The following is a 56,177-nucleotide window of genomic DNA, read 5'->3' on the forward strand; positions in this document are numbered from 1 at the left end:
GGATGATCCGGGGCTCGCGCTCGTGCCCGAGCCGGTGCGGGGCCGGCTCGTCCGTCCGGTCCAGTTGCCCGCCGATGTCGCGGGTTTCACCGGGCGCGAGGCCGAACTGGCCGAACTCGACCGGCTGCTCGCCGACGCCGGTGAAGCACCGGCCGCCCTGTTCGTCTCGGTGATCACGGGCACCGCCGGTGTCGGCAAAACCGCGTTGGCGTTGCACTGGGCACACCGGGTACGCGAGCGGTTCGACGACGGACAGCTCTTCGCGGATCTCCGTGGCTACTCCACCGGCACACCGGCGCGGCCGATCACGGTGCTGACCCGCTTCCTGCGGGCGCTCGGTGTGCCAGCCGACGAGATCCCCGCCGATGTCGACGAGGCGGCCGCGCTCTACCGCAGCATCCTGGCCGACCAGCGCACGCTCGTCGTGCTGGACAACGCACGGGACGCGGAGCAGGTTCGCGCGTTGCTCCCCGGCTCGGACACCTGCGCCGTGCTGGTCACCAGCCGTACGCCCTTGTCCGGGCTGGTCGCTCACGACGGCGCGCGAAGCCTGCCGCTGGACCTGCTCACCACGTCCGAATCCGAAGCCCTGCTCCGGCGCGTGCTCCGCCCGGCCCGCGCCCAGCCGGTCGGCGAACTGGCCGTGCTGTGCGCGGGGTTGCCGCTGGCACTCCAGATCGCGGCCGCGCATCTGCACACCCGTCCCGGCCTCTCGATCGGCCGCTACACGGAACAACTGCGGGGCGACGACCGGCTCACCGCGCTCAGCGTCCCTGACGAGGAACAACCAGCCGTGCGTACGGCCTTCGACCTGTCCTACCGGCGTCTCGGTGCTGACGCGCGGCGGTTGTTCCGGCTCCTCGGGGTGGTTCCCGCCGTGGACTTCACCGTTGGCGCGGCGGCCGCGCTCGCCGGGGTGACCGAGGCCGAGGCGGACCGGTTCCTCGCCGAACTCACCATGGCGCACCTGCTCGACGAGCACCAGCCCGGCCGGTACCACAGCCATGACCTGCTGCGCTTCTACGCGCGCGAGCGGGCGGCCCGCGAGGACGACACGGACGCCGCGACGGACCGGCTCCTCGCCTGGTACCTGGCCACCGCCGACCAGGCGGCGAACGCGCTGTATCCGCATTTGCGGCGGCTCACCATTCCCGCGACCGACGCCGTCCGGTCGACCTTCGCCGATCACACCGACGCGGTCGCCTGGCTGGACGCCGAACGGCCCAACTTCCTCGTGATGGTGACGCATGCCGCCCAGTACCGGCCCGTCGCCGCGGCCGGTGTGCTCGCCGACGCGCTGCGTGGCTATTTCTGGCTTCGCATGCACACCGCGGACTGGCTGACCGCCGCCGGGTCCGCACTGGACATCGCCAAGGCCGTCGGCGACCCGCACGGAACGGTCACCGCGCTGCTGAGCCTGGCCGACGTCCACTATCGCCAGGGTCACAGCGAACGCGCCGGGCAGTACTCCGCCGAGGCGCTGGCGATGGCCACGGACATCGGGTGGCCCGACGGACAGGCCGCTGGGCACGGGTACCTCGGCAACCTCGCCGCGCAAGCGGGACACCTGGCCGACGCCGTCCGCCACCACCGGGCTTCGCTCGCGCTCAACCGGCGGACCGGGCGACTTACCAAGCAGGCCAACAATCTCTGGAGCCTCGGCAAGGCACACTCGTATCGAGGCGACCTGCGGGAGGCACTCGGCTGGTACACCGACTCACTGGCGCTCCAACGGGAGCTGCGGTCCGCGTCCGGGCAGGCCGACGTCCTGACCGAACTCGGCCTGATCCACCACGATCTGGGCGATCTCGATCAGGCGACCCGGTGCCTCACCGCCGCGCTGGACCTCCACCAGGAGACCGGTGACCGTGGCATGGAAGCCGCGGCGCGAGCCGGACTCGCCGCGGTGCGCGCCGACGCCGGTCACTATGACGTGGCCTTCGACCAGGCCCACGCGGCCCGGTCCCTCGCCCGTGCCGTGCGGGACCGTCCGGTGGAGGCCGAGGCCCTCATCGCCCTCGGCGCCGTGCATCACCTCCTCGAACACCGTGCCGAGGCGTCGTCCCGGTTCCGGGAAGCCCGGGAACTCAGTCACGCCATCACCCAACGCTTCCCGGAGACCAAGGCGCTCATCGGGCTCGCCGCGGCACGCAACGATCCCGGCGACGCGCGGGCCGCGCTCGCGCTCGCCCGGCGGCACGGCTACCGCCTGCTGGAGGGACAGGCGCTCCTCGTGCTGGCGGTCGTCGCCCCGGAACGCACCCAGGCGATCGAAGAGGTCACCCGCGTGCGTGCCCGGTTCGCCGAGATCGGCCATCGCCTCGGTGAGGCACGGGCCCGGCTCGTCCTCGCCCGGCTGCACGGCCGCGACGGGCACCACAGCCAGTCCCGGGTCCAGCGCCGGAACGCGCTCGCGCTCTTCCAGAGCATCGGCGTGCGGTGGACCGACCATGCCAACGTCCTGCCGGCCTTCCCCCGCATAGGTCCATAGTGGATGGTCAGGCGGCACGATCTGTTTCCCCTTCGACTGGATGCTCGGCGGCCTGTTCCGCCGCGAGATCATCTCGCTGGGGCAGATCAACAACCCGAAGGAAGACTTCGCGCGGGTCTCGAAGTCCTGACCCGGCCGGGACTACTGTCGAGAGGTGAAAGCCTCTCGGAAGCCTGTCCCGCCTGTGCCGCTTCGATCCGGGCTGACCCCGCTCGAACTTGCTCAGCACGTGCTGGAGCGGATCGAGCGGGACAATGCCCACGTACACGGCCGTAAGCGCCGGTTCCGGTGGCGCGCGGTGGCGATCCGGGTACTGCTGCTCGCACTGTCCGGGATGTCGACGATCATCCTGGGACTGCAGAACCTCGACGGCTGGACCGGTTTCGCCTTCGCGCTAGTCGCGGTCACGACCGTGGTAAGCGCGCTTGAGCCGTTCTTCGCGTGGCGCTCGCTGTGGGTACTGATGGAGGAAGGGCAGTTCCACTTCTACCGGCTCCGGGACGAACTCGCCTTCTACATCGCGTCGACGCCTCCCACGGAGCTCGATTCGGCTGTGATCAGCGCCAAGTTCGATGAATACCAGGCCGTCTGGGCGCAGCTGGGACAGCGATGGCTGGAGTTCCGGCGGACCGACGCCCCGGGGTGACGCGCATCGCCTAGGCTGAGCGGTGCCCCCGTAGCCCAACTGGCAGAGGCAGTCGACTTAAAATCGACCCAGTGCGGGTTTGAACCCGTACGTTCTCTTCGACCCCCGGAGGCGAGCTCTGCGGACCCTGCACAGGGCGCCCGGTGTGGTGAGCGTCGCCCCGCCCGTACCGGCCACCAAGCCGGACACCCCGTCGGCTCGCTGGTGTAGGAGAGTCATGGAGCGGACGCCTCCCGTGCAGCTGTCACCTGCTCGTCTCGCCTGTCGGGAACCGCGTCGCCTCTGAACACTAGGTTCGTGTTCAGGCTTCGGCCCCCTCCCAGCCGTATTCGTGGAGTTCGGGCACCCGCGGCGATCGACGAAGGGGTTCGGATGAAGGTGCTCGTAGAGGTCGCCGCGCTCGTCGTGGCGGGGTTCTGGTCGTCCTGACCGGTGGGCCCGGTGGCAAGGACTGGCACACCCGGTGCGGTTCGGCTCTGGCCGAGGTGGTGGGTAGGCACGCGAACGCTGCTCATCGTGCTGGACCTGATCGACGACTCCTCACTGCCCTCGGGCAGCGAGGAGGATGCCGTCCACACCATGCTCGCGACCAGTGACGATCGCGTCGCCAGCAGCCTGTGGCAACAGCGGGGTGGACCGGCGATCTTCGCGCGGCAGGCCAAGAGGCTGGGGCTCGCGCACACGGGCTGGGGCCGTTCCGGGTGCTCAACACCACGGGCCTGGTCCGTCTAGCCCGCCGTGGACACAAGTCCGCCGACTCCCCGGTGCGCGTGCTCGACTTCCTCGATCATGCCCCAGACGCCGTCGTGTTTTCCGCCGCAGGTGCGTACGAAGGCCTCGGTGAGCTCCTCGACAAGCGCCTGCTTCTGCTTGTCGGTGCGACCGGAAAGCATGGATACTCTGATCAACAGCTCATCGTCTCCTCGCGTCTTCGTCTTCGGAGTTGAGCTGGAACCTCGCCTGGTCGGGCCTGGAAGCTCGCTCACGGCGGTGAGGCAGTACCCTACCTGTCCTCACCGCCGTGACTGAGCCATTTCAGTGCATGTGAGCTTTGTCTGGGTTCCAGTAGTCTGAATTCCAGTAGCTAAAGTCCACCGTGGATTCGGAAGCGAGAGCCTTTGCCTCCGTAGCGGGAATCTTCTGGACAAACACCGGCCCGCTGCAGATGAGAGCTACCCCGGCCACGAGGGGCAGCACGGTGGCCTTCGAGAAGTTCTTCATCGTCCTTCTGTTGCTCTAAAATTATTTCTATATGAAAAGGTTCCAGCTGGAGTCGACTGCTGCCAGATGTGCAGGCGTCGACTGAATGCCCGAGGTATCGAACGAGGGACAGCGTACAGACGAGTTACGCGGTGGCTACACGGGGGCCCACTGAGGGGTGAATCGTTGCGGGTGGATAGCCCTGCTGGTGCGCATCAAGGAACCGAGTGGGTGATGGTGGTTGTTGCTGACGGTGTCGAAACACTCGGATGAGTGAAGTTAATTCAGAGTAGGTTTCATGTTGTCATCGAGGGCTTGGTTGGAATTGCCGGGCGCGGTGCCGTCCGCAGCGTCGCGAGATCTTGCCGGACGCGCTCGGCCTTCGCGTGGTTGTTCAGGTCCGCGTAGATCGCCTTTGCGTGTAGCCAGCCCTCCTCGGCGGCAGCAAGGCGACCCAGGTCCTTCAGAGCCCGAGAGAGGATGTGGAAGGCGTTCGCTTCTATGGGAGCGTTGTGGGAGCGTGTGGCGAGTCGTGCGGCCTGTCGCGCGTAGCCGATTGTGGCCTGACGATCGCCGAGCGCGTAATTGATGGTGGCCATGACCTCGCAAGCGCGCGGGCCGACCTCGACATCATTGATGCTCTCGATGATTTCCAATGCTCTGAGCCCGTGTTGTCGCGCTTGGTCGTACTGCTTTTGCTCGGCCAAGATTGCTGCTATCTCGGTGAGGGATTCGGCCTGGCCGTGGCTGTGGTCTATCTGCTCTCGTAGACGCAGGGCGTGGCGATACAGGGAAAGCGCTTCACTGTGTTGTCCGCGTGCCTGAGAGGTGCTCGCGAGTTCGTGGAGGGCTGCGGACTTCGCGCCAGGGCTGCCGGTGGCGGTGGCGTGGTGTAGTGCCCGTCGATGGAGGTCGGCGGCGGCATCCAGGTTTCCCGCTTGCCTTTCATATTTTCCGAGGTGGGACAAGGAGATGGCGATGCCCATGGTGTTGCGGGTCTGCTGTGCTATGGCGGAACAGAGGTGGAATTCGCGTAGGGCGGCCTCCTGATCTCCCAGTGCGAGGTGGATGAAGCCAAGGTCGCTCCGGGTGCCGCCCTCATGATCGAGCCCGCCTTCCACTGCCTGTGTCGAAGTCGCGGAAATCTCGTAGAGGTCTCGCAATTCCTCATACATTCCGTGCCTTCGGTACAGGCCGTATAAATTGTGCGGAATTCGCCAGGCGTAATCGTGATATCCGCGTGGTGCGGCCCAGCGCACGACGGCTGAGATGTTTGCGCGCTCGCGTAGAAGCCAGGCTTTCGCCTCAGCGGCGATGGTGAAATCCAGTGCTGGTGCGTGCGGCACCGCGGGGAGCATCGGTACCGGAATGCGGAAAGGAAAGAGCAGCCGGTCGGCGGCGTAGCTCGTGTGCAGGTAGAACGACAACAGCCGACGTTCGGCTTCGGCGCGGATGTCCGAGTGTTCGGCACCTTCGGTGAGTTCTCGGGAAAAAGCACGAAGGAGGTCGTGCAGATGGTAGTGGCCGGACTTGCCTCGCGAGGTCAGGAAGTGCGTGCTGACAAGTACATCGAGGAAGTGCTGCGTTTTCCTCGTCGAGTTGCCGGACAGTGCAACCGCGGCGGGCAGGGTAAGCTCCGGCGCGGGGGAGAGTCCGATGACTCGGAACAGTGCTTGGGCGTCCGTGGGAAGCGCCCGGTAGGTGATGGACAAAGCAGCCCGAATGCTCGTGGGCGGGTCGTCCCCGTCGTCGCCAATGTCGAGCAGACGGTTCTGGTCCTGTAGTTCGTCGGCGAACTCTGTCAGTGCGGCGCCGTGCCTGCTCTCGATGTGCCGGGCGACCACTTGTAGCGCGAGAGGGAGCCCGCCGCACAGCGCGGTCAGTCGCGCGAGCGAGTTCTGCTCGTTTTCCGCCCTGGCACCGATGCGGCTGCTCAGGACACGCGCCGCGTGAACGTCGTTCAGCCGAGTGACGGAGCAGTGTCGGGCGCCGTGTCGGCTCGCCAGCGCGGTGAGTGACTTCCTGCTGGTCACCACTACGAGACTCGGGGCGAGCGGGAACATCAGTGGCAGGACGTGCGCGGAGTTCGCGGCGTTGTCGAGCACGATCAGGGCGCGACGCCCGGCGAAGATCTCGCGGAGTTTGGCTTGCTTTCTCGCGCGTGTGGGGAGGCGGGAGATGGGTACGCCGAGCGCGTCGAGAAGCTCGTCGATCACGTCGCCGGCTTCGGCGGGGTGCCCGCCGTCGAAGCCGTGGAGGTCGACATACAGAGCGGTGTCGACGAGCTGGCCGTACTGCTGATGTGCCCAGCGCAGTGCGAGGGCCGTCTTGCCGATGCCGGCCAAGCCGTCCAAGACCACCACGCCGGGGCGGAAACGGCCGTCCTCGGTACGGGCCAGCTCATCGAGGGTGGTCAGCAGATCCTGGTGACCGACGAAGTCGGTAACGCCGGGCGGGAGCAGGGACGGTCCTTGCGGGGCGAAGGCCGGCAGCAGGCTGGACGGCCGGTTGCGGGTGACTGGGTCAGCGGGCCGCCGGGGAAGCGGAACCAAGGCCAGCCGCTCGGCTGCCCCGCGGGCGCCTGGTGTCGTCCGGGTGGCCGACCTTCGCGGCTCGGGTTCGGACAGCAGGGTGTTGTAGTACTTGCGCAGGTCCTCGGCCGCGGTCGGATCCTCGTCGAGGAGCGCTTTGCGTGTCTTGATGTGATAGTCGCCCATTTCGTCGGTGCGGTCGAGTTCGCGCAGGATGTACAGTCGGCGTCGTACCAGTCCGATGTCGGTTCGGTGTTCACGTTGCAGCTCGTCGAGCTTCCGTAGCGCGGTCTCGAAACGCTCCAGTGCGATCAGTTCGCCGAGCAGCAGTTGGTTGGCGGGCAACCAGGTGTGCTGGATCGCCGAATAACGCCAGTCGGCCGCCCGCTGTGACTTGAGAACTGCCAGCGGCTGACCTCGCCAAAGATCGAGCGCCGTGCCGAGGATGGCGCAAGCCGTGTCGTGGTCGTGCTCTTTGCGATGTTCTTGGGCGCTCCTGAGCAGACTCTCGAAAGCGAAGTAGTCGATTGTCTCTCGTTCGACATCGATATGGAGAGTCCCGTCGATGGTGTGGAGTTTCGCGGGAGCATCGGCGTCCCGTATCGCTTTGTTGATGCGCCCGGCGTAGGTGCGTAACGTAGCGGGCGCGTCGGTCGGGGTGCGTTCGTCCGTCGACCAGACCCAATCGGCCAGCGTGTTCACCCCCATGCGCACCTTTGGTTTCACCAACAGCGTCGCCAAGAGTTGCTGCAGTTTCAGTGAACCCCACTCCGTGCTCAAACGACCGTGCATACGCATGGTAGTTTGCCCGAGAATTCCGAACGCGACTTCCAGCTGCACAGCGCTCCCCCCTCCTGGGATTGCTGAGTGGAACTTCCCCGCTTCCCCGCGAGTCTGGCATTCGTGCACCGGGTTACGCAGGGATCGTCCGTGGCTGACATCGATTTGTCACCTTTGACGCGTGTTTGTCGCAGACTTGACGGTCGCATTGACACGCCGTTGAACACAACACACCTCACACTTCCGGTGTCCGAGTGAACGCCGATAGAGGGAGTGCGATGCGTGTTTCCAACCGGTCACGAGACTCGTTGGAGTCGGGTGACGAGACCTCGGAACAACGCCGTGGTTGTGTCCCGGCCGCACTCGTCCTTTCCCGGGTCGAGGTGCGAAAGGAGGTGCGAAGTCATGATCGAATTCATTGAGGTGGAACGCGAAATGACCTTCAGTAGCCCGACCCAGGAAAGCTAGCAGTGCGGAGGAGCTCCCATGTGGCGTCCGATGATCAAACCTGAACATCTCCCGGTGCGGCACGGCGAGGATCGTGTCCGGATCGGCGGAATGGTGCGCGGAATCGCGGCCGACATCGTGGACCCGGACGGGTGGGTCTGGACGTTGCTGGAGACTCTCGACGGTTCGAGGACCACGGACCAGGTCGTCGCCGACCTGGTCCGCCTCCACCCCACGAGGCCTCGCGTCGATGTGCTGGCCGCCATCGAAGATCTCACCCGTGCCGGCTACCTCGAAGACGCCTGCCAGCAGGCCCCGGCCGAGCTGAGCGCGGTCGAGCGGGAGCGCTACGGGCGAAGCGCGGCACTGTTCCGCTGGATGGACCGCAGCCCGCGGCGAACCAGTTGGGACACGCAGCTGATGCTGCAGCAGGCGAGGGTGGTGGTGGTCGGCATCGGCGGGGTCGGTTGCACCGCCGCTCAGACGCTCGTCGTGTCCGGTGTCGGGCACGTGCACTGCGTCGAGCCCGACACCGTCGAACTGTCCAATCTGAATCGCCAGATCCTGTTCACCGAGCACGACCTCGGCCGTCCCAAGGCCGAGGTCGCGGTCGACAGGTTGCGCGAACACAACTCCGATGTGCACATCACCGGTGAACAGCGCGCCATCGGCGGCCCAGCGGCGCTGCGCGACCTGGCCATGGGATTCGACGTTCTGCTACTGGCCGCGGACCGGCCACCGGAGATCCGCTCGTGGGCCAACCAGGCGTGCGCGGTCACCGGCACCGCGTGGGTGCATGGCGGCTACCACGGGCCGCAGGTCAACTGTGGGCTCTACCTCCCGGGCGCCGGGCCGTGCTACGACTGTGCCCGCGTCGCCGAGCGGGAACGACGTGCCGGCCTGCCGCCACGGACCTTCTCGCCGGCGGCTGCCCGTGTCGCGCGTGCGCACGCCGCCAACGCCGTGTCGGCGGGCGTCGCGGGCCAGCTGGCCGCGCACGCTGTGCTCTGCCTGCTCACCGGTGTCCCCGCGCTGCGGATCAACTGTCAGTTCGGCTTCAACCTCGTGACCCTGCAGGACAGCTTCGCACTCGGCCCGGAAGCACCGAGGGCCGACTGCCCCACCTGCGCCGGGGCGGCCGGACAGTCCTAGGGCAGTGGCCTGTCGCCGGCGCGGGCCGCCAGCGCGCGGGCCTTGCCGCGCAGCGCCTTCACACGCGAGGTGTCCGATTCGCCGAGGGCGGTGCACGCCTCGGTCAGGTAGTGGCTCGCCCGGGTGAGTGCGCCGATCTGTTCGAGGGAGGAGGCTGCCGTTTCGAGCGCGAGTGCGAGGTAGGCGCCGGTCCCGTCGAGCTCCCGGTACATCGCGATGGCTCGGGTCGCGAACTCGATCGCGGTTTCGTGGTGACCGAGTCCCCGATGGGCCACTGCCACATCATGCAGCGCGTAGGCTTCGCCGACCCGGTCGACGGTCTGGCGGCGCAGTTCCAGCTCACGGAAAGCGTGCGTCAGTGCTTGCTCGTAGTGGCCGAGGAACGTGCTGATCCGGCTGAGGTTGCATTCAACCACCGCTTCGGGACGCCGGGTGGACGCGGCACGCGCCAAGGGCAGCGCCCGTTGGTAGAGATGTTGTGCTTCAAAGTACCGCTCTTCCAGCAGCCGGACCTGGGCTAGGCCGACCAACGCAACGCGGTGACGGGTCGTGTCGCCGATTTCCCGCGCGAGAACGAGCTGCTGGTCGAAATCCGCTTCCGCCTCCGTCAGTCGCCTCAGATCCGCCAGTGTGTCGCCGCGGAACCCAAGCAGACACGCCTCCGCGCCCCTGTTGCCGCTCGCCCTGGCGGCACGGATCCCGAGTGTCTCCGCTTCGAGCCGGATGGGCCACATGCCCTGTTCTCGCAGGCTGAGGGATCTCGCGGAGGCCGCCAGGCACAGCGCGGCATCGTGGGCTTGACACGCGTGTGCGGCGCGCAGCACCGCCATCAGGTTCGTCTGCTCGGTGTTCAGCCACGCCAACGCTTCGGCGCGGTCGGCCAGCGGAATTTCGTGGCCGAGAGGAGCCAGCGGGACGTCGAGGGTGTCCAGGCCGGGGAAGAGAAGCCTGTCGGCGGCCCGCGCGGTCCTGGCGTACCAGGTGAACAAGCGAGTCACGATGTCGTGGCGGGCTTCGGCGGTCTCGTCCAGCCCCGCGCGGTGCGCCGCATAGGCGTGCATCAGATCGTGCAGCCGGTAGCGCTTGGCACCGACGGGTTCGAGCAGATGCGCGTCGGCGAGGCTCTCCAACTGCCGGTAGGTGGCAGCCGGGTCGAGATCGGCGATCACCGCGGCGGCCGGTATGCCGAACTCGGTACCGGGATGCAGGCCGATGCGGCGGAACAGGCGTGCCTGCTCTTCGGGAAGTCCGGTGTAGGACCACTCGAACACGGTCCGTACCGCGCTCTGCTCGTCTCCGCTGTTGCTCAGCATGTCCAGCCGATTCCGTTCGTCGACGATGTCCGCGACGAGTTCCGCGATACTGGTGTGGGGACGGATGGCGATCCGGGTGGCGGCGACCCGCAATGCCAGTGGCAGCCGCGCGCAGACCGCGATGAGATCGGCCACGGCTCCAGGCTCGGCATCGACTCGCTCCGACCGGAGGATGTTCCGGAGCAGGGTCTTGGCTTCGCCGAGGGCGAACAGATCCAGGGGGACCTGGCTTGCCGCCTCGGCGACGATCAGCCCGGTCAAACTGGCTCTGCTGGTGACCAGCACCAGACAGCCGGGCGATCCGGGCAGCAACGGACGGACCTGGTCGGCGGTACTGGCGTTGTCCAGTAGTACCAGGACCCGCCGGTCGGCGAGCACCGTGCGATACAGGCTTGCCTGGGCGTCCAGCTCGGCGGGAATGCGGTTTTCGCGAACTCCGAGGACACGCAGGAACGAGGTGAGCACCAGCCCCGGTGCCAAGGGTGCGCTGGGCCCGTAGCCACGCAGATTGGCGAACAGCGTGCCATCGGTGAAGTGGTGCTCGACACGGTGCGCCCAGTGCACCGCCAACGTGGTTTTCCCGACCCCCGCGGTACCGGCCAGTGTGGTGATCGCGGTGGCGGTGGGGCGGCTTTCACACGTGGCGATCAGCGCGTCCAGCCTGGCCAGTTGGTCGTCGCGACCGGCGAAATCCCGCACTGCGGGAGGAAGCTGGCGGGGGACCGGCAGTTCCGCCGGTGCCGGCCGCTCGACGACCACCTGCTGGATCGTGCCCGCCTGCACGACGGAACCCGCTACGTCGCCCGTCAGGGAATTACGCGCTGTTACCGGATGCTTGGTAGGCTCCGCATCGTCGACCATTGTGGCCCCTCGCGAACAGTGTCAGAATTTCAAGGCTGACCGCGGTCTCGCCGGTAATCCAGTGAAATGTGAACGGGTCCACGTTCTTTCACTCGGATGCGTCACACTCGAATGCGCCAGGTAACAGTGAGCAACAGTTCTGCTCGTACACGCGGTCGTGCGGGCCTACGCCCATGAGTAGGCCGGGTGCCCGCACAGTGAGTGGTGCGTCGAGCTGATGTGAGCCGAATGGCGGTATAACACCGCCGGTGCGGAAAAACTATGCCCGCACCCGCCTGCGTCTTCCGCCGCCAACCCGCCGAAAGTCGGTGCCCCGCAAGGGAAATCCGGATCTACCATCCGGTGCCCGCGGGCGGCTCGCTGCTCCCTTTCCCCACCGTCCGCGCGTTTCCTTCGCCGAGAACGAGGAGATGCATCGATGCGGAAACTGCTCGTCCTACTCTGTTCCGTGCTGGTGACCGCGGCGGTCGTCACCGGGGGCTCGTCCGCTTCCGCCGCGCCCGCCGGGGTGGTGCCCGGGCTGACGGGGGACGCCGCGAAGGTGGCCGCTGGGCCCGCGGCCGACCGCTTCCTCCAGCTGCGCCGCGAACAGGCCGGATTGACCGGCACACCGCGGATCGCGGCGCAGAAACACACCTTCTGGGGTCCCGAACCGCAGCTGTCGAGTGGTGCCGACGGCATCGTCGTGACCCACAGCGTGACACCGGACCTCCAGATTTCGAACTCCTCCGACGTCGTCTACGCGCCGACGGTGAAGCCCACCGGGCATTCCTGCATCGAGGTCGTCACCGCCTACGGACTCGGCCAGTCCGGGCAGGTCTGGGCGTGGGACTGGTGCCAGTCGGTCTCACCGGCGAAGGTCGTGCCGATCGACAGCGCGTTCCTCGACTCCTACACCAGCACGGTGAACGGGCACCCGGCGTACACGGTGCAGGAGGTCAAGACCGGTTCGGGCACCAACAGCTGGACCGCCTCGCTCTACAACGTGAAGACCAGCTCGTGGGACACGCTGTTCACGCAGAGCGGGAGCGACAAGAGCACGCTCAACGAGGGCTGGGACATCTTCGAGCTGTATTCGACGGTCGATCCCTCGACCGGTGAGGCGTACTACTGCGCGGACGCGCGGGGCGCGGTGTTCGAGTCCAGCTCACTGAAGTTGCGTGTCGGCGGGCAGTGGGTGGCGGCGACGACCTCGAACTCGCCGTTGCGTCCCACCGCGAATCCCCGGCCCGGCGACTACGACTGCTCGTCGCTGCGGTTCGAGGTTCCCACGCCGAACAGCAATTGGCGGGTCAGCGTCTGAGGCGACGCGGGCCTACCCTCGCGCAAGCTGGTTCGGGTCGCCGATCGGGTGCGGGTGTCCCGCTGGCCGCTGAGGCGGTCCCGCCGGATGCCGGGGTGGCGTGGCGCAGCCGGTCGGCAGGAGGTCGCGACCGCGTTCGTGCCACCACTGGTCGAACGCGGCGCTGCATCCGCGCCGACCGGCGTAGGCGCGGGCCACCGCGTGGTGGATCTCGCCGATCCGCTCCGCCACCACCGTGCCCGGCCGGTAGCACAGGCGCAGCTCCTGCCACAGCGGCGCGCCTTCGATCGCGCGCACCACGATGTCGTCGCGGCGGTCTTCGCGGGTCGCCAGCGCCGGCGCGAGCGCCATGCCCTCGCGTACCAGGTCCAGCACGGTGGCCAGACACTGCGGACGGTGCGGCTGGTCGAGCGCGACGCCGTGGCGGCGGCACACGCCCTGCAGGTACGCCGACCACCGCGTGGTCCACGGCGGGTCGTCCACCCACGGGTACTCGGCGATGTCGGCGAGCGGGATCGCGCCGGGCCGGGCCAGCGGGTGACTCCGCGCCAGGATCACGAAGACCGGTTCCCGCGGATGCACCACGACACTCTCGACACCGTCCGGGACGATCCGGTCCGGCAGCGGCGGGAGGTAGACCAGTGCCAGGTCGAGCGCGCCCGCCGCGACGCTGGCCAGCGTGCCGGTTTCGTCCTGGTCCTCGTGCACGCTCACCGAGCCGCACCACGGCTGGTCCCGCAGCCACCGCGACACCGCCAGGTGCAGGAAACCGCAGTACCCGCCGACGCGCAGTGTCCCGGAGGGCTCGCGCCGCTCGCCGATCCGGTCGGTCAGCGCGGACATCCCGGCCAGCACCGCGCGCGCGTCGGCGACGACGTCCGCGCCGAGCGCGGTCGGCACGCAGCCGGTGGGCGAGCGCGCGAACAGCAGTCCGCCGACCGACCGCTCGACCCGTCGCAGGAGACCGGACAACGCCGGTTGGGACACGTGCAGCACCTTGGCCGCGCGGACGAGACTGTGCGTGTCGGCGATGGCCACGAGCGCGCGCAGATGGCGTAGTTCCAGCTCCATGACTCCTCCGCTGGCCAAGGCGGCCGTCACTGATGCGTGAGCTGTTTCACTGTAGGCCCGGTGATCGCTTTGTATAAGCGACGCGAGTCGGGTTTCGGCTTGAGCCTCCTGTTACCGGAGGCTTTAGCGTCCGGGTCATGGAGATCATCGTTCACGACACCGGTCAGGCCATGCTCGACCTGCTGGCCCGGCCGGTCGGGCAGCGGCAGGACGCGCTGCGGGAGATCCTGAGCCCGCTGCGCAATCCCGCCGTGCCCCTGCACGAGCCCGCGGTGCACTACGGATTCAGCGGCTTCCGCGAGGACCGCGACGACCCGCGCTACGAGCGGGCGGTGCGGGAGATGCTCGACGCGGACGTGTGGGGCCGCGTGCGCGAGACCACCGCCGCGGCCTGGTCCCGGCTGGCCGCCGCGGTACCCGGGGTCCGCCGCGCCGAGACGATCCACGTGGTCATCGTGCTCGGCGACCCCGACGACGCCTACCTCGTCGAGAATTCGGCCGGGTATCTGGGTTTCGGCGGCATTCCCGGCTCCGTCATGCTGACGATGTGGCCCACCGCGACCAGCCTGGCGAAGATCGCCTACGCCGCCGCGCACGAGATTCACCACAACGTGCGGTACGCCAACGTGAACTGGGACCCGGCGACCGTCACGGTCGGGGAACACGTCGTGGCCGAGGGGCTGGCCGAGGCCTTCGTGCGGGAACTGCGCGGCGAGGAGGCGATGGGGCCGTGGTCGCGGGCGCTCGACGGCGTCGAGCTGGAAAACGCGTACGAGAAGATCACCGGCGCGATCGACCTGGCCGGAATGGAACACCTGACCCCGTACGTCATCGGTGACACCATCGCCGTCCGCACGGGGCAGAAACCGGTGGGACTGCCCGACTTCGCCGGGTACGCGGTCGGGCTCCGCATCGTGGACGCCCATCTCGCCGCCACCGGCCTCACCGCCGCCGAAAGCGTCGCGCTGCCGGTCGCCGAAATCCTCACCAACGCGGGGGTGGCCACGACAGGATAGCGGGAAACGATTTCGTCCGTTGTGGACAATCGAGCCGGTGTTTCACAGTGAACGGCAGGGTATCGAATGGTGTCTCCGGTCACTTGACCGCAAAAGACGTTCGTTCCTAGCCTTTTCGATGTCGATCCCATCCCCGAAGTGAAATGGGAAACATCATGGCGCTCCCCAAGTACTCCCGGTCGGTCGCCGTCGTGCTCGCCGCGGGAATCCTGTCGCTCGGTGTCGTTCCCGTCGCCGCCGCGGCGCCCGGCACGGAAACCACGTCCGCCGCGAGCCAGGCCACCGCGCGGTCCGCGCTGGAAAAGGTGGTCACCACGGCGAACGTGGACGCGTTGATCGCCGCGGGTGACGCGGAAACCGCGCGTCAGCTGGCTCCGGTCAAGGCCGCGCTGGCGGCGGGTGACGACGGCGGTATCGACATCATCGGCGGGCTGAAGGACCTGCTGAAGTTCGCGCAGCCGATCATCGTGCAGGCGCTGCGGGTCGGCGGCCCGATCGCCGCGACCGTGCTGGAAACGATCGGGGACCTCGTCGCGGCGATCCCCGGCGTCAGCATCGGCGGGCCGATCACCCAGGCCGTGCTCAAGCCGATCGCGCTGCTGATCAGGGCGGGCGCCCCGGTGCTGGCCGACCTGATCGAGGGCATCAGGATCGAGGGCACCTCGAAGGCGCGGGCGCGGCAGATCTTCACCGATCACCTGCGGGAGACCGAAAAGCTGCCCGAGGACTCCGCCAAGGTGTTCGGCGCGGTGCTGGCCGAGGTCTACGGCTCCTGACCCCGGCGCGCGGATGCCCCACTGTCCTTGATGGACAGTGGGGCATCCGCGTTCCCGGTGGGTGAGCCCGGTGTCCCTAGCGGAGCCCGCCGCCGGACCGTCGCCGCGTGACCTCGGCGATGCTCGACCAGTCGAGGTCCGCGCCGATCTGCTCGACCGCGGTGGCGAACACGTCGCGCAGGGCTGGCCCGGTGGGCAGTTCGACGCCGAGCTCACCGGCAGTGCCCAGCGCGAGATCCAGATCCTTCAGCCCCAGCGTGGTGGTGAATCCCGGCGGGGTGTAGGTGCCCGTGGCGATGGCGTCGCCGTAGCCTCGGTAAACCACGCCGGGAAAGACGGAATCATTGATCATATCCACGAACCGCCCGGCGTCCAGACCGGCCTGCTGCAACAGGGTGACCGACTCGGACAGTGCCTGCAACGCGTGGATGATCAGGTAGTTGACCGAGATCTTCGCCGTCGGCGCGGCGTCGACGGCGTCACCGAAGTCCCAGACCCGCCGCCCGATCGCGGCGAGCATCGGTGCCACTGCCGCGCGGGCGTCCGCGTCACCGGAGACCAGCACGGCCAGCTTCCCGGCCAGCACGGCCTCCGGACGGCCGACCACCGGGGCACTGAGGTAACCCCCGCCGTTCGCGGCGAACTCGCGGGCCGCCGCCGGGCTGACCGTCGCGTGGTTGACGTGCACGAAGCCCTCCGGCGCGGAGCGAATCCGTTCGGCGGTGAACACCTGTCGCACCGCCTTTTCGTCGCTCAGCATGGAAAAGACGGTTCCGGTGGCGATCGCGTCCTCGGGTGTGGCGCCCAGGGTCGCGCCCCGCGCCACCAGTGCGTCCGCCTTGCCCGCGCTACGGCTCCACACGGTGAGGTCGTAGCCCGCGTCGAGCAGGCGGCCCGCGATGGCGTCGCCCATCCTGCCGAGCCCGATGAAGCCCACCCGGCGCGATGTCGTAGGCATGATTGGTTCTCCCTTTTCTCGTAACGGATGCGCGGTCACTGGCCGTCGGCGAGCGCTTCGGTCATCTCTTCGTCGATCCTGCGCAGCAGGGCGCGGTTCGGGCGCAGCGTGCCGTCGAGGTCGCGCAGTTGCCAGTTCTCGTCCACGTCCTGGTCGGTGATGACGGCTTCGACGTGCGTGTCGAGCACTCGCATGTGCAGTCCGTGCAGGACGCCGATGAACTGTTCGGCGGCTTTGCCGCCGCCGCGGGTGCCGTAGGTGAGCAGGCTCGCGGGGCGGTCGTGCCATTCCTGGTAGAGGTAGTCCAGCGCGTTCTTCAGCACCCCCGGATAGCCCCAGTTGTACTGCGGGAACACGAACAGGAACCCGTCATAGCTCTGTACGAGCTCGCTCCAGGCCCGGGTGTGCTCATGCTCGTACTGCCGCAACGCGGCCTTGACGGGCTCGTCCAGGAACGGCAACCCGACTTCGGCGAGATCGATCAGGTCGTAGCCGAGATCGCTGTCCTCTTGCAGGCTTTCGCGTGCCCAGGCGGCGATACCGCCGCAGATGCGGGTGGGGCGGGTGCTGCCGATGACGACGGCGATGCGTTTCTTGGCTGTCACGGGAACCCACCTCTTGGTTGGTTACACGTACTGTTGGTGTCACGAACCAAAATAGTTGGTGTCACGAACTCGGTCAAGCTAACCTGGGCACTGTGACCGCTTCCTCACCCGAAGGCGCCAAGACGTCGGATCTGGACCTGATCGACGGGCTCATGCAGCTGTCGTTCATCGTGCAGGCGATCCTGGGGCGCCTCGCCGGAGAACAGGGTCTGTCGGTCACCCAGCTGCGGATGCTCGCCGTGCTCGACGACCGCGAGATCGGCATGCGCCAGCTGGCAGGCATCCTGGAACTGGAGAAGTCCAGCGTCACCGGCCTGGTCGACCGCGCCGAGCGGCGTGGGCTGGTGCGGCGGATCGCGGTCCCCGGCAACCGGCGCGCCATCCACGTCACCGTCACCGACGCCGGACGGGCTGTCGTGCACCTGGTGCGCGAGGCGGTCCGAACCGAGATCGGTCAGCTGGCGGGCACGCTGAGCGACAGCCGTCAGGATTCCTTTCGCCGCTCGGTCGAAGCGTTGATCCGGCACTACGTCACCCAGCACGCCATCCCGCTCTGAGCCCGGCCCGGGGCGGGCTCGTCCAAGGGCGGTCAGCTCTGGGGTTGCTGGGGAATGGTTTCCGGCGCGTAGGCGTACACCGTGTTGCCCTGGACGAGCACGTGCCACGCCGTTTCGCAGACCCGGTCGGTCCTGCCCTCCTGCCCGCTCGGCCACCAGTCGGCGGTCAGGGTCGCCGTCTTCTCGTCCGGTTTTCCCGGCGCGCAGGCGCCCAGCGCGGCCGGGTCGTCGAGGGTGAAGCGCAGCAGCCGTTCGGAACCGGTCGTGCGGATGACCTCGGTGACCGTCTTCGCGGCGTCCGGCACCCAGCCCGGCAGCCGGGTGTCCTCGTCGGCCTTGCCCGCCTTGCCGGTGGCGTGCTCCACCGTTTTGACATGCCCGTTCGCCGACTCGGTGAGGGCCTCGGAAAGGGCACAGCCCGAAAGGGTGACGACGCCCAGCGCGGTCACGGCGCCGGCGATCGCGAAGGTGGTCGCTCGGCGAAGCTTCGTGGTCATGGTGCCCAGTCAAGCGGCGGGGGCGGCGGCGGGCATCGGTCGTCCGGCCCGGCCCCCTCGGCCGGATGGCCGATCCGGGCATCTCGCGGGCCGTCTTTTCTGTCGAGGTGACAAATGGCTAGGCTCGCGGGATGTCCCGCAGCCGTCGTGAGCGCCTGAAGGTCACCGTCACCGCCGACCTGGTGATACTGACGATCCGGGAGGCCCGGTTACAGGTACTGCTGGTGGAACGCGGCGGCGAGCCGTTCGCCGGGGAACTCGCGCTGCCGGGGGGATTCCTGCGCGGCGCGGAGAGCCTGGACGAGACCGCGGCGAGGGAGCTGGCGGAGGAGACCGGGATGGACGCCTCCGCCCTGCACCTCGACCAGGTCGGCGTGTACTCCGCGCCGGACCGCGATCCGCGGGAACCGCGGGTGATCACCTGCGCGTACCTGGCCATCGCCCCCGATCTGCCCCGGCCGACCGCCGGTTCGGACGCGCGGCGCGCGCGGTGGATGCCGGTGCCCTCGGCACGCCGCGCCCGTCTCGCCTTCGACCACGGCGAGATCCTGCGGGACGCGGTCGAGTTCGCCAAGGCGAAACTCCAGTTCACCACGGTGGCCACCGCGTTCTGCGGGCCCGAGTTCACCATCAGCGACCTCCGCGCGGTCTACGAGACGGTGTGGGGCGTCGAGCTGGACAAGCCCAACTTCCACCGCAAGGTCACCGACGCCGACGGGTTCGTCGTCCCGCTCGGCCGGAAGCGGCCGACGCCGAACGGCAGGCCCGCGGCGCTCTACCGCGCGGGCACCGCGTCGATGCTGATGCCCCCGATGATGCTGCCCCGCGACGGCTCCTGAGACACCGCCGCCGCCGCGTGCGCGGTCCGGTCGAATTCGCGCTGCGCGCAGCCGGTCGCGATACCGCCCAGCACCGCGCCCGCGGCGAACGCGAGCGCCATCGTCCGAGCCGCTCGCCCGACCGTGCAGTGGATTCTCATCACGCCCCTCGCTTTCTGTCATGAAGACAATTGTTGAGAGGGTAACGGTAACGCGGCCACCTCGTTAATGTCAAGGTGACGATAAGTGGGCCGTGGTTCAGCGGTTGCGCAGCATCGCCGGGTGCAGCACGGTGGCGTCGCCACGCCGGTAGAGCGCCGCGGGCCTGCCGACCTGCCGGGAGACGCGCTCGCCGGTGGGCACGAGGAACCCGGTGACGCCGGTGATCTTCCGGTGGAAGTTGCGGGGGTCGAGGCTGGTGCCCCAGACGATCTCGTACACCTGGCGCAGGTCGGTCATGGTGAACTCGGGCGGGCAGAACGCGGCGCCCAGTGTCGTGTACTCGAGCTTGCTCCGCGCCCGCTCCACCGCGTCCGAGATGATCTTCTTGTGGTCGAAGGCCACCGCGGTCCGGTGGTCGAGTACCTCGTCCACCGGCAGCAGGATCGCCTCCCTGGCGTCCCCGCCCGCGGTGGGTGTCGGCAGATCGGGTGAGAAGGCGAGGTAGCAGACGGTCACGACGCGCCGCCGCGGGTCGCGGTCCGGGGCGCCGTAGGTGCCGAGCTGTTCGAGGTGGAGGTCTTCGGTGCCGAGGCCGGTCTCCTCGGTCAGCTCGCGGGCGGCGGCCGCGTCGAGGTCCTCGGCCGTGGACGCCAGGAAGCCGCCGGGCAGCGCGAGCATGCCTTCGAAGGGGGGAATTCCCCGGCGCACCAGCATGATCTGCAGCGCGCCGTCGTGCACGGTGAGCACGGCGAGGTCGACGGCGACCGCGACCTCGGGGATCGTCCAGGCGTCGTCGGTCATCTTTCGCGCCTTCGGGTCACCCTCGCGGGGGCGGTGTGGGGCGCGGACGAACGAGTGTCCACGTCGCACAGTGTAACGTCGGCAGTAATCGTCGTGTTGACGAAAAGGCGGCGTTTGGACTAGTCTGCACTTGCTTTTCACGACCAGAGCGAGAGCACCCCAGTGCGTGCCGCTGTCGTGCTGCTGCTCTCCCGCACCGGTGAGTTCCGGGCGGGACGCGGGGAAACCGTTGCGAGGGACGGAAAACGGAGGATCACATGATTGTCGTCCTGACCGCGCTCGAGGTCGAGCACGCCGCCGTCCGCGCCCATCTGACCGACGTCGAACGGCACCGGCACCGCGCGGGGACGATCTTCGACGTCGGTACCCTGTCCGCGCGGCCTGGTCGCCGGGTGGCGCTGGCCGCGACCGGGATGGGCAACATCACCGCGGCCGCGCTGACCGAGCGGGCGATCGCGGAGTTCGACCCGTCGATGATGCTGTTCGTCGGGGTCGCCGGTGGCCTGCGCGACTGGCTCCGGCTCGGTGACGTCGTGGTGGCCACCCGGGTCTACGGCTACCACGGCGGCCGCAGCGAGGACGACGAGTTCCTCACCCGGCCGCGCGCGTGGGAGACCTCGCACCGCGCGGAGCAGACGGCCCGCTGGCTGGCGCGCTCCGCCGACTGGTTTCAGCAGCCGCCCTCGGCGGAACCGGCTCGTGCCCCGATGGTGCACTTCGAGCCGGTCGCCGCGGGGGACGTCGTGCTCAACTCCCGGGTCTCGGACCTGGCGCACCAGCTCCACCGCAGCTACAACGACGCGGTCGCCATCGAGATGGAGAGCGCCGGGTTCGCCGCCGCCGGACATCTCAACGACCGCGTCCCCTCGATCACCGTCCGCGGGATCAGCGACCTCGCCGGCGGCGCGAAGGACCAGACCGACGGCGAGGGCTGGCAGCAGGTCGCGGCCAGGAACGCGGCGGCCTTCGCGGTCGCCGTGGCGGCCGATCTGGAGGAGGACGAGCGGGAGCCGCCCGAGCGTGGCGAACCGTCCGGAGTGCACGTCCGCAACCACTTCAGCGGCAAGGCCCGGTCGGTCATCCAGACCGGTGTCCACCACGGCGACATCAACATCGGGTAGCCGTGCTCAGTGCTCGTCGTGCGGGCTGGCGCGGGCGATGACCGCGCCGCCGGACGTCCGCACGGCGATGGTGAGAGGGGAGCCCTGGCCGGGGGAGTGCTTCAGCACTTCCCCGGCCACGGGGGAAGCGACGAGCGTGCGCAGCGCGCGCCGCAGCCCGCGCGCCCCGTAGACCGGGTCGAAACCCTTCTCTCCCAACAGGTCCACCACCTCGTCCGCGACGTCGAGGTGCACGCTGCGGCGGCGCAGGCGGCGGCCGAGCAGGTCGATCTCCAGCGCCGCGATCCGGCGGGCGGTCGGCCGGTCGATCTCCCCGAACAACACGGTCTCGTCGATCCGGTTCAGGAACTCCGGATCGAAGAAGCCGCGCAGCGCCCGGTCGACGACCGCTTCCCCGGACTGCGCGCCGAGGCGCAGGCCCAGCCGGTCGGCCGCCCGGCGCCACGGCGCCGCGCGCCGTCTGGCCAGCTCGGCCGAACCGAGGTTGGAGGTGAGGAACACGAAGCAGTTGCGGAACGAGATCTTCTCCTGTCCGTTCGCGAGCCGCAGTATCCCGGTGTCCAGTACCTGCAACAGGGCCCGCAACACCGTCGGGTGTGCCTTCTCGACCTCGTCGAACAGCACGATGCCCGGCGTGTACGGGTCACCCTCCACTGTGGACCGGTCGAACAGGCTGTACGCCTCCTTGGCGCCCGCGTAACCGGGCGGCGCCCCGCTGAACGACGCGGCGTAGTGCTCCTGCGCCAGCGAGTTCATGTCCACCCGGCACAGATCGTCCGGCCCGGACCGCAGCAGCGCGGCCACCTGCCGGACCAGTTCCGTCTTGCCGACCCCGGTGGGGCCGACCAGCAGCAGGTTGGCGGGCGGGCGGTCCGGGTCGTGCGCGCCCGCCTTGGCCAGCGACAGCGCCCGGACCACCGCGTCCACCGCCGTGTCCTGGCCGAGCACCCGGCCGCGCAGCCGTTCGGCCGCCGCGACCGGGTCGAAGGAACCGGGCGGGCGCTTCACCGCGCCGACAGCGCCGTCTTCGCCGTTCTCGGACCGCTCGGGCCCGCGCCGGTTCTGGTCGTGGAACATGTCGGTCAGGTACGGCATTCCCGTTCCCTACGCCTGCTTGGTCTGCTCGACCGGCAGCGTGCCGACGCGGCAGTCGGCCACGCCGATCGTGTCGCGGGTGATCGTTTCGACGTTCTCCTGCGCCTTCTGCGCGTCGGTGACCCACAGCTTGTAGAACTCGAACGGGCAGTCCGCGACGCCCTTGTCGCCGTCACCGGCCGCGTGCACGCCGGAGTAGCCGCGGTGCAGGAGCTTGAAGAGGTGGTTCTGCGACTGGTCGTGCTCGCGGGCGTCGCGGATGGCCGAGAGCGACAGCTGGGCGTACTGGATGCCGTACTCCTCTTCGCCGGTTTCGCCGAGCGTGCGCCCGTCGAAGCCGATGATCGACGAATGGCCGAAGTAGGAGTAGACGCCGTCGAACCCGGCGGCGTTGGCGACGGCCACGTAGCAGTTGTTGGCCCACGCCATCGCCTTGGCCATGAGCACCTGCTGGTCCTTGGCCGGGTACATGTACCCCTGACAGCGCACGATCAGTTCGGCACCCTTCATCGCGCAGTCCCGCCAGATCTCCGGGTAGTTCCCGTCGTCGCAGATGATCAGCGAGATCTTCATGCCCTTCGGCCCGGCGGTGACGTAGGTGGTGTCGCCGGGGTACCAGCCCTCGATCGGGCACCACGGGAGGATCTTGCGGTACTTCTGCACGATCTCGCCCCGGTCGTTGATCAGCACGAGGGTGTTGTAGGGCGGCTTGTTCGGGTGATCCTCGTGCTGTTCGCCGGTGATGGAGAAGACACCCCAGGTACCGGCTTCGCGGCAGGCGGCGGCGAAGATGTCGGTCTCCTCGCCGGGCACGGTGGCCGCGGTTTCGAACATCTCCTTTTCGTCGTACATGATTCCCTGGGTCGAGTACTCCGGGAACACCACCAGGTCCATGCCGGGCAGCCCGGACTTCATGCCGACCACCATTTCGGCGATCTTGTGCGCGTTGTCGAGCACCTCCGCCTTCGTGTGCAGGCGCGGCATCTTGTAGTTGACCACCGCGACGCCGACCGTGTCCGGGCTGGCGGAAATGTCACCGTGTCGCATGAGGACTCCTCTTCTCTTGGTGGTTTTCAGGTCGTCGAGACAGCGGGTTCGCGAACGGGAAAGCGCTTGCTGAGCAGTGTCGCGGCAGCCAGCAGCACCACGGCGGCGACGGCGGCGATCAGTGCGGCGCCGGCACCGGGGTGGTAGCCGCCGGTCAGGCCGAGGAAGGCGGGCACCGCGCAGGTCGGCAGGCTGAACAGCACGACGGTCCAGCCGGTGAACCGGGTCAGCCGCTCGACACCGAGCCCGAGCACCAGGAAGAACAACGCCCACAGCAGTGCCCAGCAGAGCCAGATGACCCCGAACACCGGATCGTGGTCGTGCCAGAACGAGATCCCGGCGTACACCACCGCGGCGCCCGCCACGAACAGTGAGAACCAGCCGAGGCCCTCGGGCGGCAGCCCGGCGAGGTTCGCGATGCCGACGTAGAGGTAGGTGAAGCCGAACAGGTACAGGCCGGACGCGGCGAGGATGGCGTTCTGCTGCCCGCCCGCCTGGATGATCAGCACCGTCGGCGTGACGCACTGCAGCCCGCCGACGAACAGGTTCAGCGGTGCCGCCGCGCGCGCCGGTACCCGGCCGAGCAGCATCAGGCCGTTGACCAGGAGTACGGCGCCGACGTAGAGCAGGCCGACGTTGCCCATGCTCACCTCCCACGTAATGTGCGCCACATGGAATAATTTCAGATGAAAGTAAGCGGTGATACCGAGCACGTCAAGCGGGGTGCGGCGTTCAGAGCCGGGTGAGGACCTCGAAGTCGTACCCGTCGGCCACCGCCAGGTGGACGTGCTGGTCGGCCTGCTGGCCGCGGAACTCGATCGTGCCGCGCGGGCCGTGGTAGGCGACGCCGTCGATCGCGGCGTTGAGCGCGGGCAGGTCGGGCGTGCCCGCCCTGCGGACGAGCGCGGCCAGCGTGTGCAGCCCCTCATAACAGGATTCGGCGGCGTTGTTCAGCGCGGGCGCGCTCGCGCCGTGCCGGTCGACGTAACGGCCGAGCAGGTCCATCGCGTCGGCGGTCACCATCGACCGGAAGTAGGCCGCCGACACGTACAGGTTGCCGGTCGCGTCCGCGCCGCTGGCCAGCAACATGTTCTCCTCCATCAGCGGGCTGAACCGGACCAGCCGGTCGCCGAGCCCGTGCGCGGCGAAGCTGCGGTTGAACCGCACCGCGTCCTGCCCGACCAGCAGCATGAGCACACCGTCGCTTGTGGACGATTCGATCGCGCGGACCACTGTGGACATGTCGCCGGAACCGAGCCCGACGAACGCCTCGCCGGTGATGTCCAGGCCCAGCTCGTGCGCGTACTGCCGGATCGCCCGCGCCGACCGGTGCGGCCACACGTAGTCGTCGCCGACGACGAACCAGCGGCGTGCCCCGAGCTGGTCCCGCAGCCAGCGCAGCGCGGGCTCGATCTGGCACCGCGGCGTCTCGCCGGAACAGAAGATGCCCGCGCGCCGCTCGCCGCCTTCGTAGAGCGAGGTGTACACGTAGGGCACCCGATCGGCCACGACCGGGGCGAGCGCGTGCCGGACCGAGGAGATGTGCCAGCCGCTGACCGCGTCGACCCGGCCGCCCTCGACGAGCCCGCGCAGGTCCTCGGCCACCTGGCCGGGCGGCGCGCCCCCGTCGACGATCTCGGCGTCGACCCGCCTGCCGAGGATGCCGCCGGACTCGTTGAGCTCGTGCACGGCCAGGTCGGTGATGGCCTCGCAGGAGGGACCGAACAGCCCGGCGGGCCCCTGGAGCGGGACCACCATCGCGACGCGCCAGGATTCGTCGCGGGTCCGCGTGGCGAGGCTGGGGGGCATGGCGCTCCGTGCGATGGCCCGGTAAGGTCAAAGTGCTTTCACCTGGAAGTATTGTCGCGGTGGCCCTGATTTGGCAAGCGCTGGGGGCAACTCCCGCGCCGGGTGTCGGCGGGGTAGTGGTCGTGGGGACAAGGGGACGGGGCGAGATGGCGTCACGCGGTGTGGAAGAGACACGTGCTCTCGCGGCGTCTTCCCCGGGTACCCCGCTCACCGGCGCGCTGATCCGGGCGGCACGCGCCGTGACGGCCAGGGTCGAGCAGGTGCTCGCCGCCGAAGGGCTGACGCTGGACCAGTGGCTGGCGCTGGACGCGCTGACCGGGCGCGGCGGCGTGGCGATGACCGAGCTCGCCGACCGCACGCTGACCACCGGCCCGACCCTGACCAGGGTGGTGGACCGGCTGGTGGGCACCGCGCAGGCCTACCGCGAGGTGGACGCGGGGGACCGGCGCCGGGTGCTGGTGTACCTGTCCGCCCGCGGCCGCGCGACCCATCGGCGGATCGCGGCGAGGATCGGCGAGGTCGAGGCCGAAGTGCTGACCGAGCTGAGCGCGCCGGACGAGCTGCTGGCGGATCTGCGCCGCCTCGGCGGCTGACTTCCGCCGGGCCCGAAAACCGAGGGACGCCTTGGGTGCGTTCAGTGCACCGAGGGACGCCCTTGTCGCACTCAACGCACCAAGGGCGTCCCTCGGTGCGGCCGTGGCGGCGCCAGGTGAACTCGTCGCGGGTAGCCTCGCGGCAGCGACGGGAGGAGTACGCGTGGTCCGGGAACAGGCTGGTCAGGTGCTGGCCGCGAACCTCAGGGCGTTGCGCGAGCAGGCCGGGCTGTCCCTGTCGGAGCTGGCCAGGCGGTCGGACATCGCGAAGGGGACGCTGTCGCAGCTGGAGTCCGGCGCCGGTAATCCCACCATCGAGACGGTGTTCAGTTTGTCGAACGCTCTGGAGGTGCCGGTTTCGTCGCTGCTCACCGAGCGCGCCGATCCGGACGTCGTGCTGGTGCGGTCCGCGGGGCTCGACGTGCTCAGCAGCAACGCCGTCGACCTGCGGATGCTGCGGCGGATGGACGTCACCGACACCGTGTTCGAGCTGTACGACCAGCGCGTCCGGCCGGGTGAGGTGCAGCGTTCGGCAGGACATCCCGGCACCGAGCACGTCGTGGTCACGGCCGGACGGCTCCGGGTCGGCCCGCCGGATTCGCCGTACGAGCTGGGTCCCGGCGACTACGTCTGCTTCCCGGCGCGGGGCCCGCACATCTACGAGACCGTGGATGGCCCGGTGACTTCGGTGCTGCTGCTCGAGTACCCCGCCGACGCCGGCCCGCCGACGCTCGGCGGGTCGTGCGCGCGACCGGTCACCGCGCCCGGCGGGGCTTGACCGGGAGCGGGCGCGGCACCTAGCCTCGAAATCGTTCATTTCAATGAACGGTGGTGAGCGATGCGGCATCCGGACGTCGTGGTGGCCGGTGCTGGCGTCGTCGGTGCCGCGTGCGCGGAGGCGCTCAGCCGGGCGGGGCTGCGGGTGCTCGTCCTCGACCGCGGCGCGCCCGCGAGCGGGACCACGGCGGCGGGCGAGGGCAACGTGCTGGTGTCCGACAAGGAACCCGGCCCGGAGCTGGTGCTGGCGCGGGCCTCTCGGCGTCGCTGGCCGGAACTGCTCGCGGAGCTGCGCGAGGAACTCGGGCCCGCAGCCGCGGAGGCGGAATGGGAGCCGAAGGGCGGCCTCGTCGTCGCCACCACCGAGGAGACCGCCGCGCCCCTTCAGGGCTTCGCGAAGGCGCATCGCGACGTGGGCATCCGCGCCGAGCCGATCACGCTCGACGAGGTCGCGAGCCGCGAGCCATGGCTGACCAGGAAACTCACCGCGGCGATCCACTACCCCGAGGACGCCCAGCTCCAGCCGGTCCTCGCCGCGACGACGCTGCTGGCGGCCGTCCGGGCGCGCGGCGGCGAGGTGCGCCCCGGTGTCCGGGCGGTCGGGGTGCGTCGTGGAGAAAACGGTGCGGTACAAGCGATCCGGACGGACCGGGGCGAGTTCCCATGTGCCGCGGTGGTGAACGCCTGCGGCCCGTGGGCGGGCGCCTTCGCGGCGGACTGCGGGGCCCCGATCGCCGTGCTGCCCCGGCGCGGCCTGGTGCTGGTGACCGCGCCGCTGCCGCCGGGCACCGTCCAGCACAAGGTGTACGACGCGGACTACGTCGGCGCGGTGGCCAGTGGCGACGCCGAGCTCCAGACGTCCACAGTGGTCGAATCCACCAGGGCGGGGACCGTCCTCATCGGATCGAGCAGGCAGCGCGCCGGATTCGACGAGACGATCCGCTTCGACGTGCTGCGTGAGCTGGCCCGCAAGGCGGCCGCGTTGTTCCCGGTGCTCGCGAACGTGCCGGTCATGCGGGCCTACGGCGGATTCCGGCCCTACACGCCCGATCACCTGCCGGTGATCGGCGAGGACCCGAGGCTGCCGGGGCTCTGGCACGCCACCGGCCACGAGGGCGCGGGCATCGGGCTCGCCGCCGCGACCGGGCAACTGCTCGCCGAGCTGTTCACCGGCCGGGAATCCACAGTGGACGCCACGCCGTTCCGGGTCGGCAGACCCGCGGTGGCCGAGGAGGTGCGAGCGTGAACGTCGAGGTCGACGGGCACCCGGTCGACGCGAGGCCGGGGCAGACGGTGGCCGGGCTGCTGCTCGCGCTCGGCCGGACGTCGTGGCGGAGTACGCGCAACGGGGGCAAACCTCGGGGAGTCTTCTGCGGCATTGGGGTGTGCTTCGACTGTCTCGTCGTGGTCAACGGCGTGCCCGACGTCCGCGCGTGCCAACGGCTGCTGGCCGAAGGCGACGCCGTCCGGACCCAGCACGGTGCGGAGCTTCCCTCGTGAAGGAGGTGGTGGTCGTAGGCGCCGGTCCCGCCGGGATGGCCGCGGCCGACGCCGCGGCGAAGGCCGGGTGCCGGGTCCTCCTGATCGACTCGGCGGCCCGGCTCGGAGGCCAGTACCACCGGCAAGATTCCTTGCTGGATAAGGAGAAGTTCACCCCGCACCGAAACGTCGAGCGGTTGACGGAGACCACCGTGACCGCGCTGGAACCCGTCGGGCCCGGCCACCGGCTGCACCTGCGCACCGGCCCGGCGGACGGTCCACAACGGACCGCTCGGTACGTCGACACGGCGGCGCTCGTACTGGCCACCGGTGCCCACGACCGCGCGCTCCCGTTCCCCGGCTGGGATCTTCCCGGCGTCTACACCGCGGGCGCCGCGCAGGCGCTCGCGAAGGGGCAGCGCGTCGCGGTCGGCAAGCGGGTCCTGCTCGCCGGGACCGGTCCCTTCCTGCTGCCCGTCGCGGCGTCGCTGCTCGACGTCGGTGCGCGGATCGCCGGTGTACTGGAGGCGAACGGCGCCGTCGCGGGCTGGCTGCGGACGCCCTCGGCCGTGTTCGCCGGTCGCCGTAAGACCGCCGAACTCGCCGGATACCTGCGGACGCTGGCCGCGCACCGCGTGCCGTACCGGGCGCGGAGCACGGTGCTCGCCGCGCACGGCCGCGACCGGGTCGAGGCGGTCACCACCGCGCGGCTCGACCACGGCTGGCGGGTGCGGCGCGGCACCGAACGCCGGGTCGAGGTCGACGCGGTGTGCGCCGGGTTCGGGTTCGTGCCCCAGCTCGAACTCGCCGTATCCGCGGGATGTGTGCTGGCGGACGGGTTCGTCGCGGTGAACACCGCGCAGGCGACCTCGGTCCCCGGCGTGTTCGCGGCGGGCGAGCTGACCGGCGTCGGCGGCGCGGACCTCGCCGCGGCCGAAGGAACCGTCGCGGGACTGGCCGCCGCGTGCTCGCTCGGCGCGCCCGTCGACGTCCCGCGCCGGGCGCTGCGACGGGTCCGGGCGGGCCGGGTGTTCGCCGAGGGGCTCGGCCGCGCCTACCCCGTGCGCGCGGGCTGGCGGACGTGGCCGGACGACGAGACGCTCGTCTGCCGCTGCGAGGAGGTCACCTGCCGTGAGCTGCGCGAAAGCGTCGAACGCCGAGACGTGCTCGGTGTCCGCTCGCTGAAACTCGTCAGCCGCGCCGGGCTCGGGATGTGCCAGGGCCGGATCTGCGGCCGGAACGTCGCGGAGCTGGCCGGGGTGCCGTCCGACGGGTTCGCCCGGCGGCCGCTCGCCGCGCCGATCCGGCTCGGCGAACTGTCCGATGTGGAATCACCATGGGAGGGAAAGGCATGACGAGTAAGGAACTCGACGGGGTCATAGTCGCCACGGCGCTGCCCTACATCGAAGACGCGAAGGCCCCCGCCGGGCTCCGGGTGGACTACGACCGGTATGCCGAGCACTGCCGATGGCTCGTCGACAACGGCTGCCACGGAATCGGCCCGAACGGCTCGCTCGGCGAGTACTCCTCGCTGACCGACGAGGAACGCCGCCGGGTCGCGCGGACCGCGATCGAGGCGGTCGGCGACGACGGGGTCGTGGTGGTCGGGGTGCACGGCGTCGGCGCGCACCAGGCCAGGGAGTGGGCGGAGAAGGCGGCCGAGGACGGCGCGCACGGCGTGCTGTGCCTGCCGCCCACGCTGTACCGCGCGAACCGGAGCGAGGTGCTGCACCACTACGAGCAGGTGGCGAGTGTCGGGCTGCCGGTGATGGTCTACAACAACCCGATCGACACCAAGGTGGATCTCACTCCCGAGCTGCTCGCGGAGCTCGCGCGGCTGGACAACGTCGTGGCGGTCAAGGAGTTCTCCGGTGACGTCCGGCGGGTGCTGGAGATCAGGGAACGCGCTCCCGGGCTGACCGTGGTGGCCGGCGCGGACGACGTCGCGCTGGAGGCGGTGCTGATGGGCGCCACCGGCTGGTTCGCCGGGTTCCCGAACGTGTTCCCCGCCGAATCGGCGCGGCTGTTCTCCTTGGCACGGGAGGGAAAACTGGCCGAGGCGCGGGCGCTGTACGAACCGCTGGTCGCCGCGTTCCGCTGGGACTCCCGCACCGAGTTCGTGCAGGCGATCAAGCGCGGGATGGACCTCGTCGGCCGGTTCGGCGGGCCGTGCCGTCCGCCGAGGGGCCCGCTGTCCGCCGAACAGCTCGCGGCGCTCGACGCCGACCTGCGCCGCGCCGCCGACTTCCTGCGCGCGCACCCGGTGGCGGCCTGACATGCGGGCGTCGCGGTACTTCAGCGCGGTCGATTCGCACACCGAGGGCATGCCGACGCGCGTGATCACCGGCGGGGTCGGGGTACTGCCCGGCGACACCATGGCGGAGCGGCGCGCGCACTTCGTGGCGAACCTGGATCACCTGCGCGAGCTGCTGATGCACGAGCCGCGCGGGCACGCGGCGATGAGCGGCGCGATCCTGCAACCGCCGACCAGGGCGGACGCGGACTGGGGCGTGCTCTACATCGAGGTGTCCGGCTGCCTGCCGATGTGCGGGCACGGCACCATCGGCGTCGCCACGGTACTGGTGGAGACCGGGATGGTCATGGTGACCGAACCGGTCACCCTGGTCCGGCTCGACACCCCGGCCGGGCTGGTCGTGGCCGAGGTCGCGGTGTCCGAGGGGCGGGCGGTATCGGTCACGATCCGGAACGTGCCGTCGTTCTCCCACCAGCTCGACGCCGAAGTGGACGTCCCGGGAACCGGCAGGATCCGGTACGACATGGCGTACGGCGGGAACTTCTACGCCATCCTGCCGATCGCCGAGCTCGGTATCCCGTTCGAAAAGTCCGAAAAGGACCGGATCATCCACACCGGACTGTCCATCATGGACGCGATCAACGAGCGGAACCGGCCGGTGCACCCCGCCGAGGCCGGGATCGGCGGCTGCAAGCACGTCCAGTTCGTCGCGCCCGGCCGGGACGGGAGCGACGCCCGCAACGCGATGGCCATCCATCCCGGCTGGCTCGACCGGTCGCCCTGCGGCACCGGCACCTCCGCCCGCATGGCGCAGCTGCACGCACGCGGTGAGCTCGCGCTCGGTGAGGACTTCGTCAACGAGTCGCTGCTCGGTACCCGGTTCACCGGCAGACTGGTCGAGCGGGTCTCGGTCGGCGGCGTGCCCGCGGTGGTGCCCACGGTCACCGGCAGCGCGTGGATCACCGGGATGGGCCAGTACCTGCTCGATCCGACCGACCCGTTCCCGAAGGGCTTCACCCTGTGACCTGAGGTCAGACCCGGTTCGCGGCCATGTCCATGAGCCGGGGCAGCACCTTCTCGCCTTCGGTGCGGAGCCCGTCGTGCTCGGCCTCGTTCGTCACCCACGTCCGGAGGGCGCCCACCGCCGCGGCGGTTTCGAGCGAGAGCCCGGCATCGACGTACATGTCGTCGTGGTAGACGAGCGCGGCCACCGGGACGGTGTTGGCGGCCAGCCGCGCCGGATCGTAGAGCGCCGGCCAGTCATCCACTGTGGACAGAAGGTCGACGGCGCCGGCGAACGGCCGCAGCGCGTGGATGTCCTCGAACATCCACGGGTAGATCATCTCGCCGGTGAACAGCAGCGGATCGGCGTCTTCGGCGAACTCGCCGAACGTGGCCATCATCCGGTGCGCGGCCCACGCCGTCGGTGTCGAACCCTGACCGTAGACGAACTCCTGGAGCGCCGCGTATAGCGGGCGACCGGCGAAACCGGTGGTGGTGAGTGCCGCCATCAGGAAGGTGTCGGAGACTTCGGTGCCGTCGAAGGCTTCGTCGAGCAGCCAGTGCGTCTGCTCGAAGGTGTCGGACATGCCGAAGCCGAAGCCGAACAGGCGAAGCCGCCGAGGAGTGAGCCGGTCGCCGTCCGGCAGCCGGACGTCGTGGCGTGCCAGGTGGTCGGCCAGCCGCCGCACGCGGTCGCGATCCTCCGGGTACCGCGCGTAGAACTCGGCCATCTTGGCCCGGACCCGGGGATAGGTGCGGGCGTAGACCTCGTCCGCGGTCGCGGTGAGCCCGGGGAGCCCGCCGGTGATGTAGCAGGCACACAGCCCCTCCGGTGCCCGGGACAGATAGCTGAGCGTCAGGAACCCGCCGTAGCTCTGGCCGAGCGTCTCCCACGGCTGCTCGCCGCACAGCCGGGCCCGGATCACCTCGCAGTCGGCCACGATGGAATCGGCCCGGAAGTGCCGGAGGTACGCCGCGAGCGTGGCGGCGTCCATGCCCGCCGCCACCCGGCTGGTGACCGGGGTGCTGCGGCCGGTGCCCCGCTGATCCAGCAGCAGTACGCGGTGGGTGCGCAGCGCGTGCTTGAGCCAGCCGCTGGACAGGACCGGCCGCGGGCCCTTGCCACCGGGACCGCCCTGGAGGAACAGCAGCCACGGGAGCTCGTCGCCCGCGCGGGCCGGATCGACCAGCTCCCTGGCGAACACCTCGATCGACGGCCCGGACGGGTCGCGGTGATCCAGCGGTACCGGGAAGACGTGGTCGGTGGCGGCGAAACCGGGCAGTCGGGGCATCGAGGTCCTTTCGTCTGCTGGTAAGGAAATCCTAGCCGGGATGCTCAGCCGAGCCGGTCGAGGACGGTCACGACTTCGCCGCCCCGCCGGAGGAACCCGCCATGGCTGCTCGCCACCGAGTGCACCTCGAACGGGTTCGCCGGGGTGAGCGCGTCGGCCTCCCGGATGTAGCGGTCCTGCGCGGCGGGCGGCATCGCCCTGTCCTCGGTGAGGCGGACGTAGGTGCGCGGGATCCGGCCCCAGGTGTCCTTCTCCGCGCGGTGGTCCCATTCCGGATCGTCCAGCCACAGCACCTCGTCCGGCTGCATGGCGGCGAGGCCGCGGCGGAACTCGTCGTCGGTGAGCTCGCCGGCGATGGCCTCGCGCAGCGCGGTGACCTGCGCCCGGCCGGCGCCCCGCCAGTTCAGCCGGAGGCAGCCGAGCACCGCGGGATCACCGGCGAGCAGCGGCTCGGAGGCGGCGAAGAGCGCGCTGCCGGACCACTCCGGGAGCCGCGGGTACGCCCCGGGTGCCAGCTCGACCGGGCACTGCGCGGCGATGTAGACGAGCCGGTCGACCAGTTCGGGGGCCGCGTTGGCGACGCCGGTGGTGACGAGCCCGCCGAAGCTGTGCGCCACCAGTACGACCGGCCCGTGTGCGCGGGCCCGGCGGACCACCTCCAGCACGTGCCCGATCATGTCCGCCGCCGTGACACCGGCGATCGCCGACGGTTCGGTCGCGAACGTTTTCAGGTCCTGTTCGTAGTAGGCCCGGGAGAAGCCCGCGCCCCGGCCCGGCAGATCGACCGCGACCGTCCGATGCCCGCGCAGGCCCAGTTCCTGCTGGACCGCCGACCAGCTCTGCGCGTTACCCGCCGACCCGTGCACCAATACGTAGGTGGAAGACATACGGCGATTATGGGCGCGACGTTCCGGGGCGTCCAGGGAAATGTACACAAGGGCGGGAAAACCCGCCTCATCGCGCGGATGTATTCGATGAAAAGAAGAGAACAAAACAAGGTCTGCCACGACCGCTGATCGCATTATAGCGCACAATTCGCGCGGTGTCCGCTGATTTTCGGGGGGTGGTGCTGAAGGACGCTTTCAGTGCATCCAGCGCACTGAAAGCGTCCTTCAGCGCGCCCAACGCACTCAAGGCGTCCTTCAGCTCCGCCGGGCGCTGGATCTCGCCGATCCCAGGGACGCCTTCGGTGCGCTCACCGCACCGAGGGACGCCCCCGTCGCATCCAACGCACCAAGGGCGTCCCTCGGCGCCCGCCACCCAAGCATCGCCCCACCGCGGCGTTCAAAGCCCGAGGAACGCAATGAAGGACCCTTTCAGTGCGTTGGGCGCAGTGAAGGACGCCTTCAGTGCATTGACTGCACTCAAGGCGTCCTTCAGCACCACCGGCCCGGCTCGGTCAGGACAGGATTTCGACGTATCCGTCGGTTCCGTGTACGCGGATCCGCTGTCCGTCCTGGATCAGTTTCGTGGCCTTTTCGACGCCGACGACGGCGGGCAGCCCGTATTCCCGGGCGATGACCGCGCCGTGGGTCATCAGGCCGCCCACCTCGGTGACGAGACCGGCGATTCCGACGAACAGCGGGGACCAGCTGGGGTCGGTGAAGGCGGTGACGAGGATGTCACCCGCTTCGAGGTCGGCGTCGGCCATGTCGAGGATGACGCGGGCCCGGCCTTCGACGGTCCCGGTGGAGACCGGGAGGCCGGTCAGCGCGCCGTCGGGGATGTCGTCGCGCCGGTAGGCCCCGGAGACGGCTTCGCCGTCGGAGGTGAGTACCCGGGGCGGGGTGAGTGCCTGGTGGACCTGGAACTCCTCCTTGCGCTGCCGGACGAGGTTTTCGTCCACCCGGCCGGTGTGCGCGGCGTCCCGGAACTCCTCGAAGGTGAGGTAGAAAACGTCTTCCTTCTCGGAGATCACCTCGGCCTCGGCGAGGCGTTCGGCTTCCTTCAGCAGGGCTTGTTTGTAGACAAAATAACGGCTGATGATGCCGTATTTCGGGTATTCCCGGTAGCCGATGAAGGTGCGGACCTGATCGATCATCCGCTTGGTTTCCCCGGCTTTCCGGTCCCCGTCCGGCAGGGCGCGCAGCCGGGTCAGCACGTCCTGCTCCTTCTCCAGCGCCTTCCGCCGTCCTTGTTCGAAGCGCAGTTCGGCGGCGCCCGGCTCGAAGTTCTTGACGTTGTCGAGGATCACGGGCACCAGGGTGGCGGGGCGTTCGCGCCAGCGTGGCCTGGTGATGTCGATCTCGCCGACGCAGCGCATGCCGTACCGGTCGAGATACGCCGTGATGGCGTCACGCGCTTCGATGCCGCCTTCGAGCTTCGGCAGTTCGTCCAGGAAGGTCTCGTCCTCGACGTCCCGCAGGAAGGCCACCACCTCCGGCCACGGCCGGATCACGTCCGCGACGTCGAGCAGCGCCAGTCCCATCTCCGAGGTGACGTTGCCGGGCGCGGACAGGGTGAGCGTGTCGGCCGCGTTCTTCTCGCCGAGCCACTCCTGCAGTTTGTCGTTGAGCCACCAGGTGGCCTCCATGCCCGCCATGATCGCCTGGAAGCTCACCGGGTCGCCGAGGACCCGTTTGTGCTCCTCGAAGGCCTTCAGCAGGAAGTCGAACACCGCCGGCCCGGTCACCGCCTGGATGTCGTGCTCCAGCGCGGCGATGGACTCCTGACTGCGCTCGATCAGCTCGGGAACGATGGCCGGGTCGGGATCGGCGGGCGCGGGCGCGCCGCCGGCCGGCGGGCCACCGGGGCTCGCGTCCGGAAGGGACGGGACGAAACCCTCGCGGTCGAGCACGGTCTCCAGCGCGTCCCGCATCAGCGGATCGCCCTTCCCCATCAGGTCCAGCAGGGCGGCGCGGCTCGCTGGCGAGGCCAGACGCCGGGTGATGTCGACGAACAGCCGCCCGCCCGCCTTGGCCATCGGCACCATGGCCGTCAGCTGCCACACGGACAGGCCCAGCGGCTTCATGGCGTCGGTCATCATCTGCTGGTGACCGACCGAGGCGTAGACGTGGTTCTCCTGATCACCGGTCTCGGGGATGGGGAACAGCGTCGTGATCGGCCGGCTCTGCACGATCTGGAAGTCGTCCTCGACCAGGCACCATTCGATGTCCTGCGGGCGGCCGAAGTGCGCTTCGATCCGCCGCCCGAGCGCCACGAGCCGCACGACCTGCGCGTCCGTCAGCGACGGCTGCTCCTGCTGTGCCGGGTCGATCGCCGTTTCCCGGGTGCCGCCCTCGGCCAGTGGGAGCACGGCACGCTGCTTGGCCGCGATCGTCTTGGCGACGACCTCGCCGTCCCGCACCCTGAAGACGTCCGGGTTCACCAGGCCGGACACCAGGGCCTCGCCGAGGCCGAAGCCGGCGTCCACGGTGGCGTCCTTCCGGTTGCCCGTGACCGGGTCGGCCGTGAACAGGATGCCGGACGCCTCCGGGAAGACCATCCGCTGCACGACCACGGCCATCTGGACGGTGCGGTGGTCGATGCCGTTCCGCTGGCGGTAGGTCACGGCCCGTTCGGTGAACAGCGAGGCCCAGCACCGGCTGACGTGCTCGACGATCGCCGCCGGTCCCACGACGTTCAGGTACGTGTCCTGCTGGCCCGCGAAGGAGGCCGTCGGCAGGTCCTCCGCCGTCGCGCTGGATCGGACGGCGTACGCGGCCCGCTCACCGAGCCGGGCGAGCGCGCGGGTGATCGCCGCCGAGAGTTCGTCCGGGACGGGCGCCTTTTCGATGATCCGGCGGATCTGCGCGCTGAGGGCGCGGATCCCCTCCCGGTCGTCCGGGTCCGAACGCGACAGCCGGTCGAGCGAATCGTCGAGCGACGGCGCCTCCGCGAGGATCCGCCGGAAGGCGTCCGTCGTCACGCAGAAGCCGCCCGGCACACCGACGCCGTCGATCCGCGCCAGCCCGCCGAGATGCGCGCCCTTGCCGCCGACGTCCGCGAGCCGGGTCTCGTCGACCTCCCGAAGGTCCACTACGTACTGCTCGGTCAACGCGACACCTCCCCGGCAGTCGTGGCCGGCCACTGGTTCGACGTCATCGCGTCCCCCATACGTCGATAACAACACATGCCCGTAGAGCCCTCGTTTCCGCAGGTTGTGGGATCGGCCGCTGATTCTGCACGGTGACCCGGGTCTTGCGGCAAGCCCCCTGGTGCGCTATATGTTGGAAGTGGCAGGGAGAGTTCTCCCTGCCTTTGTCGTTTCATCGTCCACAACGGACGCCCCGGGGCAACCCTCAGCGCGGCTCTCGAATCCGCAGTTCACGCAGGAAGGTCTCCGCCAGCTCCCTGGCCACGAGGCGGGCGGGATCCCGTCCGCTCGTGATCCAGAAGAAGGCCGGGCCGATCAGCAGCGCGGTCGCCAGATCGACCGGGATCGACGGAGTGTCCTCGCGCACAACGCGCTCGATGACGGTCCTGGCGCTGTCGCCGAGGATGTCCTTCGAGGCGAGCAGTTCCGCGACGGCGACGTCGTGTTGTGCCTCGCCGAGCAGGGCCCGATAGGCGGCGCCCGCCGGTGAGCGGGTGAGGAAGTGGACGAGCGCTTCCAGGTAGGCGACGAGGTCGTCCAGGGCCTCGCCAGTGGGTTCGACGGCGAGTTCGTGGGACGCGTCGGCCGCGCTGGCCTCGAACAGGATCTCCGCCTTGGTGGACCACCACCGGTACACGGTCTGCCTGCCGACGCCCGCCTTCTCGGCGATGCCCTTCATGGTCATCGCCGCGTAGCCGATCTCGACCAGCAGGTCGTCGACGGCGTGCAGCACGGCCGCCCGCGCCCGCTCGCTCCGGGGGCGGCCGACTCGTCCGCGCTCTTCAAGCATGCCTCGACTATACCGAGACACCGTGTCTCGTTACGTGCTAGTGTTGCGAGGCATGGTGACTCGAAATGGTCGCCGCCCCCCCCGTCTCGCAGTGACCCGTGGAGGGCTTGAGGAGGTCACGCGCATGCGCCGAGGGGTTTCCCGTGCTGTCGAAAGGAAGTGAAATGAAGACCTCGCCCAAAATCACCCCGGAGACCGTGCCCCGGTCCGCGCGGCCGGGGCTGGTCCTGGCGTGTGTGAGCGCGTGCACCGTGCTGGTCATCAGCCTGGTCGCCGCGATCAACCTGGCGGTGCCGATGATCGCGGCGAGCGAGCTGCGGCCGGACTCGGCGGAGCTGCTGTGGATCGTGGACGCCTACATCGTGGTGTTCGCCTGCCTGGTCATCCCGGGCGGCGCGGCCGGGGATCGCTTCGGCCGCAAGGGAATGCTGCTCACCGGGCTCGTCACCTTCGCGGTGGGCGCCGCGGTTTCCGCGGTCTCGGTGACCGTGCCGGTCATGCTGATCGGCCGCGTGCTCACCGGGCTGGGCGCTGCGCTGGTGCTGCCGAACGGCCTGGCGGTGCTGGTGCACGCGACCGCGCCCGAACGGCGCGGTCGTGCCCTCGCGCTCTGGGCCGCGGTCACCGGCGTTGCCGGGATCGTCGGGAACATCGGCGGCGGCGCCCTCATGTCCGTGGGGTCGTGGCGAAGCCTGTTCGTCGCGATCGTGCCGATCGCGCTCCTTTGTGGACTGTGGGTGCTCCTGGCCGCGCCACGGAGCGGCCGGCACTCCCGTAGCCTCGACCCGGCGGGCACCGCCCTGTTCGTCGCGGCGATCGTGGCCCTGCTCGTCGGCATCATCGAGGGACCGGCGCGGGGCTGGGGCAGCGCCGTCGTGCTCATCGCCTTCGCGTTCAGCGTGGTGCTCGGAGTGCTCTGGGTCGTGGTCGAACTACGCGTCGCGCATCCCCTGCTCGACCCGCGCCTGTTCCGTATTCCCCTGCTGCGCAGCGCCGCCCTCGGCATGCTCGTCATGTTCTTCGGCAACTTCGGGCTGTTCTACCTCAACGCCTCGATCCTCCAGTACGGGCGCGGGTACTCCGTCCTGCAGGCGGGGCTCGGGGTCTTTCCCCTGACACTGCCGGTGATGTTCGGCTCGCGGTACGTCCCGGAGCTGGCGAAGCGCATCGGCGTCCCCGCCACGCTTTCCGCCGCCTTCCTGGCCACCGGCGCCGGACTGTTCGGGCTCTCGACCGCCACGGAGCAGCCGTACCCCGTCTACGCGATCTGGCTCGTCGTCATCGGTGTCGGCATCACCCTCGGCCTGCCCTGCCTGACCGCCGAGATCACCGCGGCGCTGCCCGCCGAGCAGGCCGGTGTCGCGGGCGGACTCCAGTCCGCGACCAGGGAACTCGGCAGCGCGCTTGGCGTCGCCGTCGTCGGCACCGCGCTGACGGCGAGCTTCACCCATGGTCTTCCCGCGAGCGTCCGCGCGCACGACCCGGTTCCCCGCACCATCGCCGAGGCGCTCACCGCGGCGCCGGCGCAGCACGCCGAAATCGTCGGCGCCTTCGCCTCGGGCGCCGGGACCGCGCTCCGGGTCGCGAGCATCGTCACGCTCGTCGCGGGCGCGGTGGCCGTCGCGGGCGCGGTGCGGTCCGGTACCCGCCGTCGTGGCTAGAAGACGCACTGCGGCTTGTCGGGATCACCGCGCACCGCGCCGTTCGCGGATCCCTCCGTGGGCGGTGCGGCGGCCGACGGCGGTGCGGCGGGCGTGCCGCCGAAGGCCGCGGGCAGGCCGTGGTAGTCCGTGCCGAGGTACACCGCGATGTGCCCGGCGGAGGCGGCCGTGCTGGCCGAGACCGCGGTGATGCCCAGCTTCCCGGCGAGCGCGTCGGCGTCGGCCTTCGCGCCCTTGCCGTAGAACACCTGTGATGCGGGCCGGCTGGCCACCGCGGAGGTATCGCCCTTGACGAACCCGTGTGCCGCCACCGCGTTCACCAGGTCGGCGGCCGCGTTGTCCACTCCGGACGCGTTGCGAACGTCCACAGTGGATCCTCCAGAACCGGCCGGGGTGGTGGGCGGCGCCGATGTCGCGGGGGGAGCGGCGGGGGCCTGGCCGGGATTGATCCACGCCTGGACGGCGGCCCGCATCTGCCCGATGTCGATCCGGTTGATGTCGACCTTGCTGCCGCCCACGGTGATCGTGTCGGTCCCCTGGATCGGCAGGGTGTGGAACACGATGTTGGCCGGGTTGAGGTTCTTCGCGTGTTTCGCGAGGTCGAGGATGTTCCAGCCCTTGTCGTAGACGACGTCCTGTTCCGCGGCGGTGAGCAGGTTCTGCAGGTCGGAAAGGCTGCCGAAGACGCCGTCCCGTTTCAGGGTGCTCGCCACCGAGGCGAGGAAGGCCTGCTGGCGGGATTCGCGGCCGAGGTCCTCACCGGGCAGGCCGTGGCGTTGCCGGACGAACTCCAGCGCCCGCTCGCCGTCGAGGTGCTGGGGCCCCGCCGGGAAGTCCGCGCCGGAGTCCTGGTCCTTGGTCGCCTCCTTCAGGCACACGTCGACGCCGCCGAGCGCGTCGGCGAGGTGGTAGAACCCGGCGAGGCTGACCTCGGCGAAATGGTCGACGTGGATGTTCAGGAGGTTTTCGACGTTCTTGATCGTCGAGGTGCGGCCCGCCTCGCGGCTCTTGAACTCCAGCGTCGCCTGGTCGTGCTCGCCCTGGGCGTACAGGCGTTCCTGCTCCTGTTCCTTCGCCCAGCCGTAACCTTCCTTGATCTTGCCCTTGGTGGCTCCCAGCAGGGGCCCGTCCACGAAGGTGATGTAGTCGTCGCGGGGTATCGAGATGCCGGTGGCCTTGCTGCCGTCGTTGGGTACGTGCAGCAGGATCATCGTGTTGGTGTTGTAGCCGCCGGTGTGGTCCTGGTGATCGGGGGAGTGCTCGGCGTCGAGGCCGTTCCCGGCGTGGAGCGCTTTCAGGACGTTCGGCGGGAGGTCCTGACCGTTCTTGTCCTTGCGGGTGGTGAGCCCGAGCAACAGGATGTTCTGCGATCCGTCCGGCGCCTTCCCCTCGCCCGAGATCGCGCCGGACGCGCCGAGTTCCTCCGCCTGGCGCAGGGTGTTCCAGAAGAACCCGGTGACCACGAGGGTCAGCACGGACAGCAGGGCGACCAGCGCGCGACCGGCCACGACCTGGGGACGGTGCCTACTCGCGGCCTTCGGATTCCGGGCGTTGGGCTTCACGCGTCCCTAGACGCCGATGTCCCCGTCGCTGTTGCACGGCGTGACGAATCCTACGTCTCGACATGGTGCGGAATGCCGTGCACGGTGTGCGCCGCGAAGCCGAGTGCCTCGCCGACCAGGCCGGTCAGGTGATCGCTGGTGATCCGGTACAGCATGCGCCGTCCCTCGCGGCGGACCTGGACGAGCCCGGCCAGCCGCAGCCGCCCCAGGTGCTGGGAAACCGACGAACGGGACGCCGCGACCTGCTCGGTCAGCGTCGTCACGTCCTGCTCGGTGGCCAGCAGATGCAGCAGGTGCAACCGGGTCGGGTCGGCCAGATGCCGCAGGATCTCCGCGGCCACGTCCAGCTGCCGCTGGTCGGCCGGGTGACCGGGCCGGGTCACCGAGGTCGGGTTAACATGCGCGTGCATGGTTGCATAATGGCGGTGAACAGGGTGTTCGCACAACTCGGCGCCCGGAACGGGAGGACGGCCATGGGTTCGGCACACGGCCACGGGCACGGCCACGGGCACGCCCCGGCGTCGCGCTGGGCGAGGGCGCGGCACGCGCTCACCCACGCCTTCACGCCGCACAGCCACGACAGCGCCGACCGGTTCGACAGCGCGCTGGAGGCGAGCAGGCAGGGCACGCGGACGCTGGTGTGGTCGTTCGCCGCGCTGTTCGTCACCGCGGCCGCGCAGCTCGCGGTGGTGCTGCTTAGTGACTCCGTCGCGTTGCTCGGGGACACCGTGCACAACTTCGCCGACGCGCTCACCGCGCTGCCGGTCGGGATCGCGTTCGCGCTCGGCAGGCGGGCGGCGAGCCGCCGGTTCACCTACGGTCTCGGCCGCGCGGAGGATCTCGCCGGGGTGGTCGTGGTGCTGGTCATCGCCGCGTCGGCGGTGTTCGCCGGGTACGAGGCGGTGCTGCGGCTGCTCGACCCGCGCCCGGTCGGGCACCTGTGGGTCGTCGCGATCGCCGGGGTCGTCGGCTTCGCGGGCAATGAGCTCGTCGCGCGCTGGCGGATCACGGTCGGCCGCCGGATCGGTTCGGCGGCGCTGGTCGCCGACGGGCTCCACGCGCGCACCGACGGGTTCACCTCGCTGGCCGTCGTCGCGGGCGCGGGCGGGGTGGCGCTCGGGTTCCCCCAGGCCGATCCGATCATCGGGCTGGTGATCACCGTGGCGATCCTCTTCGTGCTCCGTGACGCGGCGAAGGAGGTCTTCGGCAGGCTCATGGACGCCGTCGACCCGGCGACCGTGGAACTGACCGAACGGTCGGCCGCCGAGGTCGACGGCGTCGTCGGGGTGAGCCAGCTGCGGATGCGCTGGACCGGGCACGTGCTGCGGGCCGAGCTCGCCGTCGCCGTCGAACCCTCGCTCACCGTCGAGGCCGCGCACCTGCTCGCGCACGAGGTCGAGCGTCACCTGGTGCGGGAGGTGCCGCGGCTGACCGCCGCCGTCGTGCACACCGAACCGGCGACCGGGGCGCACCGGGCGCACGCCCTGCTCCACCCTTGAATTCGCTCCCCGGTCTCTGAAGGCCACCTTGAGGGACCTGGAGTCCCTCAAGGTGGCCTTCAGAGATCTTCCGGGGCTCGATTTCCCGTCAAGTCTATGTTAGGAAAGGTTCCTAACTAATGACTGGCTCGGGAGGCGATGTGCGCAAGCGTGGCCTGGTCGCGGCGGCGGTGCTGGTGGTACTCGGGGGCGGCACGGTCGCCGACGCGCAGACGGCGGGAACCCCGGAGGCGGAACCCGCCGGTGCTCACCCGGCGAAGAACATCATCTACATCCAGGGTGACGGGATGGGGCTCGGCCAGCGCGACCTCATCCGGCTGGCGACCGTGGGCAAACGCGGGGAGCTGGAGATGAACAAGCTCCCGGTGACCGGCCTCGTCCGCACCGCGCCGGACGACCCGGACGAGATCGTCACCGACTCGGCGGCCGCCGCGACGGCGCTCGCGACCGGGCACAAGACCCGCAACGGCGCGGTCGGCGTCGACACCCATGGCCGTCCACTCGAGACGGTCCTGGAACGAGCCAAGAAGGCGGGGAAGTCGACGGGCCTGGTCACCACGGCGCAGGTCACCGGCGCCTCGCCGGCGGCGTTCGCGGCACACGTGCCGAGCCGGGACTCCCAGAGCGACATCGCCAAGCAGTACCTGGAGAACAGCCGTCCCGAGGTGCTGCTCGGCGGCGGCGAGGACTGGTGGTTCCCGAAGGGGAATCCCGGTGCCTGGCCGGACAAGCCGGGCGAGGAGAGCCGCAGCCCGTACGGCAACCTCGTCGAGCGCGCGCAGCGGACGGGATACACCTACGTGCGCAACGCCGACGAGCTGGCACGCACCCGCGGCGGCCGGATTCTCGGCCTGTTCGCGAACGAGGACATGGTCGACTACGGTCCGGACGGCGTCGGCAAGTACGCGCCGAAGGTGCCGTTGCGGCAGATGGCGCGCAAGGCGCTTGACACGCTTTCGCAGAACCCGCGCGGTTTCTTCCTGTTCCTGGAGGAGGAAGGCATCGACGGGATGTCGCACGAGAACAACGCGCATTCGGTCATCGACGCCGGGCGCGCGCTGGAGGAGACGGTGGCGGAGGTGATGCGGTTCGTCCGCACGCATCCGGACACCCTGGTGATCATCGGCGGCGACCACGAGACCGGCGGGCTGAGCATCGAGAACCACGACAGCTCCAACACCGGGCCGGAACACGCCCGCGAGGACGGCCCGTTCCCGGTGCCGGGCTCGAAGCTGGAGTTCACCGTGGACTGGACGACGAACGACCACACCGGCGCCGACACCCCGGTCACCGCGAGCGGCCCTGGCTCCGCGCGGCTGCGCGGGTTCGTCGAAAACACCGACGTCTACCACGTCATGCGGGACGCACTCGGCCGCTGAGCCTGTGGTGTTCTTCGTCCTTTGTGGACGATTCGGACAGCCGCTCCGGTCGAGCGCCCCAATGTGGCATTGGGTGCTCCACCCTTGCCCCCGCCACCACCCTCAACGGAGACGCTGCGCGTCCGGGCTTGAATCGGCAGCGAATGTGGCGTTCGGTGCGTTGGACGCACCGAACGCCACATTGGGGCGCTTGCCGGTGGCGGGCCACGTAGATGGGGCTTCGCCGGGGTGCTAGGAATCCGTAAGTTCGGTGCGCGGTACCTTGCCGCCGCGCGCCGGGCCGGATTCCATCGAAGAATGGGCAGAGGTCTCGTACGTGGGCACGCGTGGGGCGTGCGCCACGACGACCGGCCGCCTGATCCGGTGCCGGTCGGCGATACCACCGGTCCCGGCGATTCACCGGCCGGCAGCTGAATCCTGCCCATTTCGCGCGGCCTTCCCGCGCTTCAGTCCTTTGTGGATGGATCATGCCCGAAAACCCCACGATCCTCGTCACCGGAAGCACCGACGGTATCGGCCTCGAAACGGTGCGGCTGCTCGGTGCCGGCGACGCGACGATCATCGCGCACGCCCGCACCCGCGAAGAAGGCGAAGAAGCCCACCGCAGGCTGGTGAGTTCCGGCGTCGACGCGCGGCGCCTCCAGCCCGTCGTCGCGGACTTCACCGATCTGCGGCAGGTGGCCGAAATGGCCGCCGCGGTCGCGCAGGCGTTTCCCCGGCTGGACGTCCTGGTCAACAACGCGGGTGTCGCGGGTACCGGCGACCGCGTGCTCACCAGGGACGGCAACGAGGAGACGTTCCAGGTCAACTACCTGGCCCCGTACCTGTTGACCAGGCTGCTCGAAGACCGGCTCGGCGCGTCGACGGTGAGCCGCGTGGTCAACGTGTCCTCGTCGCTGCATCGCGGCGGCCGGATCAACTGGAACGACCTCAACGGGAAACGGCGGTACAACCGCGGTGCCGCGTACGCCCAGTCCAAACTGGCGCTGACCATGCTCACCACCGCGCTGACCGAGCTCCGGCCCAAGGTACGGGAGGCCGTCAGCGTGCACCCCGGCATCGTCACCACCGGAATGCTCCGGCACTACAGCTACCGCGGCCGTCCCGTTGTCGAAGGGGCCGAGGTCGTCGCCCGGCTCGCCGATCCCGGGGCCAAGGTGCTGGCGGGTGCCTACTACGACGGTCGCCTTCCCGCCAGGGCCTCGGCCGCGGCGGTGGACGCCGAGGCCGTCGCGAAGCTCTGGAAGCTCAGCGAACGGCTGACGCTGGTGGAGCGGCACCGCGGCTGAGCCTCAGCGCATCGGCCGCCGGTATCGGGTACGCACCATCAGCGGCTCGCCGTTCTCACGGCGGACCGCCGGGCGCGTGCCCGGCCGGCGGTCGGTGTTCAGCCACCACTGGAGGAACCGCAGCACCAGTGCCAACAGCACACAACACGCGATCAGCAGCGCCGAATAGGCCAGGTCGCTCATGCAACGCCTTCTTTTGCCGGGGACGAGGGGTTACCGCCCAGCATGCGGCCGCGACGCCCGCCCGGCGTAGCGGCGCTCACGAACCCTTGACGCCCCAACGGAAGATGTTGACGCCGTTCGCGACCTCCGGCGTGAGTGCTGTGAAGGACTCCTTCAGGGCGTTGAGCGCCGGTAAGGGGTCCTTCACGGACCGCTGAAGAACGGCGTTGCAACCCGCTCGTGCGTCACTGCCAAAAACGCGCGTCGGAAACCTGACCGGTATGCCATTTTCGGCCGGGGTCACCGGGTTTTCTTGACACTCCCGTGGCCCCGGCCGAAACTCGTTTCGCCACGGGCGCCTTTCCCGGAATTCTGTCCGATATCACGCGTACTGGAGAAGCTATGCGGTTTTCCGCTCGACTTCGTTTCGGCAGGGTCGTTTCGGTTTTCCCGGCGGTGCTGCTGGCGGCCATGGTCGCTGTGGCTACCCCCGCGACAGCGGACGAAGGGTTCTACAGCCCGCCTTCGCCGTTGCCCGCCGGGCAGAACGGTGACGTCGTCAAGTCGCAGCCGTCGGCCTTCGCCGGCGGCAGGGCGACCCGGATCATGTACCTGTCCCGTGACACCAAGGACAAACCGATTCCGGTGACCGGCACGGTGATCGTGCCGACGACGCCGTGGACCGGCCAGGGGCCGCGGCCGATCGTCGCCTACGCGCCGTTCACCGCGGGTATGGGCGATCAGTGCGCGGTGTCGAAGACGATCGCGGGCGAGGGCAGTGCCGACCTCGTCGCCAACGTGCAGACGCAGTTCGTGAACGCGTTGCTGCAAAAGGGTTTCGCCGTGGCGCAGACCGACTACGAGGGACTCGGCACCCCGAACGCGGAGCACGCGTACGTGATGCGCCGCTCCGAGGCGCACACCACGCTGGACGTCGTCCGCGCGGCGCAGCGGCTGCCCGATTCGGGGCTGGCCAAGGACGCTCCGGTCGGGATCGTCGGCTATTCCCAGGGCGGCGGCGCGTCCGCGGCGGCGGTGGAAATGGCTCCGGACTACGCGCCGGAACTCAACCTCAAGGGCGCATACGCGGGTGCCGCCCCGGCGGACAAGGCCGTGCTCGCGAAAAGCCTCGACGGCGCGTACGCGGCCGGTTTTCTCGGATTCGCGCTCATCGGTATCAACACGGCCTATCCCGAAACACACATGCTGGATCTGGCCAACCCCGCCGGTGCGCAGTTGTTCATGCAGGCCAGCAGGCTCTGCACGATGGACGCGATCTTCCAGCTGGCCTACAAGCAGACCAGTGCGCTGACCAAGGACGGCAGGCCGGTGTCGGCCTACCTCGCCGAGGCCCCGTTCAAGGCCGTGGTCGACGATCTGCGGATCGGCAACCTCAGGCCCGCCGCGCCGGTGCTCGTCGAGCACACCCCGCTGGACGACATCGTGCCCTACGGCCAGGGCAAACAGCTGGCCAAGGACTGGTGCGGGCAGGGCGCGAACGTCGAGTTCAAGGATCTGGCCTCGTTCACGCCGGTGTTCTCCCACGCGCTCGCCGCGTTCACCGCCTCGGGCAACGCCGCCACCTGGATCGCCGACCGCCTCGCCGGGAAACCCGCGACGGGCAACTGCGGTGGATTCTGAACCCGGCTCAGCGCTCGCCGATCCGGTCGAGGTCGGCGAGCACGTCCGGGGGCAGCACCAGATCCGCGGCGGCGACGTTCTCCCGCAGATGCGCCACCGACGAGGTGCCGGGGATGACCAGCATCGTCGGCGAGCGCTGGAGCAGCCACGCGAGCGCCACCTGCATCGAGGTCGCCCCGACGCGGCGGGCGCAGTCCGCGAGCAACTCGGACCGCAGCGGGCTGAACCCGCCGAGCGGGAAGTACGGGACGAACGCGATGCCCTCGGCCGCGCACTTGTCGACCAGCGCGTCGGCACCGCGGTTGGCCAGGTTGTACTCGTTCTGCACGCACACCACCGGCGCGATCGACCGTGCCTCGTCGAGCTGCTCGGCGGTGACGTGGCTGACGCCGAGATGCCGGATCAGCCCCTGCCGCCGCAGCTCGGCGAGCGTGCCGAACTGCTCCGCGAGCGACCCGGCCACCGGGTATTCGGCCCTTTCGCCCGCCAGCCGCAGATTCACCACGTCGAGCGTGTCGAGACCGAGGTTGCGCAGGTTGTCGTGCACCGCCGAGGTCAGCTCTTCCGGGGACTGCGCGGGCGGCCAGCCCTTGTCGGGGGTGCGCCGCGCGCCGACCTTCGTGACGATGCGCAGGTCACCGGGGTAGGGGTGCAGCGTGTCGCGCAGCAGCGTGTTCACGGTGTGCGGGCCGTAGAAGTCGCTCGTGTCGAAGTGATCGACGCCGAGTTCGCGGGCCTCGCGCAGCACGGCGACGGCGGCGTCGTGATCCCGCGGCGGCCCCCACACGCCGGGGCCGGCCAGCTGCATCGTGCCGTATCCCATCCGGTGCACGGTCAGCTCGCCGCCGAGCGTGAAGGTGCCGCCGAGAGTGGCGTCCGTGGCCATGTCCGTTCCTCCTGTGTTCCACCCGCCGGACACCTTAGCCGGGCGGTACGACAGAACGGTCAGCCGCACAGTCCCTCAACCACACAGCCCCTTGGTGGTCAGCACCCTGGTGAGCGCCTCGTGGACCCGTGCCTCGGGCAGTTCGCCGGTCCGCAGCGCCTGGGACAGCCGGTCCAGAACCTCGGTCACGTGTCCGCCCGAGGACCACAGTGCCTCGTCGGCGCCCGACTGGAGGGCCTTCAGCACCGCTTCGGGGAGCGGGAACTCCGCGGTGATCGCCTTCATCGCGCCGAGATCGTCGGTCACCACCGGCCCGGTGAACCCGAACTCCCCGCGCAGCAGCTGGTAGGCGGGGGCCGACAGCGACGCGGGCAGGCCGCCGGTCAGGTCGGGGACGCTCAGGTGCCCGACCATCACCCCGATCGGCCCGTACTCCGCGATCCGCTGGTAGGGCACCAGGTCCACCCGGCGCAGCGTGGGCAGCGGCGGGGTGCTGACGAGCCCGCGGTGCGAGTCCCCGGACGCGTGCCCGTGCCCGGGGAAGTGCTTGAGGACCGGCAGGACCCCGGCGTCGCGCAGCCCCGCGGCGAACGCGCGCACGTACCGCCGCGCACGGGCGGGATCGGCGCTGAACGACCGGTCGCCGATGACGCCGTCGTCGAGCTGGTCGGTGATGTCGGCGTCCGGCGCGTAGTCGACGGTGACCCCGCGGGCACGCAGCTGCCTGCCGCGCTGGGCGGCCACCTCGCGGACCTGGTCCGGGGTCTTGGACGCCGCCAGCTCGCGCGCGCTGGGGATGCTGCCGTCCAGCGCGTCGATGCGCTGGACCCGGCCGCCCTCCTCGTCGACCGCGACGGACACGGGCACCTTCGCGGCCTGCTGGACGGCGTCCAGCGCCTGACCGGAGAGCAGCTCGGTCGCGTCGCCCGCGATGAAGATCCCGCCCGGCTGCTGTTCCCGGACCAGCTTGACCGTCGAAGCCGGATCACTGCCGGGCACGCCGACGACGACCAGCTGCGCGAGCTGGGCGCGGGGGTCGAGTTTGGCGATGGCGGGCCCGCAGTCGGGCACCCGCGCGAGCCGGGCGTCCGCCGTCGGCGGTGCCGCGGCGCTCGTGCCGCCGTCCTGCCTGGTCGACGCCACGACCAGGCTCGCCGCGGCGACCACCACCGCGCCTCCGGCCACCAGCCCGTACCACGCTTTCCGCCGCATCGACCCTTCTCAGCTGCTCAAGACGTCGTCGACCCGACGGTAGCCGACGAAGCGACAGCGGCGGTCCTTCACCCGTACGGGGGGCACGCGTAGGTCCGTGAATGCCACATTGAGGGACTCTGAGTCCCTCAATGTGGCATTCACGGACCGTCCGAAAACCTCAGGAGCCGGTCTTGGCGGTGGCCGGTTTCCCGTTCTTGGCGGGCGTGCCGTTCTGCGCCGGCTCGTCGCCGCCGACCAGCTTCGACGCCTGCGGGATGACGGACTCCTCCGGCAGCGGCTTCAGCTGGCCCTCGCTGCGGCCGAGGATCTCGTCGGCCATCGCCAGGCTCTTGCGGGCCTGCTCGCGGATCTCCGCCAGCCGCTCGACCTTCCGCTGTGCCGCGGTGGTCCGCTGCGCGGCCGTCGTGGTCGCCTCGTCCAGCCGCCGCTTCGCCTCCGCGGTGGCCTCGTCGACGAGCCGCTTCGACTCCGCCGTCGCCTCGCTGATCCGCCGCTCGGCCTGCTGCTTGCTCGCGGTGCGCTGGTCGGCGACGTGCTTCTCCAGCGCGGCGCGCTGCGCGGCCATCGACGCCTCGAACTCGCGCTCGATCTTGCGCCGCTTCCGCTCGGCCTCGGTGTCCAGCAGTTCCCGCCGCTGTGCCGCCTCGACGGTGAGCCGCTGGGTCTCCGCGCGCGTCTCGGCCAGCGCCGCCTCGTGCTCGGAATGCAGCGCCTCGGCCTGCTTGTCCAGCTCGGCCATCAGGTTCGTGTAGCGCTCGCGCAGCTTCGTCGACGCCTCGCTGGAGGACGCCCAGTGCTTCTCCGCGGCGACCTGGGCACGCTTGGTGATCTCGTCGGCGCGGGCCTGCGCGAGCGTGACCGTCCGCTGCATCCGCTCGTCGAGATCTTCCAACCGCTCCGGGGGCTTCTTCAGCTCCTCGACCCGCGCCTGGAGCTGCTGGACCTCCTTGCGCGCGTTCTCGAGTTCACGGGACACGGTCGCGACCTGGTTGGCCGCGGCGTCGCGCTCGTTGATCAGCCTGTGCAGCTGGCCCTCGACGTGATCGAGGTACTGCCGCACCTCGTTGCGGTCGAAACCATGCCACGCCTGGGTGTATTCGCGCCTGAGGGGAAGAAGGCCAGGGAGGCTGTTGTCTCGCTCGGGAACCATGTGCCCGACCGTACCCGCGTACGCCGCGTCGCCGACGTCAGGTTTGGTGATTCACCGGTGTGTCTTCACCCGGGGCTGACAAATGGTGCCCGAACGGCCGCCACCCGGAAGCGGAGAGTCACCAGTGGAATCCGCGACTGAGCCGCGCCAAGGCCATCGCCGCCTTCGACAGGTGTTTTTCCCCACGGCCGATCTTCAGTCCGCCCGAACCGCCCGCGGCGGCGGAGTCGGGGAAGATCCGGAAACCCTGGTACGCGACGGCGTCGGTGAGCCCGGGGGTGAGGGTGTAGGCGAGCCCGATCGCCTGCCCGGCCGGGGTGCCGATGTGCTTCGGCCGCTCGACCAGCGCCTTCAGCACCATGTCCGCCGCCTGCTCCGGTGACTTCGTCGGGAAGGCGTCGTAGATCTTCGTCGGGCGGATCATCGGCGTGCGCACGAGCGGCATGTGGATGGTGGTGAAGGTGATCCCGTCGCCGTGGGTCTCGGTCGCCGCGATCCGCGAGAAGTAGTCCAGCGCCGCCTTCGACGCCGCGTAGGCGGAGAACCGGGGCGCGATGCCCTGCACGCCGATCGACGACACGTTCACGATGTGTCCGAACTTCCGCTCGGACATGTGCGGCAGCACCGCGAGGATCAGCCGCACCGCGCCGAAGTAGTTGATCGCCATCGCGCGCTCGTAGTCGTGCATGCGGTCGTAGGACAGCTTGATGGAGCGGCGGATCGACCGGCCCGCGTTGTTCACCAGCATGTCGATCCGGCCGTGCTCGGCCAGCATCGCGTCGACGGCCTTGTGCACCGACTCCTCGTCGGTCAGGTCCGCCGGGTACACCGACGCCGTGCCGCCCGCGGCGAGGATCTCGTCACGGACCTCCTCCAGCTCGTGCTGCCGCCGCGCGACCAGCAGCGGGACGCCGCCCGCCGCGGCGACCTTCAGCGCCGCCGCGCGCCCGATGCCCGAGGACGCGCCGGTGATGATCACGCGACGGCCGTCCAGCTCGCCGCGCGGGCCGTGCTTGCGCGCGCGGAACGGGTCGAGGTGCTCGCGCCAGTACCGCCACAACGTGGCCGCGTAGTCCTCCAGCCGGGGGACTTCGACACCGGAACCGGCCAGTGCCTTGCGGGTCGACGCCGAGGAGAACACCGACGCGAACGCGACGTTGTCCAGCAGCACCGGCGGGATGCCGAGACGTTCGAGGACCGCGTCGCGCGCGATGGTGAACCCGGGGATGTGCTCGGACAGCCGGGCGAGCCCGACGATGCCTTTGGACAGCTTTTCGTTCAGCTGCACCGAAATCGTCGGCGCGCCCGCCGCCTTCGCGAAGGCGTTGTACACCGAGACCACCGGCTGCGGCTCCGGGTTGACCAGGTGGAAGGCCCGTCCGTCGAGCCCGTCGGTGGTCACCAGTTCCAGCAGCGCCTTCGCGACGTAGTCGACCGGGACGATGTTCGAGTCGCCGAGGCCGGGCCCGACCAGTGGCAGGTCCGGCAGCCCGGTGAGCCTGCTGATCGCGGGGAACAGGTAGTAGGGGCCGTCGATCTTGTCCATCTCGCCGGTCTCGGAATGTCCGACGACGATGGCCGGGCGGTACACCCGCCACGGCACTTCCTGCTGCTCGCGGACCAGTTTCTCGGCCTCGAACTTGGTGCGGTGGTACGGGGTGAGCAGCCGCTGGCCGACGTCGAACATGTCCTCGGTGAACACGCCGTCGTGGTCACCGGCGACCGCGACCGAGGAAACGTGGTGCAGGCAGCCGGCGTCCAGGTCCGCGGCGAGGTCGACGACGTGCTGTGTACCGTCCACATTGGCCTTGACGCTGGCTTCGTCGTCGGCGGTGATGTCGTAGAGGGCGGCCAGGTGCACGACGTGCCCGACCTGCCCGCGCAGCCGCGCGCGGTCTTCTTCGGACACCCCGAGCAGCGGTTCGGCGAGATCGCCGGTGACCAGCGTGACGCGGTCGGCGTGCGGCCACTGGTCGACCAGCGCCGCGAGTTTGTCCCGCGAGGACGCCCGCACCACCAGCGCGATGCGATCGGCGCCAGGACGGGACAGCAGGAGCCGGGTGAAGTGGCGGCCGATCAGCCCGGTCGCGCCGGTCACCAGAAACGTCGCCATTGCTCGCACCCTCTCGCCGTCGCCTGTTCCCCGGCATTGTGCTGCATCCGGCGGCCGCGAACCTATATTACTCGTGGGTAACTTGGCTCACGCCGGATCGGCGACGGCGACGCGGTTCTCCTCGTAGCCCTGCGGCCCGCCGACCCAGCGGCCGCCGCAGGTCACCAGCACCACGCGATGCGGCCCGGACGGGCCGAACAGGTCGTCGGCCCGCTGCGGCAGATCGTTCTTGTGCACGGTGACGAGCTGGGAGATCTTGTACCGCCACGTCTTGCCCTTGGCGTCGACGACGGTGACCTCACCGCCGATCTTCTCGTCCCACAGCTCCGCGAAGGGGCCGATCGCGCCCCGCCAGTTGACGTGCCCGGCGAACACGCTGGCCCCGCCCGCCGCGGTGAGGTCGGCGCCCCACCACGTCGCCTCGCCGAGGTTGTCCGGGATGGGCAGCTCCGCGTTCGGGCCGAGGTTCCTGCGCACCATCACCGCGGTGCCGCCGCCGGGCAGCCGGATCGTGCCCGGCCGCTGTGGCTGTGGCGGCGGCGGGGACGGTGGCTGCGCGGCGGGAGCCGCGGGTGTCGGCGAGGACGGTGTCACCGGGGGGACCGCCGACGTACTCGGCGCGGCGGGCACCGCGGGCGAGCCCTTCGCGGGCACGACGGTGGCGGGGGCCGCTTCCGCGGTCCCCGCCACCACTGTCGTGGGCGGCATGGTGATCACCACGGCGGCGAGCTCGACCGCGAGCACACTCGCGACACCGAGCGCGAAGCCGGTGGCGAGCCGACGACCAGTCACGCGCGCCAGCCTATCGCCGCGAGGCCCGCCGGGCCGCGATGCCGACGAGTGCCGAACCCAGCAGCGCGAGCACGCCGAGGCCGATCAGGCCCGGCGTCGAGTACTGGGTTTCGACGGTGCCCTGCGCCATCGCGACCGGTTTGTCCCCGGCCGGGATCGCGTGCGGGACCTCGTTGGGCACGTTGACCACGCTCAGCGCGAGCGTTTCGCCGGATTTCACCGAACCGCAGGCGGACGGCGGGTTCGCCGGGTCGAACGCGTTCGTGTAGCCCGGTGGGGCGCTCACCTCGACGACGCAGATGTCCTGCGGCGCCTGGATCTTCTCGACCGTCGCGACGCCGGAGCCGTCGGTGGTGACCACGACGGGCTTGCCGTCGGGACCGTTGAGCGGCTTGCCGTCCTGGCCGGTCGCCGCCGCGCTCTTGTCCTTGCCGGTGATCCGCAGCTGCGCGCCGGCGATGCCCTTGCCGGTCTTCTTGTCGGTCTTGGTGACCTGGAGCTGGCCCGGCTTGGCGACGTTCACCGCGCCCTGGACCTTCAGTTCCTTCTCGCCGCCGGTGGAGACGACGTTTTGGGTCGCGAGGCCGCTGCCCTGGGTCACCGGGAACTGCACGTACGGCCGGTCGGCGGGCGCGGACAGCGATCCGGCCAGCTGCGGGTGCTCACCGGACGGGGTGAGCTTGACGGTGACCGTCCCGTCCTTGCCGGTCTTGACCGTGACGTCCTTGGTGGCGGCCTGCGGGCTCGCGTTGCCCGCCTTGTCCTGCTGCTCGGTCCCGGTCGCCTTCGCGCCGGCTTCGTCCACCGAGGCGTCGGTGGCCGCGAGCTTCACCGGGACGTCCGGGATGCCGGTGCCCTGGGAGTTCTTGACCGTGATCGTCCACGCCGCCGGGGTGCCGATGTGCTGCTCGGTGCTGGGCGCGGCGATCGTCGCCGTCCACGGGCCCCGGTTGGCCTCGGCTTCCTTGGTGAGCTTGTCGGCGGCGTCCGCCGCGGCGGCGTGCCCGTTGTCCCGCAGCGTCTTCAGGTGACGCGGGGCGTCGTAGCCGATCTTCTCCGGGGGCAGGCCGGGGTCGAGGTCGTTCTTGCCCTCGCGCGGCGCGGACGTCCACGAGTGCAGCAGGTGCGCGAGCGCGGCGGCCTCGTCGTTGTTCTTGGTGTCGCCGTAGCGCAGCAGCAGGTACGAGATGTTGGCTGCCTTGTCCGCGGGCAGGGCCTGGCCCCACTTGTCGCGGAGTTCGTCACCCGGCTTGTACTTTTCGCCGGTGTCCGGTGCCTTGAGCTGGAAGCTCACGCAGAACACCTGCTTGCCGCCGACGACGTAGGAACCGAGCCAGCCGCGCTTGGGTGTCACGCCCCCGACGGGCTGACCCGGTGTGATCTCGTAACCCACACCTTCCTGGGTCGCCGCGGATGCGGTGGGGGCGACGGCTACGGACAGTGCGCCGAGGAGGCAGGTCGCGAGCAGACCGGTGACCGCCTTCGGGCGTAGGGACCACCCCATGGTGTGTTTGACTCCTTGCCATGTGCCCGCCCGGCGTCCAGCACGCCGAAGGGGTCCACACGATCGTCCACTGAGCGGGCACGCCTTCGGTGAGGATCCGAACACGCGTGGTGAGACTCGACCCTGCGGGCCCGCTTTGTCTAGACGCCATCGGGGGACGGTCGATGAACGGTCGTGATCTCCCTCGCATACGGTGGAGCCCGCCGCCGGTCACAGGGCGGGTAAAGTCATCTTTACTCAGTCGGGAACTGGCAGGCCGGAGTGGTCGTTGAACCCGATACAGGTGCCAGCAGATCCAGGAGGATCAGGTGCGTTCCAGTAGCAACCCGGCGTTCCGCAACCTGCCGCGTGGCGGAACCATGACCGGTGAGTACGGGCCCAACGTGGGCTTCAACCCCGCCCAGGGTTACCCGCAGGCCCAGGGGGGCGTCCCCGGCTACGGTCCGGGGCACGCTCCGACGGGGTCGGCCGACCGGCCGATGACCGTCGACGACGTCGTCATCAAGACGGGGCTGAGCCTCGCCGTCGCGCTCGTGGCCGGTGTGCTCACCGCGCTGTGGGCGCAGAGCCAGCTCGTGGTTTCCGCGTCGGGCCGGATCGCGCTGCCCGGCGCGGTGCTCGGTGTGACGCTCGGCGCGCTGGTCGTCGGGCTCGTCGTCTCGCTGGTGATGATCTTCCGCGGTAAGCCGAGCGGTCCGCTCACGCTGATCTACTCGGGTGTCGAGGGTGTGTTCCTCGGTGCGCTGAGCGGCGTGTTCGAGGCCATTTACCCCGGTATCGCGCTCCAGGCGATCATCGGGACCGCGGGTGTGTTCATCGCGATGCTGGTCGTCTACAAGACCGGCGCGGTCAAGGTCACCCCCAAGCTGACCAAGTGGATCATCGGCGCCGTCTGCGGTGTCGCGATCCTGATGCTGGTCAACCTCATCACCAGCTTCTTCGGCTTCAACCCGCTGCGTGACGGCGGTCCGATCGCGATCATCTTCAGCCTCGTGGTGATCGGTATCGCCGCGTTCAGCTTCCTGCTCGACTTCGACCAGGCCGACCGGATGATCCGCGAGGGCATGCCGTCGAAGTGGGCCTGGTACGCCGCGTTCGGCTTGATGACCACGCTGGTGTGGCTGTACCTGGAGATCCTGCGGCTGCTGTCCTACCTCCGCGACTAGCCGTCGTTTCTTCCGGCTTCCCCGAAGGCCACCCCGCGATCCCGCGGGGTGGCCTTCGGCTTTTCCCAGGGGCTGCTCTCGACCCGGGGTTGTCGGTGCCTGTCCGTACTGTGTTCGGCAAGGGGGCCTTGGGGTGTCCTGAATCTTCCGTTCATTCCTTCAGCGGTCCGTGAATGCCACATTGAGGGACTCTGAGTCCCTCAATGTGGCATTCACGGACCGGCGGAGAGCTTGGCCGCGACGACGGGTTCGGGACGTGCGCGCTCCAAAACCGCGCGCGGCGTCGATGCCGCCAACGGCCCGTTCGCGACGTTGAACGTCCCGAACGTGGCGTTCGGGACGCTGCCGCGGCTCGATGCCCGACGCCGCCCCTCAAGGCGGTCTGTGAAGGACCCCTTACCGGCGCTCAACGCCCTGAAGGCGTCCTTCACAGCCTTCCGTCCCGGGGGCACGAGGGCCGCGCCGCCGCGCCGTCCGGCCCGGTGGACGGCGTCGGCTTTGCTCCGTTCGTCGCACTCTGTGGGACGGGCTGTATCTGCCCGGTCACCAGTCCTAACCTGAGTCTCCCGATCAGCCCGATCTGCCGTGGAGTGTCAAGGTGGCGACAACCGAATCACCGGCCGGTGCCAAGAGGTTCCTCGACTTCCCGACGTCGTGTGCCGCCCCGCTGCCGAAGCCGGAGGAGCCGGTCCGCGTGGTCCCGCTCGCCGTCGCCGGGGTGCTCGCGGTCGGCCTGACCACCTACGTCTGGGCGAGCCACGGCGCGAAGTTCGGGGTGCTGCTGGCACTCGGCCTGCTGCTCGGGCTCGCGCTGTTCCACTCGCGGTTCGGGTTCACCTCGGCGTGGCGGCAGCTGATCGCCGTCGGCAACGGACAGG

50 protein-coding genes and 1 tRNA gene (2 of these 51 cut by a window edge) are annotated in these 56,177 nt (G+C 69.8%); 25 read left to right on the top strand and 26 right to left on the bottom strand.

Translation table 11 applies throughout. The features are described from left to right. The 4 genes from ABD987_RS26100 to ABD987_RS26115 form a co-directional block, all read left to right on the top strand. Positions 1 to 2,491 carry the 3' portion of an AfsR/SARP family transcriptional regulator gene (locus ABD987_RS26100; protein WP_345399017.1) on the top strand. The gene continues 725 nt to the left of window position 1, outside the view, so 2,491 of the gene's 3,216 nt are visible here — the last part of the coding sequence; its start codon lies off the left edge, out of view; its stop codon occupies positions 2,489 to 2,491. A 184-nt stretch (positions 2,492 to 2,675) separates the two neighbouring features. Beyond that, entirely contained in the window at positions 2,676 to 3,137 is a 462-nt protein-coding gene (locus ABD987_RS26105) for an SLATT domain-containing protein (RefSeq protein WP_345399020.1), read from the top strand. Between the two features lie 30 nt (positions 3,138 to 3,167). After that, a tRNA-Leu gene (locus ABD987_RS26110) sits at positions 3,168 to 3,235 on the top strand. Positions 3,236 to 3,653: 418 nt separating this feature from the next. Further along, a complete protein-coding gene (locus ABD987_RS26115; protein WP_345399023.1) occupies positions 3,654 to 3,869 on the top strand; it encodes a hypothetical protein in 216 nt (71 codons plus the stop codon). On the opposite strand, the gene ABD987_RS26120 is transcribed toward ABD987_RS26115, so the two are convergent. Further along, on the bottom strand, positions 3,866 to 4,123 hold the full coding sequence (locus ABD987_RS26120; protein WP_345399026.1) for a tautomerase family protein: 258 nt from the start codon (positions 4,121 to 4,123) through the stop codon (positions 3,866 to 3,868). The genes ABD987_RS26115 and ABD987_RS26120 overlap by 4 nt on opposite strands. Positions 4,124 to 4,633: 510 nt before the next feature. Next, on the bottom strand, positions 4,634 to 7,708 hold the full coding sequence (locus tag ABD987_RS26125; RefSeq protein WP_345399029.1) for an AfsR/SARP family transcriptional regulator: 3,075 nt from the start codon (positions 7,706 to 7,708) through the stop codon (positions 4,634 to 4,636). Positions 7,709 to 8,146: 438 nt separating this feature from the next. Here ABD987_RS26125 and ABD987_RS26130 point away from each other — a divergent pair, with 438 nt between their 5' ends. Then, positions 8,147 to 9,247, top strand: coding sequence for a HesA/MoeB/ThiF family protein (locus ABD987_RS26130; RefSeq protein ID WP_345399032.1), 1,101 nt, complete (start codon positions 8,147 to 8,149; stop codon positions 9,245 to 9,247). Here the strand turns inward: ABD987_RS26130 and ABD987_RS26135 are convergent. Then, a complete protein-coding gene (locus ABD987_RS26135; protein ID WP_345399035.1) occupies positions 9,244 to 11,343 on the bottom strand; it encodes an ATP-binding protein in 2,100 nt (699 codons plus the stop codon). The genes ABD987_RS26130 and ABD987_RS26135 overlap by 4 nt on opposite strands. A 496-nt stretch (positions 11,344 to 11,839) precedes the next feature. On the opposite strand from ABD987_RS26135, the gene ABD987_RS26140 reads away from it, so the two are divergent. Continuing rightward, positions 11,840 to 12,724, top strand: coding sequence for a carbohydrate-binding protein (locus ABD987_RS26140; RefSeq protein WP_345399038.1), 885 nt, complete (start codon positions 11,840 to 11,842; stop codon positions 12,722 to 12,724). A gap of 12 nt (positions 12,725 to 12,736) precedes the next feature. Here the strand turns inward: ABD987_RS26140 and ABD987_RS26145 are convergent, their stop codons facing one another. Continuing rightward, positions 12,737 to 13,795, bottom strand: a complete 1,059-nt coding sequence (locus ABD987_RS26145) for a LysR family transcriptional regulator (RefSeq protein ID WP_345399041.1) — start codon at positions 13,793 to 13,795, stop codon at positions 12,737 to 12,739. A 137-nt stretch (positions 13,796 to 13,932) separates the two neighbouring features. Between ABD987_RS26145 and ABD987_RS26150 the strand changes: the two genes are divergently transcribed. Beyond that, positions 13,933 to 14,811, top strand: a complete 879-nt coding sequence (locus ABD987_RS26150; RefSeq protein WP_345399044.1) for a DUF2268 domain-containing putative Zn-dependent protease — start codon at positions 13,933 to 13,935, stop codon at positions 14,809 to 14,811. A gap of 155 nt (positions 14,812 to 14,966) precedes the next feature. Further along, on the top strand, positions 14,967 to 15,587 hold the full coding sequence (locus ABD987_RS26155) for a hypothetical protein (protein ID WP_345399047.1): 621 nt from the start codon (positions 14,967 to 14,969) through the stop codon (positions 15,585 to 15,587). A gap of 76 nt (positions 15,588 to 15,663) precedes the next feature. On the opposite strand, the gene ABD987_RS26160 is transcribed toward ABD987_RS26155, so the two are convergent. Together ABD987_RS26160 and ABD987_RS26165 are read right to left on the bottom strand one after the other, a co-directional pair. Then, positions 15,664 to 16,584, bottom strand: a complete 921-nt coding sequence (locus tag ABD987_RS26160; RefSeq protein WP_345399050.1) for an NAD(P)-dependent oxidoreductase — start codon at positions 16,582 to 16,584, stop codon at positions 15,664 to 15,666. After that, the gene (locus tag ABD987_RS26165) at positions 16,581 to 17,150 is read right to left on the bottom strand and encodes an NADPH-dependent FMN reductase (protein ID WP_345399053.1); all 570 of its coding nucleotides are present in this window, start codon (positions 17,148 to 17,150) and stop codon (positions 16,581 to 16,583) included. Before ABD987_RS26165 ends, ABD987_RS26160 begins: the two co-directional genes overlap by 4 nt. A 92-nt stretch (positions 17,151 to 17,242) precedes the next feature. Between ABD987_RS26165 and ABD987_RS26170 the strand changes: the two genes are divergently transcribed. Continuing rightward, positions 17,243 to 17,707 carry a MarR family winged helix-turn-helix transcriptional regulator gene (locus ABD987_RS26170; RefSeq protein ID WP_345399056.1) on the top strand — a complete coding sequence of 155 codons (465 nt, stop codon included), beginning with the start codon at positions 17,243 to 17,245 and terminating at the stop codon, positions 17,705 to 17,707. 32 nt (positions 17,708 to 17,739) lie between these two features. On the opposite strand, the gene ABD987_RS26175 is transcribed toward ABD987_RS26170, so the two are convergent. Further along, on the bottom strand, positions 17,740 to 18,204 hold the full coding sequence (locus ABD987_RS26175) for a hypothetical protein (RefSeq protein ID WP_345399058.1): 465 nt from the start codon (positions 18,202 to 18,204) through the stop codon (positions 17,740 to 17,742). A 131-nt stretch (positions 18,205 to 18,335) separates the two neighbouring features. Here ABD987_RS26175 and ABD987_RS26180 point away from each other — a divergent pair, with 131 nt between their 5' ends. Beyond that, on the top strand, positions 18,336 to 19,043 hold the full coding sequence (locus tag ABD987_RS26180) for an NUDIX hydrolase (protein ID WP_345399060.1): 708 nt from the start codon (positions 18,336 to 18,338) through the stop codon (positions 19,041 to 19,043). Here the strand turns inward: ABD987_RS26180 and ABD987_RS26185 are convergent. Continuing rightward, a complete protein-coding gene (locus ABD987_RS26185) occupies positions 18,980 to 19,183 on the bottom strand; it encodes a hypothetical protein (protein ID WP_345399062.1) in 204 nt (67 codons plus the stop codon). The genes ABD987_RS26180 and ABD987_RS26185 overlap by 64 nt on opposite strands. Positions 19,184 to 19,280: 97 nt before the next feature. Beyond that, on the bottom strand, positions 19,281 to 19,985 hold the full coding sequence (locus ABD987_RS26190) for an NUDIX hydrolase (protein WP_345399064.1): 705 nt from the start codon (positions 19,983 to 19,985) through the stop codon (positions 19,281 to 19,283). A 257-nt stretch (positions 19,986 to 20,242) separates the two neighbouring features. Here ABD987_RS26190 and ABD987_RS26195 point away from each other — a divergent pair, with 257 nt between their 5' ends. Next, positions 20,243 to 21,106 carry a 5'-methylthioadenosine/S-adenosylhomocysteine nucleosidase family protein gene (locus ABD987_RS26195; RefSeq protein WP_345399066.1) on the top strand — a complete coding sequence of 288 codons (864 nt, stop codon included), beginning with the start codon at positions 20,243 to 20,245 and terminating at the stop codon, positions 21,104 to 21,106. Positions 21,107 to 21,112: 6 nt separating this feature from the next. Here the strand turns inward: ABD987_RS26195 and ABD987_RS26200 are convergent, their stop codons facing one another. From ABD987_RS26200 to ABD987_RS26215, 4 genes are all read right to left on the bottom strand, one after another. Next, positions 21,113 to 22,201 carry an AAA family ATPase gene (locus tag ABD987_RS26200; RefSeq protein ID WP_345399069.1) on the bottom strand — a complete coding sequence of 363 codons (1,089 nt, stop codon included), beginning with the start codon at positions 22,199 to 22,201 and terminating at the stop codon, positions 21,113 to 21,115. Positions 22,202 to 22,210: 9 nt separating this feature from the next. Then, complete coding sequence (locus ABD987_RS26205; protein ID WP_345399072.1) at positions 22,211 to 23,248, bottom strand: aliphatic amidase; 1,038 nt, start codon at positions 23,246 to 23,248, stop codon at positions 22,211 to 22,213. 26 nt (positions 23,249 to 23,274) lie between these two features. Further along, on the bottom strand, positions 23,275 to 23,892 hold the full coding sequence (locus tag ABD987_RS26210) for an AmiS/UreI family transporter (RefSeq protein ID WP_345399075.1): 618 nt from the start codon (positions 23,890 to 23,892) through the stop codon (positions 23,275 to 23,277). Between the two features lie 88 nt (positions 23,893 to 23,980). Next, positions 23,981 to 25,006 carry a substrate-binding domain-containing protein gene (locus ABD987_RS26215; RefSeq protein WP_345399960.1) on the bottom strand — a complete coding sequence of 342 codons (1,026 nt, stop codon included), beginning with the start codon at positions 25,004 to 25,006 and terminating at the stop codon, positions 23,981 to 23,983. 197 nt (positions 25,007 to 25,203) lie between these two features. Here ABD987_RS26215 and ABD987_RS26220 point away from each other — a divergent pair, with 197 nt between their 5' ends. The 7 genes from ABD987_RS26220 to ABD987_RS26250 all read left to right on the top strand — a co-directional run bounded on the left by ABD987_RS26220 (position 25,204) and on the right by ABD987_RS26250 (position 31,184). After that, positions 25,204 to 25,650, top strand: a complete 447-nt coding sequence (locus tag ABD987_RS26220) for a MarR family winged helix-turn-helix transcriptional regulator (RefSeq protein WP_378214409.1) — start codon at positions 25,204 to 25,206, stop codon at positions 25,648 to 25,650. 163 nt (positions 25,651 to 25,813) lie between these two features. Then, a complete protein-coding gene (locus tag ABD987_RS26225) occupies positions 25,814 to 26,428 on the top strand; it encodes a helix-turn-helix domain-containing protein (protein WP_345399081.1) in 615 nt (204 codons plus the stop codon). 60 nt (positions 26,429 to 26,488) lie between these two features. Continuing rightward, entirely contained in the window at positions 26,489 to 27,673 is a 1,185-nt protein-coding gene (locus tag ABD987_RS26230; RefSeq protein WP_345399084.1) for an NAD(P)/FAD-dependent oxidoreductase, read from the top strand. Further along, on the top strand, positions 27,670 to 27,927 hold the full coding sequence (locus ABD987_RS26235; protein ID WP_345399086.1) for a (2Fe-2S)-binding protein: 258 nt from the start codon (positions 27,670 to 27,672) through the stop codon (positions 27,925 to 27,927). The genes ABD987_RS26230 and ABD987_RS26235 overlap by 4 nt, the downstream gene beginning before the upstream one ends. Further along, positions 27,924 to 29,261, top strand: a complete 1,338-nt coding sequence (locus tag ABD987_RS26240; protein WP_345399089.1) for an FAD-dependent oxidoreductase — start codon at positions 27,924 to 27,926, stop codon at positions 29,259 to 29,261. Before ABD987_RS26235 ends, ABD987_RS26240 begins: the two co-directional genes overlap by 4 nt. Next, positions 29,258 to 30,181 carry a dihydrodipicolinate synthase family protein gene (locus ABD987_RS26245; protein ID WP_345399092.1) on the top strand — a complete coding sequence of 308 codons (924 nt, stop codon included), beginning with the start codon at positions 29,258 to 29,260 and terminating at the stop codon, positions 30,179 to 30,181. Before ABD987_RS26240 ends, ABD987_RS26245 begins: the two co-directional genes overlap by 4 nt. Before the next feature lies 1 nt (position 30,182). Then, positions 30,183 to 31,184: a proline racemase family protein gene (locus ABD987_RS26250; RefSeq protein WP_345399095.1), complete on the top strand. Its 1,002-nt coding sequence runs from the start codon at positions 30,183 to 30,185 to the stop codon at positions 31,182 to 31,184. A 7-nt stretch (positions 31,185 to 31,191) separates the two neighbouring features. Here ABD987_RS26250 and ABD987_RS26255 read toward each other — a convergent pair whose 3' ends face one another. The 4 genes from ABD987_RS26255 to ABD987_RS26270 form a co-directional block, all read right to left on the bottom strand. Beyond that, entirely contained in the window at positions 31,192 to 32,454 is a 1,263-nt protein-coding gene (locus ABD987_RS26255) for an alpha/beta fold hydrolase (protein WP_345399098.1), read from the bottom strand. Positions 32,455 to 32,498: 44 nt separating this feature from the next. Next, the gene (locus ABD987_RS26260; protein WP_345399101.1) at positions 32,499 to 33,341 is read right to left on the bottom strand and encodes an alpha/beta fold hydrolase; all 843 of its coding nucleotides are present in this window, start codon (positions 33,339 to 33,341) and stop codon (positions 32,499 to 32,501) included. 512 nt (positions 33,342 to 33,853) lie between these two features. Then, the gene (rph, locus tag ABD987_RS26265; RefSeq protein ID WP_345399104.1) at positions 33,854 to 36,451 is read right to left on the bottom strand and encodes a rifamycin-inactivating phosphotransferase; all 2,598 of its coding nucleotides are present in this window, start codon (positions 36,449 to 36,451) and stop codon (positions 33,854 to 33,856) included. A gap of 244 nt (positions 36,452 to 36,695) precedes the next feature. Continuing rightward, a complete protein-coding gene (locus ABD987_RS26270) occupies positions 36,696 to 37,280 on the bottom strand; it encodes a TetR/AcrR family transcriptional regulator (RefSeq protein WP_345399107.1) in 585 nt (194 codons plus the stop codon). 164 nt (positions 37,281 to 37,444) lie between these two features. Here ABD987_RS26270 and ABD987_RS26275 point away from each other — a divergent pair, with 164 nt between their 5' ends. Next, the gene (locus ABD987_RS26275) at positions 37,445 to 38,941 is read left to right on the top strand and encodes an MFS transporter (RefSeq protein ID WP_345399110.1); all 1,497 of its coding nucleotides are present in this window, start codon (positions 37,445 to 37,447) and stop codon (positions 38,939 to 38,941) included. On the opposite strand, the gene ABD987_RS26280 is transcribed toward ABD987_RS26275, so the two are convergent. Together ABD987_RS26280 and ABD987_RS26285 are read right to left on the bottom strand one after the other, a co-directional pair. Then, complete coding sequence (locus ABD987_RS26280; RefSeq protein ID WP_345399113.1) at positions 38,938 to 40,503, bottom strand: LCP family protein; 1,566 nt, start codon at positions 40,501 to 40,503, stop codon at positions 38,938 to 38,940. The genes ABD987_RS26275 and ABD987_RS26280 overlap by 4 nt on opposite strands. Positions 40,504 to 40,553: 50 nt before the next feature. Next, the gene (locus ABD987_RS26285; protein WP_345399116.1) at positions 40,554 to 40,913 is read right to left on the bottom strand and encodes an ArsR/SmtB family transcription factor; all 360 of its coding nucleotides are present in this window, start codon (positions 40,911 to 40,913) and stop codon (positions 40,554 to 40,556) included. A gap of 63 nt (positions 40,914 to 40,976) precedes the next feature. On the opposite strand from ABD987_RS26285, the gene ABD987_RS26290 reads away from it, so the two are divergent. From ABD987_RS26290 to ABD987_RS26300, 3 genes are all read left to right on the top strand, one after another. Further along, positions 40,977 to 42,002: a cation diffusion facilitator family transporter gene (locus ABD987_RS26290; protein WP_345399119.1), complete on the top strand. Its 1,026-nt coding sequence runs from the start codon at positions 40,977 to 40,979 to the stop codon at positions 42,000 to 42,002. A 119-nt stretch (positions 42,003 to 42,121) separates the two neighbouring features. Further along, entirely contained in the window at positions 42,122 to 43,381 is a 1,260-nt protein-coding gene (locus ABD987_RS26295; protein ID WP_378214408.1) for an alkaline phosphatase, read from the top strand. Positions 43,382 to 43,848: 467 nt separating this feature from the next. Next, entirely contained in the window at positions 43,849 to 44,670 is an 822-nt protein-coding gene (locus ABD987_RS26300; protein ID WP_345399122.1) for an SDR family NAD(P)-dependent oxidoreductase, read from the top strand. Positions 44,671 to 44,673: 3 nt separating this feature from the next. Here the strand turns inward: ABD987_RS26300 and ABD987_RS26305 are convergent, their stop codons facing one another. After that, positions 44,674 to 44,853, bottom strand: coding sequence for a hypothetical protein (locus ABD987_RS26305; RefSeq protein ID WP_345399125.1), 180 nt, complete (start codon positions 44,851 to 44,853; stop codon positions 44,674 to 44,676). Positions 44,854 to 45,234: 381 nt separating this feature from the next. On the opposite strand from ABD987_RS26305, the gene ABD987_RS26310 reads away from it, so the two are divergent. After that, a complete protein-coding gene (locus tag ABD987_RS26310) occupies positions 45,235 to 46,473 on the top strand; it encodes a lipase family protein (RefSeq protein ID WP_345399128.1) in 1,239 nt (412 codons plus the stop codon). A gap of 7 nt (positions 46,474 to 46,480) precedes the next feature. On the opposite strand, the gene ABD987_RS26315 is transcribed toward ABD987_RS26310, so the two are convergent. The 6 genes from ABD987_RS26315 to ABD987_RS26340 form a co-directional block, all read right to left on the bottom strand. Continuing rightward, complete coding sequence (locus ABD987_RS26315) at positions 46,481 to 47,359, bottom strand: oxidoreductase (RefSeq protein ID WP_345399131.1); 879 nt, start codon at positions 47,357 to 47,359, stop codon at positions 46,481 to 46,483. Positions 47,360 to 47,434: 75 nt separating this feature from the next. Next, a complete protein-coding gene (locus tag ABD987_RS26320) occupies positions 47,435 to 48,571 on the bottom strand; it encodes a glycoside hydrolase family 3 N-terminal domain-containing protein (protein WP_345399134.1) in 1,137 nt (378 codons plus the stop codon). A gap of 160 nt (positions 48,572 to 48,731) precedes the next feature. Next, complete coding sequence (locus tag ABD987_RS26325) at positions 48,732 to 49,724, bottom strand: coiled-coil domain-containing protein (protein ID WP_345399137.1); 993 nt, start codon at positions 49,722 to 49,724, stop codon at positions 48,732 to 48,734. Between the two features lie 118 nt (positions 49,725 to 49,842). Then, a complete protein-coding gene (locus ABD987_RS26330; protein WP_345399140.1) occupies positions 49,843 to 51,837 on the bottom strand; it encodes an SDR family oxidoreductase in 1,995 nt (664 codons plus the stop codon). Positions 51,838 to 51,924: 87 nt separating this feature from the next. Then, entirely contained in the window at positions 51,925 to 52,638 is a 714-nt protein-coding gene (locus ABD987_RS26335) for a class F sortase (RefSeq protein ID WP_378214413.1), read from the bottom strand. 1 nt (position 52,639) lies between these two features. Then, complete coding sequence (locus ABD987_RS26340; RefSeq protein ID WP_345399146.1) at positions 52,640 to 54,133, bottom strand: SpaA isopeptide-forming pilin-related protein; 1,494 nt, start codon at positions 54,131 to 54,133, stop codon at positions 52,640 to 52,642. A 308-nt stretch (positions 54,134 to 54,441) separates the two neighbouring features. On the opposite strand from ABD987_RS26340, the gene ABD987_RS26345 reads away from it, so the two are divergent. Beyond that, complete coding sequence (locus ABD987_RS26345; protein ID WP_345399149.1) at positions 54,442 to 55,299, top strand: Bax inhibitor-1/YccA family protein; 858 nt, start codon at positions 54,442 to 54,444, stop codon at positions 55,297 to 55,299. A 598-nt stretch (positions 55,300 to 55,897) separates the two neighbouring features. Next, positions 55,898 to 56,177 carry the start of a YeeE/YedE family protein gene (locus ABD987_RS26350; RefSeq protein ID WP_345399152.1) on the top strand. Its footprint extends 989 nt past the window's final position, so the window shows 280 of its 1,269 coding nt (coding positions 1–280); the start codon lies at positions 55,898 to 55,900; its stop codon lies off the right edge, out of view.

Origin of the sequence: Amycolatopsis samaneae (genome assembly GCF_039541975.1) — a bacterium.
Classification (GTDB): Bacteria; Actinomycetota; Actinomycetes; order Mycobacteriales; family Pseudonocardiaceae; genus Amycolatopsis; species Amycolatopsis samaneae.

What these genes read in the sequence shown, in the direction of transcription:
- ABD987_RS26210 (WP_345399075.1), bottom strand. Translation starts at nt 23,892, where the DNA reads ATGGGCAACGTCGGCCTGCTCTACGTCGGCGCCGTACTCCTGGTCAAC.
- ABD987_RS26205 (WP_345399072.1), bottom strand. Translation starts at nt 23,248, where the DNA reads ATGCGACACGGTGACATTTCCGCCAGCCCGGACACGGTCGGCGTCGCG.
- ABD987_RS26290 (WP_345399119.1), top strand. Translation starts at nt 40,977, where the DNA reads ATGGGTTCGGCACACGGCCACGGGCACGGCCACGGGCACGCCCCGGCG.
- ABD987_RS26180 (WP_345399060.1), top strand. Translation starts at nt 18,336, where the DNA reads ATGTCCCGCAGCCGTCGTGAGCGCCTGAAGGTCACCGTCACCGCCGAC.
- ABD987_RS26140 (WP_345399038.1), top strand. Translation starts at nt 11,840, where the DNA reads ATGCGGAAACTGCTCGTCCTACTCTGTTCCGTGCTGGTGACCGCGGCG.
- ABD987_RS26270 (WP_345399107.1), bottom strand. Translation starts at nt 37,280, where the DNA reads ATGCTTGAAGAGCGCGGACGAGTCGGCCGCCCCCGGAGCGAGCGGGCG.
- ABD987_RS26215 (WP_345399960.1), bottom strand. Translation starts at nt 25,006, where the DNA reads ATGGTGGTCCCGCTCCAGGGGCCCGCCGGGCTGTTCGGTCCCTCCTGC.
- ABD987_RS26250 (WP_345399095.1), top strand. Translation starts at nt 30,183, where the DNA reads ATGCGGGCGTCGCGGTACTTCAGCGCGGTCGATTCGCACACCGAGGGC.
- ABD987_RS26150 (WP_345399044.1), top strand. Translation starts at nt 13,933, where the DNA reads ATGGAGATCATCGTTCACGACACCGGTCAGGCCATGCTCGACCTGCTG.
- ABD987_RS26155 (WP_345399047.1), top strand. Translation starts at nt 14,967, where the DNA reads ATGGCGCTCCCCAAGTACTCCCGGTCGGTCGCCGTCGTGCTCGCCGCG.
- ABD987_RS26245 (WP_345399092.1), top strand. Translation starts at nt 29,258, where the DNA reads ATGACGAGTAAGGAACTCGACGGGGTCATAGTCGCCACGGCGCTGCCC.
- ABD987_RS26130 (WP_345399032.1), top strand. Translation starts at nt 8,147, where the DNA reads ATGATCAAACCTGAACATCTCCCGGTGCGGCACGGCGAGGATCGTGTC.
- ABD987_RS26195 (WP_345399066.1), top strand. Translation starts at nt 20,243, where the DNA reads ATGATTGTCGTCCTGACCGCGCTCGAGGTCGAGCACGCCGCCGTCCGC.
- ABD987_RS26325 (WP_345399137.1), bottom strand. Translation starts at nt 49,724, where the DNA reads ATGGTTCCCGAGCGAGACAACAGCCTCCCTGGCCTTCTTCCCCTCAGG.
- ABD987_RS26220 (WP_378214409.1), top strand. Translation starts at nt 25,204, where the DNA reads ATGGCGTCACGCGGTGTGGAAGAGACACGTGCTCTCGCGGCGTCTTCC.
- ABD987_RS26260 (WP_345399101.1), bottom strand. Translation starts at nt 33,341, where the DNA reads ATGTCTTCCACCTACGTATTGGTGCACGGGTCGGCGGGTAACGCGCAG.
- ABD987_RS26285 (WP_345399116.1), bottom strand. Translation starts at nt 40,913, where the DNA reads ATGCACGCGCATGTTAACCCGACCTCGGTGACCCGGCCCGGTCACCCG.
- ABD987_RS26275 (WP_345399110.1), top strand. Translation starts at nt 37,445, where the DNA reads ATGAAGACCTCGCCCAAAATCACCCCGGAGACCGTGCCCCGGTCCGCG.
- ABD987_RS26295 (WP_378214408.1), top strand. Translation starts at nt 42,122, where the DNA reads ATGACTGGCTCGGGAGGCGATGTGCGCAAGCGTGGCCTGGTCGCGGCG.
- ABD987_RS26200 (WP_345399069.1), bottom strand. Translation starts at nt 22,201, where the DNA reads ATGCCGTACCTGACCGACATGTTCCACGACCAGAACCGGCGCGGGCCC.
- ABD987_RS26315 (WP_345399131.1), bottom strand. Translation starts at nt 47,359, where the DNA reads ATGGCCACGGACGCCACTCTCGGCGGCACCTTCACGCTCGGCGGCGAG.
- ABD987_RS26190 (WP_345399064.1), bottom strand. Translation starts at nt 19,985, where the DNA reads ATGACCGACGACGCCTGGACGATCCCCGAGGTCGCGGTCGCCGTCGAC.
- ABD987_RS26305 (WP_345399125.1), bottom strand. Translation starts at nt 44,853, where the DNA reads ATGAGCGACCTGGCCTATTCGGCGCTGCTGATCGCGTGTTGTGTGCTG.
- ABD987_RS26255 (WP_345399098.1), bottom strand. Translation starts at nt 32,454, where the DNA reads ATGCCCCGACTGCCCGGTTTCGCCGCCACCGACCACGTCTTCCCGGTA.
- ABD987_RS26145 (WP_345399041.1), bottom strand. Translation starts at nt 13,795, where the DNA reads ATGGAGCTGGAACTACGCCATCTGCGCGCGCTCGTGGCCATCGCCGAC.
- ABD987_RS26230 (WP_345399084.1), top strand. Translation starts at nt 26,489, where the DNA reads ATGCGGCATCCGGACGTCGTGGTGGCCGGTGCTGGCGTCGTCGGTGCC.
- ABD987_RS26320 (WP_345399134.1), bottom strand. Translation starts at nt 48,571, where the DNA reads ATGCGGCGGAAAGCGTGGTACGGGCTGGTGGCCGGAGGCGCGGTGGTG.
- ABD987_RS26300 (WP_345399122.1), top strand. Translation starts at nt 43,849, where the DNA reads ATGCCCGAAAACCCCACGATCCTCGTCACCGGAAGCACCGACGGTATC.
- ABD987_RS26340 (WP_345399146.1), bottom strand. Translation starts at nt 54,133, where the DNA reads ATGGGGTGGTCCCTACGCCCGAAGGCGGTCACCGGTCTGCTCGCGACC.
- ABD987_RS26310 (WP_345399128.1), top strand. Translation starts at nt 45,235, where the DNA reads ATGCGGTTTTCCGCTCGACTTCGTTTCGGCAGGGTCGTTTCGGTTTTC.
- ABD987_RS26185 (WP_345399062.1), bottom strand. Translation starts at nt 19,183, where the DNA reads ATGAGAATCCACTGCACGGTCGGGCGAGCGGCTCGGACGATGGCGCTC.
- ABD987_RS26330 (WP_345399140.1), bottom strand. Translation starts at nt 51,837, where the DNA reads ATGGCGACGTTTCTGGTGACCGGCGCGACCGGGCTGATCGGCCGCCAC.
- ABD987_RS26175 (WP_345399058.1), bottom strand. Translation starts at nt 18,204, where the DNA reads ATGACCACGAAGCTTCGCCGAGCGACCACCTTCGCGATCGCCGGCGCC.